Origin of the sequence: Streptomyces ochraceiscleroticus, from assembly GCF_000720485.1 — a bacterium.
GTDB lineage: Bacteria > Actinomycetota > Actinomycetes > Streptomycetales > Streptomycetaceae > Streptomyces > Streptomyces ochraceiscleroticus.
On sequence record NZ_JOAX01000019.1, the window covers coordinates 57,054 to 114,326 of the forward strand.

The window sequence follows — 57,273 nt, forward strand, 5'->3', positions numbered from 1 at the left end:
CAGGCCCAGTAACTGGTGAAGGTGGCCAGGCCCCGGCCGCCGCCGCCCGCCGCGTCCATGGTGAACAGCACCCAGGTACCGCCGTCCCGGACGACGGTGTAAGCGCTGCCGACGCCGCGCCGGCCGCCGCTTCGCAGGACCGGCACGGCCCGCCCGGCACCGGCCCGCCAGCCGGTGCCGTCCCAGTAGCGCCAGGCGCGGGCTTCGGCGAGCCGGCCGGTGGGGACCCGGGCGAGGTATGCCTGGGCCGCCGGGCGGCCGGTGGGGGCGTCGCCGCCGTACACATAGGTGTAGCGCCCCTCGGGTACGGCCGCCGTTCCGTAGAGCACGCGGGCTCCGGGGTCCGGCACGGCCGTGCGGTCGGCGACCGTGGTGAGGCGTTCCAGGCGCAGCCGGGGCAGGGAGAGCGTGGCGACCTCGGTGCTGCGGGGCTCGCCGAAGAGCCAGGGGCCCGTTCCCGGGGCGCGGTTCCACAGAAGGACGCGGAGTACTCGTTCGGATGATCCGGGTGTACGGGGTTCCACGCGCGCGGCCACGGGCCAGCGCCACGCCCCCGCCGGCCCGTGTGCACGCGGCGGGTCGGGGAAGTAGCCCGCGGGCCCGTCCGGCGTGCGGCGGACCAGGGTCCGGTACGGGCGTCCCGCCGGGTCCGCGAGGACGAGTGAGTTGCGGAGCAGACCGGGCAGGCCACCATCCGCCTTCCGGCGCCAGGAGTGCGGCTGCCCTTTGGGGTTGGGCGGGCCCTGGATCCGGTCGAGGAAGGTGTCGGAGAACAGCCAGAGGACGCGGCCGCCGGGCAGCCGTACGGAGTGGGTGCCGTCGCCGCCGGTCCAGTCGTCCAGCCGGGAGTTGTCGTTGCCGTACCGGGCGAAGGCGTTCGTGAAGCGGGGCTCGGGGGCCCAGGAGGCGATCTGCCTCGCGGCGCAGGGGGCGGCGTTGTCGCTGGTCGGGACGGTGCCGAGTACCGCGGCCAGGACGGCCGCGATGAGCAGCGTCGCCAGGACGGCGGTGCGCCGGGACACCCGGCCGACGGGACGTCTCATGCCCCGATCATGCCGCGCCGGAGCGCCCGGTCCGGTCAGTGATGCCCGTCGTGTCCGGGAATCGTGCCGTCCGGCTTGGCGATCAGCAGCATGCCGGCCATGCCCATGTCGGAGTGGCTCTGGACGTGGCAGTGGTACATCCAGGAGCCGGCGCCCACGCCCTCGCCGGCCAGGAACTGGAAGCCGAAGGAGTCGGCCGGGCCGGTGATCTTGTTGTCGACGATCCGGCTGGGGTCGTCCGGGCCCTCCAGCAGGCCCGTGCGGTTGTCGGCCCAGCGATGCCCGTGCACGTGGAACGTGTGGTAGTACTCGCCATGCGTGATCATGATGATCTCGACGCGGTCGCCGATGGTGGCCTTGAAGTCGGGCCCCTTCGGCAGGTTGTTGATCGTCATGTCGTTGAAGACGATGGTGAACTGGCGGTCCGGGTCGGGCAGGATGTCGCCCTCCCTGCGGACCACGACCGGGCCGTAGAGGCCCTTGCGGATGCCGCCGGTGCCGTGCTCGGTGCCGACGACGTGGTCGTGGTAGTGCCAGTAACCGGCGCTGCCGGGGCGCCAGGTGCCGTCCTTGCGTCTGCCGGGTCTGTGGGTACGCCAGGTGTAGGTGCGGGTGCCGCCCGGCTCGATGTGGCTGCGGTTCATCTTCGTGCCGTCGCTGGCGGTGTCGTAGTCCACGCCGTGGACGTGCAGACTGGCCGCGACGTCGAGGGTGTTGGTGACCTCGATGTGCAGGGTGTCGCCCTCGATGAGCTCGATGAGCGGGCCGGGGACGGTGGCCTTGCCCTTCTCCAGGCCGTAGCCGAGCTTTCCGTCGGGGAGTTGCTCCATGTAGAGCTTCAGGTGCTTCACCTCGCCGCCGGCGCCTGCCCTGCGCACGGCGTCCTGGGACGCGGCGGCCGGTGCGGCGGCCGAGGCCGCCGGAGCCAGGCCGATCGTGCCGAGTGCCGCGGCGGCGGCCCCGCCCGCGAACAGCCGGCGGCTGAACGTGCCCCGCACGGTGGGGTTTTCGACTGGACCGGTCATCGTGCTCCCCTCGCAGAAAGCGCTCTCGGCAGTGTGCCGCTTGGGACGGTAGCGCCGTGATCTTCGTTTATCCACGGCAAGGACAAAGTTTGTTGACTTGCGGTCATAGCTATTGGCGAGCCGCCGAAAGAGGTCTAGCTTCGTCGGCTGTCGCTGTGTGCTCACAGCTGTGTCTTCAGAGGGGTGGGTGAACCATGCGTCGCGCACCACGTCAGAAACGCACCACCACCGGACGGCTGAGACGGACGGCCGGGCTGTCCGCGCTGGCCGTCACGGCGGCCCTGCTGGGCGGGACCCCCGCGCTGGCCGGGGCCCCGCCGGAACCTTCCGTGCCCAAACTCGCACTGCCCTCGCCGCCCGGTGGCGAGAACGTCCGCGTCCTGGTCTTCCACGCCTCGGCTGGCGAGGAGCCACCGACGGTGAACGCCGGCATCGAGGCGATCGAGAAGATCGGGCGGCAGGGGCCGGCCGCCGAGCACTTCACGATCGACGCCACGGCCGACCCGTCGGTCTTCACCAAGCCCCGGCTCGGCCGGTACAACGCGGTCGTCTTCCTGACCGGCGGCGGCGACGTCCTCGACCCGGAGCAGGAAGCGGGGCTGGAGAGCTACATGGAGGCCGGCGGCGGGTTCGTCGGCATCCACAACGCGGCCCGCGCCGAGCCGTACTCCGAATGGTTCACCGGCCTGATCGGCGCCCGCCCCACGGGCGGCACGGACAACGTGCAGCGCGCCACCGTCGAGGTCGGCGACCGCGACAACCCCGCCACCAAGAGCCTGCCGCTGGAGTGGAAGCGCCCCGACCGGTGGCTCAACTGGGCGGAGAATCCGAGCGGTTCGGTGCACACCGTGGCCCGCGTACGGGAGAACACGTTCCGGCCCGGCACGGGTGCCAACGGCGCCGACCATCCCATCTCCTGGTGCCGTGACTACGACGGCGGGCGGTCCTTCTACACCGGCATGGGCGGCACCGCGGCCGGCTTCCAGGAGACCGACTTCCGCGCCCATCTGCGCGGCGCGCTGCTGTGGACCACCCGGCTCGCCCGCGCCGACTGCCAGGCCACCATCGCCTCCCATTACAAGGCCGAGCGGGTCACTCAGCCCAACCAGCCCGGGCAGCACGACCAGATCGGCGAGCCGCACGGCGTGGTGACCGCCAAGGACGGCCGCGTCTTCTCCATCGGCCGCGGCGGCGAGGGCTCGGACGCGCCCGTGATCACCGACTGGAACAACCCGGACATCGGCAAAGGCAAGGGCACCGTCCACGTCTACGACCCGGAGACGAAGAAGGTCACGCTCGCGGGCGAGCTCACCGTCTTCGGCAACAAGGGTGGCGGCGACGAGCTGGTCAAGAACGAGGAGGGGCTGCTCGGCATCGAGCTGGACCCGGACTTCCTCGACAACGGCTGGGTGTATCTCCACTACACGCCGCACTCGGAGATCGACCGCGACACGCACATGGCCGAGCGCCGCGTCTCCCGCTTCACCATGGACCTCAAGACCGACAAGCTGGACCTCTCCTCGGAGAAGGTGCTGCTGAAGTGGCCGGTGCAGATCCACAGCTGCTGCCACGCGGGCGGCGGCATGGCCTGGGACTCCAAGGACAACCTCTACATCGCCACCGGTGACAACAACTCCAGCCGGTTCAGCGACGGTTACTCGGGCAACAACCCGGAGCCGAACTTCAAGGGCGTCTCGTTCGCCGATGCCCGTCGCACCGCGGGCAACACCAACAACCTCAACGGGAAGATCCTGCGGATCCACCCCGAGGACGACGGCACGTACACCCTGCCCGAGGGCAACCTCTTCACCGGCAAGGAGACCGACGAGGGCGGCGGCAAGACCCGCGGCGAGATCTATGTCATGGGCGTCCGCAACCCCTCCCGCATCTCCGTCGACAAGAAGACCGACACGCTCTACGCGGGCTGGGTCGGCCCGGACGCGACCGACCCGAGCGAGACCTGGGGCCCGGCGAAGTACGACACGTTCGCCGCGATCACCCATGCCTCCAACCGCGGCTGGCCGTTCTGCATGGGCAACAAGCAGCCCTACCGCGACCGCAACCTCCCCGACCCGAGCAAGCCGCTGGGCTGGTACGACTGCGACAACCTGAAGAACGAATCGCCGAACAACGACGGGCTGGTCAACATCCCGCCCGCCGAGGCCAACAACATCTGGTACTCCCCCGCCGGCGGCGGTCCGGACTTCCCGCGGAACGCCGACGGCGTGCCGAGCTACAAGAAGTCCGAGCAGAAGTTCCTGCTGCCCTGGCTCAAGGGCGGCGGGCAGGCCGCGATGGACGGGCCGGTCTACCGCTACGACGCGAAGACGGTGGGCAAGGACGCCTGGCCCGCGTACTGGGACGGCAAGTGGTTCGTCGGCGACTTCTACGACGGTGAGCAGCCGCGGAACGCGGTCGTCATGGATCCGAAGACGGCCGGCTCGGGCGGGCTGCCCGTGCACGCCGAGACCCTGGACAAGATCGTCCCGGTGGGCGCCGACGGCATCCGCAACCTGATGGGCTGGACGTTCGCACCCGACGGCTCGCTCTATGTCCTGGACTACGGGCGCGGCTTCTTCACCCACGACGCCAAGTCCGCGCTGTGGCACGTCACCTACCACGGCGGCCCGGCGACTCCGCTCCCCGCCGATCTGGCCCGGAAGGCGGTCAAATGAACCGGCGGCTGACCGCTCTGCTGTCCGTCCTGTTCCTGTTGCTCGGGGTGGGCGCCACGGCGGCCTACGGGCAGCCGGCGCCCGTCGAGGCGCAGCAGGTGCTGACCTGGACGGCGGGCGACGACATCACCAAGTACGCCTCGGCGCCCACCACCGCGGTGGCCGGGAAGACGACCATCGTCTTCGAGAACAGCGAGGCCACCGGCAACACCATGGGGATGCCGCACACCCTGACCTTCGTCACCTCCGACTCGGAGTACAACCAGGACGTCAGCCTCAACATCATGGCGAACCCCGGTGACTCCTCCGGCGGCAAGCACACCGCCGAGGTGACGCTCACCCCGGGCAAGTACCGCTACCACTGCACGATCCCTGGCCACGAGACGATGCAGGGCGTCCTCGTCGTCACCGACGGCGGCAGCGAGGACACCACCGCGCCGGAGACCTCAGCGAAGGTCGAGGGGCAGAAGAACGCCGACGGTGCGTACGTGGGCAGCGCGTCCGTGACCGTCTCGGCCACGGACGAGGGCTCGGGCGTGGACCGCATCGAGTACGCGGTGGGCGACGGCGGCTTCCAGCCCTACACCGCGCCCCTCGTGGTCGACCAGGTCGGCACGCACAAGATCCGTTACCGGGCCGCCGACAAGGCGGGCAACGTCGCGGCGGAGAAGACGGTGGACTTCACCGTCGTCGCGCCGCCGACGGACGACACGACCCCGCCGGAAACGAGCGCGACGGTAACCGGGGAGAAGAACGCGGACGGCGCCTACGTCGGCATGGCGACGGTCACCGTCACCGCGTCCGACACCGGGTCGGGCGTCAACACCATCGAGTACGCGCTCGGGGACGGCGCCTGGCAGCCGTACACCGCGCCCGTGATGGTCCACGAGGCGGGCAGCCACAAGGTCCGCTACCGGGCCGCCGACAAGGCCGGCAACGCGGCCGCGGAGAAGTCGGTGGACTTCACCGTCGTCGCGCCGCCGCCCGAGGACACCACCCCGCCGGACACCGCGGCCAAGGTCAAGGGGGACAAGAACTCGGACGGCGCCTACATCGGGAAGGCGACGGTGACCCTCACGGCCACCGACGAGGGCTCCGGCGTGGCGAAGACCGAGTACTCGCTGGACGGCGGGCCGTACCTCGCGTACGAGGCGCCGGTGATCGTGGACCGGGTGGGGTACCACTCGCTCGCGCACCGGGCGACGGACAAGGCGGGCAACACCTCGCCCGCGCGGACGGCCTCCTTCACCGTCGCCACGGGCGGCGGGGTGCCGGCGCCGCCCTGTCCGGAGCACGACGAGCGGCTGACCGTCATCGTCGGCACGGTCGACACCGGCGTGCCGAACCGGGTCACCGGCAACCGCTGCACGATCAACGAGCTGATCGAGGACGAGAAGGACTGGTCCTCGCAGGCGCTCTTCCTCAAGCACGTCACGGAGGTGACCGACAAGCTCCTGAAGGACGGAGTGATCGACAAGCGGGAGTACCGCGCGATCAACAAGGCGGCCCGCCAGTCCGGCATCGGCAAGCCCGGGCAGCACACCGGCTACCGCGACCTCTTCGACGGGACGCAGGCGTCCTTCGAGAAGTGGGAGCACGTGGGCGGCGGTGCCTTCTCGCTCACCGGTGACGGCGCCATGACCAGCAGCACGACGGTCGACGGCATGGGCATGCTGTGGTTCCCCGAGCGCCGCTTCGACGACTTCTCGCTGAAGCTGCAGTTCCGGGACGACGCGCCGGGCACCGGCAACGCCAACGGCGGGGTCTTCGTCCGCTTCCCGAACGTCCATGACCACCCCGAGGAGTCCCGGCCCGAGTGGGTCGCCATCAAGTACGGACATGAAGTCCAGATCCTGGACCGCCCGGACGGCGACATGTACAAGACGGGCTCGGTCTACGGCTTCGACCGGGTCGGTCTCGGCGGCGCCGGGGTCACGCCCAAGGGCACCTGGAACGACTACGAGATCCGGGTGACCGACCAGCACTACGAGATCTACCGCAACGGCAAGCTGATCAACGAGTTCGACAACACCGGCGGGCAGACCTTCTACCCGCCGCGCTCCGACGACCCGGGCACCGACGGTCGGCGCTACGCCTCCGGCTACCTCGGCCTCCAGGTCCACAGTACGAGCGATGTCATCTCGTACCGCAATATCCGCATCCAGGAGCGGTGAACGCGCGCACTGACGGCGGCGGCCGCCGGGGATCTTCCCCGGCGGCCGCCGCTTTCGTCGGTGTCAGGCGCTCAGCAGACGCCGTCCCCCGGCTTCGGGTTGCCGAGCCCGAAGGACGGGCGCAGCCGGAGGCCCACCCAGGTGCCGACGAGCGCTGCCGCGCCCCAGATCCAGCCGTGCAGGCTGCCGGAGGCGATGCCGGCGAGGTACGCGCCGATGTTGCAGCCGCCTGCCATCCGGGCGCCGACGCCCATCAGGATGCCGCCGAGCACGGCGGCGAGCGCGGTGCGGGCGGGCAGGCCGCGGTGCAGCTTCCACACGCCGCCCGCGGCGGCCGCGACCGCGGCGCCGATCATGATGCCGAGGTCCGTCAGGCTGGTCTTGTCGGCCAGGACCGGGCCCGCGTACGACGCGGCGTTCTTCGGGTCCTGCCAGAACGCCCAGTGCTCCGGGGAGCCGCCGAGCGCGCCCACCAGCTTCGAGCCCCACAGCGCGAAGGCACTGGTGATGCCCCAGGCGCCGCCCGAGACCAGCAGCACGCCGGCGCCGAGGACGGCGAGCGCCAGCGCGCCGGCCCACAGGGTCCAGGAGCCGCGGAAGACGCGGGCCAGGGTGGTGCGCGCGGACGGCGGGGTGCCGACGGGCGGCGGGTTGCGGCGGGCCTGGACGCGGCGCGAGACCAGGACGACCACGGCGAGCAGGACCATGGTCACGGCCCAGGACCCGGCCCAGCCCAGGTGGTCCGAGAAGAGCACCGGGTCAAAGGCGGGCAGGTCGCGCCAGAGGTTGTACTGCCAGGCCGCCAGCGTCGAGCCGGCGATGAAGCCGCCCAGGGTGAGCACGATGGTGCTCTGCCCCGAGCCGACGGCGAAGAGGGTGCCGGAGGCGCAGGCGCCGCCGAGCTGCATGCCGATGGCGAAGAGGAAGGCGCCGACCAGCAAGGCGACGCCCAGCGGTCCGGCGCTGGGCGCCGGTACCGAGCCGAACAGTCCGGTGCCGGTGCCGATGAGCAGCGCGAAGAGCGTCGCCGTGGTGCCGAGCAGCAGGGCGTGGGCACGCAGTCCGGTGCCGTTGCCGACGGCGATGAGCTGCCGCCAGGCGGAGGTGAAGCCGAAGCGGGAGTGGAAGAGGGCGAAGCCCAGGGCGATGCCGAGGAGCAGCAGGATGCCGGGCTTGGCGCCGTTGGCGCTCCACACGTAGGCGGTGAGCCCGGCACCGATCAGTCCGGCGACCACCAGGGGCGTCCGGCGGACGGGCGGCGCGGGCTCGGCCTCGGGCGCGGGCGTGCGGGTGGGTGCCGGGGTGAGCAGGGCGCCGGTACGGGGCGGTGCCCCGGCCGCCCCGGCAGGGGGAGCGGTCGTCACGTGGGTCTCCGTGGGAGGGGATGCGGTACGTACGGACGTACCGGGAAGGGCCGGACCGGGGGCGTCAGCGGCTACAGAGCGCGTCGTCGACGTCCCACGGCGTCGCCGCGAAGAGCGCGAGCGTGAGCACACGGGCGGGTCCGAACATGCGCTCCACGGTAATACCGGGTGTAAGCCACACGTAACGCCGTCTCGGATGGCGAGACGATGCGTCCGCTCGGCGATATCGCGGCCGCATTTCCGCGACCGGGCACAATGGGCGCATGCCCCGTCGCACCCCGCGCCCGAAGCAGGCCGCAGCGCCCGCCGTCACTGCCTCCTCGCCCTGTCCCTGCGGCCTGTCCGCCCCGTACGGGGAGTGTTGTGGGCGGTTCCACACCGGGACGGCGGCGGCGCCCACCGCCGAGCGGCTGATGCGCTCGCGGTACAGCGCCTTCGCGGTCCGGGACGAGCCCTATCTGCTGCGGACCTGGCATCCGGACACCCGGCCACCCCGCATCGAGTTCGACGCGGGGCAGCGCTGGCTGGGCCTGGAGATCCTGCAGACGTCCGAGGGCAGCGCGTTCCACACCACCGGCACCGTCGAATTCCGGGCGCGGTTCCGGTACGGCGGCGCGGAGGACGCGCTGCACGAGCACAGCCGCTTCGTCCGGCACGACGGTGCCTGGGTCTACCTGGACGCGCTCTTCGCCGAGTGAGGATCCCGGTCACTCCCCCGGGGCGACACCCGGTACGAGTGTGATCCGCCGCGTCGTGTGCTCCTCGATCCGCTCGCGCGAGTACAGCAGCGGGAACGCCTCGTCCGCCGCCCACGGCTCGAACAAGTCCCGGTAGTGCGGACTGCCCGGGTCGCCGGACTGGCCCGGCGCGTTCATCGCCACCGAGTCGTCCCACGAGCCGACGTCCACCACCAGCCGGAACGTGGCGCCGCCGGACTGCCGGAAGCCCGGGCCGTACGCCGTCGCCGAGACCGTGTCGCCGCTGCCGCCGCGCGGCGCGGGGCCCACCGAGGACCAGCCGGCGGCCTCGGCGCCGAGGAGCCCGGCGAGGGGGTGGTGCGGGAGCGCCTGATGGAGCGCGCCCCATCGCCACGCGCCGGGGTCGGGCCCCAGCAGCTTCGCGGTCTCCTCCATCGCCGGGCCGAGGCTGGTGAGGATCGCCGCGCGGATCGCGGCGTCCGGGTCGGGCCCGAGCCGCTCCCCCGGCGCGAGGAGCAGCGAGAGGTCGACCCGGGGGTCGGCGCTGGCGTCCTCGGCGGGCAGCACACGGGCGAGCGCCCCGGCCACCCGCTCCTCCGGGAGCAGCCGGGCGAGGGCCCGGCGCAGCAGCTCGGGACGGAGATGGCGGCGGTACCAGATCTCGAAGAGCGCGGCGGCGGGCGAGTCCGCGTCGAGCGAGGCGTCCCAGTCCCGCAGCAGCTTCAGCGCCCCGGCCACCTGCGAGTCGTCGCTGGTCAACCCCGCCAGCAAGGGCTGGATCTCGCGTGCGGGCAGGCTCACATAGTCGTTCTGCAGGGCCACGCAGTCCGCCGCGGTCCAGTCCGACCGCGCGGCCAGAGTCTCGGCGAGGCGGTGGTGGCGGTGCGGCGCGTACCAGTCGTAGGTGACCGTCCGCTCGGCATTCGGATACTCCGCGGGGAGGTTGAGCTGGTTGGCCGTGGCGAACCAGCCGTCCTCCGGGTCCCGCACGGAGGGCAGCGCGCCGACCGGATGGTGCCCGTCCCATTCGTACCGGCCGTCGCCCGGCACCGGGAGCGTGCCGTCCCAGCCGCGGCGGACGGGGACCCGCCCGGCCGGGCGCCAGCCGGTCGTGCCGTCCGGGGCCGCGTAGACCTGGTTCTCGCCGGGCGCGCCCCACCGCTCCATGGCGGCGACGAAGGCGTCGGGCCCGGCCGCGCCCATGTAGTCCATGCTGCCGAGGTACGGGGCCATGCCCGGCTCCAGCCAGGCGGCGCGGACCGCGAACGCGGCGGCGCGGTCGGGGCGTTCGTCGATGACCGGGCCGTGCCGGGTGAACCACAGGTCGGTGGTGACGGGCTCGCCGCCGCGCACCGGGATGGTCTCGGTGACCTTCGTCATCGCCTCCCAGCCGTCCCCGTAGGCAAACCGCTTGGGGTCGGCCGGGTCGGTGCGGTAGACGTACAGGTCCTCCTGGTCGATGGGGAAGATCGTGAGGCCGAAGGCGAGGCGGCCGTTGTGGCCGATGGAGACGCCGGGCAGGGCCGGCTCGCCCGCGCCGATGACGTCGAGGCCGGGGGCCGAGAGATGCGCGAGGTAGCGCAGCGCGGGCAGGGTGACGGCGCGGTGCGGGTCGTTGGCCAGCAGCGGGCGCCCTGTGGCGGTGCGGGACGGGGCGAGCACCCAGTTGTTGCTGCCGTCGATGCCCTGGCGCGGGGCGTTCGCGGCCCACGGCGGGGTGGTCGCCATCCGGTACACGCGCAGCACGTCGTCCGGGATGACGGAGAGGTCCAGGCCCTCCGGTACGCGCAGCTCGTGCGCGGGCTCGCGGACCTTGCGCAGCTCCTCCACCTCGGGCCCGAAGTCCCGCAGGGTGAGGGCTCTTTGGACCTCGTCGTGGACGTTGTAGTAGAGGCCGTGGCTGCGGATGCGGGCGACGTCGGCGGGCTCCCAGTACGCCGGTTCGTAGTCCAGCAGCCGGAACTCCGGGGGCAGGTACTCCCGTTGGGTTCTGCAGAGGGTCACGAAGGCGTTGATGCCATGCACGAAGGCGGTGGTGGTCCGCTCGGTGTCCGGGCCGTACGCCTCCCGCTCGGCCGCCATGTCGCCGCGGTAGAGGAACAGCCGTGCGGCGCGGTCGTGTTCGGCGTACTCGGGGCCGAGGACCTCCGCCAACAGACCGAGGCCGCGCCGCCGCCACAGATCGATCTGGAAGAGCCGGTCGCGGGCCGCGTTGAACCCCTGCGCGAGGAAGAGGTCCTCGCGCGAGGCTGCGTAGAGGTGCGGCACGCCCCAGCGGTCGATGAGGATCTCCACCGGCTCGGACAGGCCGGGAACCTCGAAGGTGACCGCGGCACCGGACTCCGTCATCGGGTGGCCTCCTCGTGTACGCACTCGCCGCCCACGTACGTCGCGCGTACCGGGATCGCGGCGATGCCGTGCGGGTCGGCGGTCAGTGGGTTCTCCCCCAGGACGACGAAGTCGGCGAGGTGTCCGGGGGCGATCCGGCCCTTGTGGTGCGCCGTGCCCTCGGCCTCGGCCGAGCCGAGGGTGAAGATCCGCAGTGCCTCGGCAGCAGTGACCCGTTGCGTGGGTCCGACCTTCGCGCCGTCCTCGATGCCTTCCCGGGTGACCATCGACTGCAGGCCGAGGAGCGGTTCGTACGGGCCGCAGGGGTAGTCCGAAGACCCGGCGACGGTGACGCCCGCGTCCAGGAACGAGCGGTGCGCGAACATCCGCTCCGTGCGCTCGGTGCCGTACCAGGTGTTCAGCGCCCCACCGTGGTAGCCGGCGTACCCGGCGAACGGCACGGCGATCGCGTCCAGCGCCTTCATCCGGGCAAGGATCCCGTCGTCGATGAGCGTGCAGTGTTCGATGCGGTGGCGCAGCCCGGGGCGCGGGGTCTCGCGCTGTGCTGCCTCGAAGGCGTCCAGGACGAGGCGGATCGCGGAGTCGCCGTTGGCGTGCACGCCGATGCGGTTGCCGTCCGCGTGCACCTCACGTACCTGCGCGAACAGCTCCTCGGTCGAGGTGGTCTGCAGGCCGTGCCCGTCCGGGCCGCCGCACTCGGGGTCCGCGTACGGCTCGGCCAGCAGACACGTCCGCCCGCCGATCGCGCCGTCCAGGAACGCCTTGACGCCGACGAAGCGCAGCAGGTCGTCGCCGAAGCCACTGCCGACGCCGAGCGCCTGTGCCTTGGCGTAGTGGTCGATGGAGAGCAGCATGCCCGTGCGCATCGTCAGCCGGCCCTGGTCGCGCGCGGTGCGCAGCAGGGCGATGTCGTCCGGGGCGATCAGCGCGTCGCAGATCGAGGTGAGCCCGGCGGCGTGCCACAGCTCCTGGGCGCGCAGCAGGCCGCGCAGCCGGTCCTGCGGGGAGCTGGGGGTGAGCGGGGAATCGCCGCGCGCGGTGGCCGGGTAGACGACGTTCATCAGGGCACGTTCGATCAGCCGTCCGTCGAGGCGGCCGTCGGCGTCGCGGCCGAAGTCGCCGCCGTCCGGGGCCGGGGTGTCCTCGTCGATGCCCAGGGCGCGCAGCCCGGTGGAGTTGACGACGCCCCAGTGGCCCGCGACATGGACGACGAGGGCGGGGTGATCGGGTGCTGCCCGGTCCAGGTCGTGGCGGGTGATCCGGCCGGTCTTGGCGTCGTCGTAGCGGCTGCCGCGGATCCACTCCCCCGGTGCCGTGCGGGCCGCCTCGGCGGTGACGGTGGCGAGCAGCGCGTCGGTCGTCGCGACAGCGGCGGCCGACAGGTCCAGGTGGAGCAGGTCGGTGGCGGCCATCGCGAGGTGGATGTGGGCGTCGTTGAGGCCAGGGATGACGGTCGCGTCGCCGTGGTCGACCTCCGGTGCGCCCGGGAAGCGGTCCCGCAGCTCGGCGACCGGTCCGGTGGCCCGGATGCTGCCTTCGGCGACGGCGAACGCCTCGGGCTCGGGGCCGCTCCCGCGCTGGCTGACGATGTGGGCGGCGCGGTGGAGCACCGGGGTGGTTTCGTCGATCACGGAGCCTCCTTCGAAGTGGCCGAGGCCGGGGTCGTGCCGGTCGTCGGCTGCGGCACGCGTTGATGTCCCGCGGGGCCGGCGAGGGTGACCGCCACCGTGACGACGAGGTTGACGGCCAGCGCGACGATGCCGCCGTTGACGCCGTACAGCGGGTCGTTGCCGCTGGCCCACAGCGCCACCACGACCGCGAGCCCGACGAGCATCCCGGCCACCGCGCCGGCCTTCGTCATCCGCCGCCAGAACAGCGCGAGCAGCACCACCGGGACGAGCTGCGCCAGCCCCTCGTACGACAGGACCGAGAGCTGGACCAGGGTGTTGGGGTAGAAGAGCGCGCCCGCCAGCGCGATCAGCCCGGCGATCAGACAGACCAGTTGGGAGAGCCGCTTGGTGCGTACGTCGTCGGCGGGCGTGCGGCCCGTACGGCGGCTGCGCGGGTCGGCGCCGTTACCACCGCCGAGCAGCGTGCGGCCCCACAGCGTGCCGATCGCGAGCATGAAGACGCTCATCGGGACGATGGCGGAGAGCGCGCCCGCGACACCGATGATGGCCACGGCCGGGGCCGGGAGCGAGTCGGTGACCAGGCTGAACAGCGCCAGGTCCGGATTGCCGAGGGCCGGCATGACGAACAGTGCGGTGGCACCGATCATCATCGGGACGAAGAGCAGGAGTTGGTACCAGGGCAGCAGTACGGCGTTGCGGCGCAGCGCGTTGGGGTCCCGCGCGCTGAGGTAACCGGCGACGGTGGTCGGAAAGATCGTGATCGTCACGGCGTTGAGCAGCAGGGTGGAGATGAACCACGTCCCGCCCTTGCCGGCCGAATCATGGCCGGGGAAGGTCAGCCACTCGGGCTTCTCCGCGACCATGCGGTGCATGAAGTCGCCGAAGCCGTCGAGGTAGTGCATCGGCACGTACACCGCGAGGAAGACCACCGCGGCGATGACCAGGACGTCCTTGAGCGCGCTGACCCACGCCGAGCCGCGCAGCCCGGACACCAGGATGAAGACCTCCGCGACGACGAACGAGATGACCGCGGCGACCTTCAGGTCCACGCTCCCGTACGTCATCGCGTTGACCACCACGCCCATGCCCTGGATCTGCACCTGGATGTACGGCACGAGGAAGACCGTGGCGATCACCGCGACCAGGATGCCCACGGGCCGGGAGCGGAAGCGGTGTTCGGCCATGTCCGCGATGGAGATCAGGCCGTGCCGGCTCGCGTACGTCCAGATGGCCGGGCCGACGACGTACGCCACCGCGAAGCCGACGGTGAGGTACGCGACGAGGTAGAGGATCGGCACGCCGAAGGAGTACGACCAGCCGGCCGTGCCGAGGAAGGAGAAGCTGGTGTAGGTCTCGCCGGCCATCAGCAGCCAGATGAAGAGCACGCCCAGGCCCCGGCTGGAGACCGACCACTCGGACAGGCCCTTGTCCCGGCCGCGTGCGCTGAGCACGCCGATGAGGATGGTCGCGACCATGGCGAGGCCGAAGATGGTCGTGGCGATCGCCGCTGAGCTGCTCACGCGCGGCCTCCTTCGGTTCCTTCGGGCGCGGCCCCGGGATCGGCCGGCAGTGGTTCTGCCGCGCCCGTGCGGTACGCGGGGTCCAGGCGGGTGACGGCCCAGATGACGAGAGGGCTGATGACCGTGGCGGCGAGGATCCAGAACAGCAGGAACGGCACGCCGAGGACGCGCGGCTCGATGCGGTTCGCCACGAGCGGCGCCAGGCAGTACAGGACGGCCGGGACGAGCAGCAGCCACAGCGCGGGGCGCCGGGCGCTCACTTCGGGCAGGCCGTCGAGCGGGTGCGCGCCGGCCTCCGCCGGGCCCTCCCGCCCGCGGTCCTCGGGGGCGTGCGACATGGGACTCCTTCGAGGGGATCGAGGGGTTCGAGGGGGGAGTGCGGGGAAATCGGACGTTACCGCAGGTCAAACCGTCGGCTCGTACCGGCCGTCGACCGCGGTCCAGCCGCCGTCCACGGTCAGCACGCTGCCGGTGACGAAGGTGGAGGCGTCCGAGACCAGGTACTGCACGGCGCCCGCCAGCTCCTCGGCGCCGGCCCACCGCCGCAGCGCGGACGCCTGCGCGTACGCGTCGTACCACTCGGGGTCGGCGGCGATCTGGTCGGTCAGCGGCGTCCGCACGACACCGGGCGCGATGGCGTTGAACCGCACCCCGCGCGGCCCCCATTCCGCGGCCGCGGTCCGCAGGAACTGCACCAGGCCCGCCTTGGACGCCGCGTACACGCTCTGGCCCGGCTCGACCTGTATCGCGCGCATCGAGGCGAGCCCGACGACACTGCCGCTGCCGCGCTCGGCCATGGCCGGGGCGACGGCCTGTACGAGTGCGAAGTGCGCCCGGAGGTTCAGCGCGACCACCCGGTCGAACTCCTCCAGGGTGTAATCGACGATCCGCTTGCGGACGTTGGCGCCGACGGTGACCACCAGGCCGTCCGGGGCGCCCCACGCGGCCGCCGCCGCGCGCACCGCTTCGGCGTCCAGCACGTCCAGCTCGTACGGGGTCGCCGTGCCCGTACGGCTGCCGGGTGCGGGCGGCTCCTCCTGGGCGAGCCGGGCGGTCTCGGCGGCGCCCTTGACGTCGCGGTCGGCGACCGTCACGTCCGCGCCGTGCGCGGCCAGCGCCCGCACGGCCTCGCGGCCGATACCGCTGCCTCCGCCGACGACCACGATGTGCCGGCCGTCGAGACGGAAGAGGTTCGCGTACGTCATGGGGCTCCTTCTCCTGGTGTCGGCGACCCGTGCTTCTCGCGGCCCGCGGTCATGTCCTGATCACCGCCATCCGCGTCACCGTCAGCTCCTCGATGGCGAAGCGCGGGCCCTCGCGGCCGATGCCCGAGTCCTTCACACCGCCGTACGGGGCGACGTCGCTGCGGTAGCCGGGTACTTCGTTGATGACGACGCCGCCCACGTCGAGCGCGTCGATCGCCGTGAAGGCGGCGCCCAGGTCGCGGGTGAAGACCGCGGCGTGCAGTCCGTACCGCGAGTCGTTGACCAGCGCGTATGCGGCATCCAGGTCCGGCACCGTACGCAGCGCGACGACCGGCCCGAAGATCTCCTCGTCCCAGGCGGGCAGCCCGCCGGGCACATCGGCGAGCAGCGCGGGCGTGAGGCAGCGCCCGTCCCGCACGCCGCCGGCGACCACCCGCGCGCCGGCCGCGCGGGCCTCCTCGACCCAGGCCAGCACCCGGTCGGTGGCCGCCTCGTCGATGAGCGCGGACACCCGCGTCGCCTCCTCGCGCGGGTCGCCGACCACGACCTCGGAGAGCCGGTCGGCGATCCGCTTCTCCAGCTCCTCGGCGATCTCCTCGACCGCGATCACCCGCTGGACGGCGATGCACGCCTGGCCCGAGGCGTAGTAGCCGCCGCGGAGCACGGCGTCGGCCGCCGCGTCCAGGTCGGCGTCGGCGGCCACCACGAGGGCGGCGTTGGAGCCCAGTTCGAGGACGACCTTGCGGGGCGCGGCGTCCCGGGCGATGCGGTGGCCGATCGCGGCGGAGCCGGTGAAGGAGACGGCGGCGACCGCGTCGTGCGTGGTGAGCGTGCGGCCCACCGCCACGTCACCCGTGACCAGCTGCACCGCGCCCACCGGCGCCCCGGCCGCGGCCAGTTGCTCGCGGACCAGGTGGACCAGCCAGAGCGTGGCGAGCGGGGTGGCGGGCGCGGGCTTGACGACCACGGGGCAGCCGGCCGCGAGCGCGGGCGCGATCTTGTGGGAGGCGAGCAGCATCGGGTAGTTGAAGCCCGCGATGCCCACCACGACGCCGATCGGGCAGCGGGTCCAGAAGCCGGTCATGCCGTCCCCGGAGGGCAGCAGGTCCAGCGGCACGGTCTCGCCGTGGATATGGGCCACCTCGTCGGCCGCCGCCTCCCACGTGGAAACCGCCCGCTGCACCTCTGTACGGCAGTCCACGCGCGGCTTGCCCGTCTCCAGGACGAGCAGGTCCTCCATGGGGCGCGCGACTTCCGCGAGCGCCGCCGCCACGCCCCCGAGCACTCGGCGCCGGACCCGGGTGGGGAGCCGCGCCACGTCCTTGCGGAGCGCCGCCGCGTGCTCCACCGCCCGCCGCGCCAGCGCCTCGTCACCGACGGGCGCCTGCGCGACCTCACTGCCGTCGTACGGGAAGGTGACGGATTCGGTGGCGGGCGCGGGCACCCAGCCGTCGCCGACGGGCAGTCCGGCGGGGAAGCACCCGGTGATCTCCTCAGGCGTCATCGCGGTGCACCCCCTGGGTGAGGAAGTGGCGCGCCGCCTCGGCGTACACCCGGGTGTACTCGCCGATCTCGCGCACCTCCACGTACTCGTCCTTCTGGTGCGCGATCCACTTGCCACCGGGTCCGTAGACGACGGTGGGCAGGCCCGCGTCACGGGTCAGGACCGTGCCGTCGGTGGTGCCGGGCACGGCTCCGAAGGGCGGCGGGCTGCCGTGCACCCTTTCGTGCGCCGCCACCAGCCCGGCCACCACCGGGTGGTCCTCAGGGATCTCGATCGCCGGGCGGTCGTCGACGATGGTCAGCCCGACCGTGACGCCGGCCGTCGCCGCGGCCTCCTCGGCCTCGTTGCGGATGCGCGCGATCAGCTCGGCGTGGTCCGTGCCGGGGATGGTCCGTACGTCGACGCCGACCAGGCCGTGCGCCGGAATGACATTGAGCTGGTCGGGGTCGCCACCGTGCAGCACGGTCGGGGTGACGGTGACGCTGCCGGCGTGCGGATGCGTGCCGAAGCGCACCTCGGCCCAGGTCTGGGCGCGGCCGAGCGCCTCGACGATGCGGGCCCCCGCGACGATCGGGTTCTTGCCCTCCTGCGGCATCGCGCCGTGCGCCATCACGCCGGTCAGCTCCAGCCGGAGCCGGATGCCGCCGCGGGCCGAGGTGCACACCTCGTACCCCTCCGGCTCGCAGACGATCACGCCGTCGATCTCCGCGGCGAGCGGCGACGCGGCGAACGCCTTGGCGCCGAGCATCATGCCTTCCTCGTCGCACAGCACGCCGAGGACGATCCGCCCGGGGAACGGGCCGGCCTGCTGGAGCGCCCGTACGCCGTAGATCATGGCGGCCACCCCGGACTTCATGTCAGCGGCGCCCCGGCCCCACAGCTTGCCGTCGCGGATCTCCGCGCCGTACGGGTCGACGCTCCACGCCGCCGGGTCGCCCTCGGTGACCACGTCCGTGTGGCCCTCGAACATCAGGGTCGGGCCCTCGCCGCCCTTGCCGTCGACGACGGCGATGACGTTCGGCCGGCCCGGCGTGACCTCCACCACCTCGTACTGCCAGCCGAACTCGGTGAACAGCGCGGCGACCAGGTCGGCGGCCGGCCGTTCGACGTCGGTGGCGCCGGTGGCGTTGACCGTACGCAACCGGATCAGGTCCTGGGTGAAGGCGACGGCCGCGGCTTCGTCGATCGCGATGCCGGTCGGCGGGTGGGTCTGGGCGGCGTGCATAGAACCTCCAAAACGCCTGGCCGGGAGGCCAGTCCACTGGTCAGACCAGTTGATTTCCCGTACTCTGCTCGCACGTTCATGCGTGGGTCAAGAGGCCACCAGCAGCAATCGGCACGGAAACCAGCAACAATCGGCACGGAACACGGAACGGGGTCCCCGATGGCCACCTTCGACGCTCCCTTCACTCCCGTCGAGCCGGTACGGGCCTACCAGCGGGTGGCCGAGCAGATAGAGGAGCGCATCCTCAGCGGCGAACTGCCGCCCGGCTCCCGGCTTCCCGGCGAGCGGGATCTCGTCAGCCAGTTCGGTGTCGGCCGCTCGACCGTCCGCGAGGCCCTGCGGGTACTGCAGTCGGCGGGTCTGATCCGGTCCCGGCCCGGCGACCCGCTGGGTGCGGAGGTGCTCGGCGTCTCGGCCGACAACCTCAGCCAGGCGCTCGGCCGGCTCACCCGCTCCCACCTCTGCAGCCTCGGCGAACTGATCCAGTTCCGGATGGTCCTGGAGGCCGAGAGCAACCGGCTCGCCGCCCGGCTGCGCACCGAGGACGACCTGACCCGGATGGCCGGACTGATCGAGCGGATGCGGTCCCTGACGGGGGCCGGAGCCGGGCTGCGGGAGTTCAGCGAGACCGACGCGCTGTTCCACCAGGCCGTCGCGGAAGCCAGCCGCAACGCTCTGCTCGGGCTCTGCGCCCGCGCCGTCCACGACGCCGTCGTGGAGATCATCGAGCACAAGATCGCGAACGTCGCGGACGCCACCGCCTGGATGGCCCGCTCCATCGACCACCACGAGCAGGTACTCGCCGCCATCCGCGCCGGCGACGCCCCGCACGCCGCCCAACTGGCCCGCCGGGCGCTGCACGCCTACTACGCCGACCACGTCGAGCCCGCGTCCCGCCCCTTGCTGACGGCCGCTCTGGAGGAGGAGTAGGGCTCATCCGATGGGGTCGGCGCGGCGCCCCTTAAGGGGCGCCGGGAACTGCGCGAGCAACCCCCCACGGCGGGACAGCCGGCCGGGGCGCCCCCGCACCAGCCGCGATCAGCCGCGACCGGCACCGACGCTACAGCCCGGCCGCCACCGTCAGCCCCTCCAGCACCGCCTCCTCCACCGTCCGGGGTGACACGCAGTCGCCGATGGATATGAGGGACCCGCGCGGCAGCTCCGGCAGGTCGGCCTCCGCCGCGGGCGCGGCCACCGGCTCGTGCCCCTGGGCGAGGACGACCGACCCGACCCCTTCGAGCAGCATCGGCTCCTCGGTGAGGGTGTGCTGGAGGTAGACCGTGTCACTGTCCGCGCCGTACAGCCGGACGTTCGGCACCACGGCCACCTTCGCCCGCACCGCCTCGCCGAGCATCGCCGCACGGACGTACTGCTGCAGATGCTCGCCCGCTCCGAACCCCGTGACGCACAGCGTGACCTTCCGGCCCAGCCCGGCGAGGTGAACGGCCACACCGAGCCCGATCCAGTCGCCGCGCCAGTCCGCCACGACCACCCGGCCCCGCGGCACCTCGGCGCCCCGTATGACATCCCAGGCGTCCAGCACGACCGGCTCGTCCACGAGCTCCAGTTCCGGCCTGCGGGGCCGGGCGCCGGTCGCGACGATCACGGCATCCGGCCGCTCGGCGCGCAACAGCTCACCGTCGACCCGCGAGCCGGTGACGATACGGGCACCGGCCTGCCGCGCCTCCCGCTCCAGGTTCGTCACCGCACCGCCGAACTCCGCGCGCCCCGGCAGCCGTTCGGCCAGCAGCACCTGTCCGCCGGTCCGGCGCGCCGCCTCGTGCAGCGTGACGTCGTGCCCGCGGGCCGCCGCGACCGCCGCCGCCTTCAGCCCGGCGGGCCCGCCGCCCGCGATCAGTACCCGCTTCCGGCGCGTGATCGTCGGCAGCACCCCGAAGCGCCGCTCCCGGCCCGTCTCCGGGTGCTGGATGCAGGAGATCGGGTAACCCCGCTGGAAGTGGCCGATGCACGCCTGGTTGCAGCCGATGCAGGCCCGGATGTCGTCCGCTCGCCCGGCGCCGGCCTTCGCCGGCATCTCGGGATCGCAGATCAGCGCCCGGGTCATGGCACAGGCGTCGGCCTGTCCGCGCTCGATGATCCGGTCGGCCTCCTGCGGCTCGTTGATCCGCCCCGCGACCATGACCGGCACGCGCACCGCGGCACGCACCTTGGCGGCCAGCGGCGCGGTGTATCCGGCGGGCTCGGACATCGGGGGCGCGATGTGCAGCGCGCCGGACAGCGTGGCCGAGCTGCCGGCGCACACGCTGAGGTAGTCCAGCAGCCCGTCCTCGTCCAGCCGCGTCGCCACGTCCACGACCAGCGCGGACGACAGCCCGTCGTGGCTCAGCTCGTCCCCGGAGATGCGCAGCCCGACCGTGAACTCCCGCCCCGCGGCCTCCCGTACGGACGCGATGATCTCGCGCAGGAAGCGCAGTCGCTTCTCGTCGCTGCCGCCGTAGTCGTCGCTGCGGCGATTGACCTGGGGATTCAGGAACTGGGCCGGGAGATAGCCGTGGCTGGCCACGATCTCCACGCCGTCCATGCCCGCGGCCCGCAGCCGCCGGGCCGCCGCGCCGTACCCCCGCACCACTTCCTGGATCTCCGCCACCGTCATGGCCCGCGGCATGACATGGAACCGCTCGCTCGGGGTCGCCGACGGTGCCCAGGCGACCGGCGCCGAGCCGTCCCGCGACTCCAGGATCTCGCGGCCGGGGTGGAAGATCTGCCCGACGGCCCGCGCACCGTGCCGGTGCACGGCGTCCGCGAGGCGGCGATACCCCTCGACGCAGGTGTCGTCGGTCGCCATGAGGACGTGGGTGGTGTACCGCGCGGACTCGTGCACCCCGGCGACCTGCACGACGATCAGGCCGACGCCGCCCGCCGCCCGCGCCTCGTGGTACGCCACGAGCTCGTCGGTCACCTGTCCGTCCCGCACGAGCACGGTGTCGTGTCCCGAGGACACGATGCGGTTCTTCAACGTCGTGGACCCGATCCGCAACGGCCGGAACAGATGCGGAAACCGCTCACCACTCACGAAAACCCCTCCCCTGATCCCTGACCGGCGCCGCCCGCTCGCGCCTCTTACGCCCCGCTCCGCACGTTCCGCACCCCGAACACCGCCCGCCCCGTGCCGAGGAGCACTTCCGCGTACCGCTCCGGTGTCATGCCGCCGGCCGCCGCGATGGTCATGTCGCAGCCGTCGACCACCGCCATCACCGCCCCGACCGCCGCCTCCTGGGACATGACGGGCGCGAACTCGCCGGTCGCCACGCCCTCGGCGAGGATGCCGGAGACCAGGGCCCGCCACTCGTCATGAACCCGCCGTATCCCGTCCCGCAGCTCCTCATGGCGGGCCGCGCTCGCGCAGAATTCGGTCCAGGTCGTGCAGCGACGTATCAGGTCCGGGTCGCCGGTCAGCTCCCGCACGAGCAGCTCGAACCGGCGCCACGGGTCCGGCTCGCCGACGGCCGTGCACCGCCACCGGCCGATCAGCTCGCCTATCGACCACTCGAAGGCGTGCCGGAAGAGCGCGTCACGGGTCTCGAAGTGATGCTGTATCGAACCTATGGAGACCTGCGCGGAGTTGGCCACGTCCCGCAGCCGGGCGGCGTCGAAGCCGTGCTCCGCGAGGGCGAGAGCCGCGGCGCGCAGTATCCGCTCGCGCTGGACGTCTGCACCGGCCGGCACCACTCCCGTCCGCTCCGATGCCCCACGCTCGGCCATACCGCCCACCCCTTCACCGTTTTCCGTCCAGCCTCTTGCCTTCCAATAATACCCAATTATTGTGACCGCGAACACATTTTTGGCACGTCTGAACAACGGACGTGCGTCCGGCCGAAGTTCTCAAGAGACGGGCGGCAGAGCGCTCTGGGTCGGCGGCGCGCTGATCGGCCTGCTGCAGAACATGCTGTTCGCCGAGACCGCCGCGATGTTCCCCGGCAAGTCCGGCGGCGTCAGCCGGTACGCCTCCGAGGGCTGGAAGCGGTACTTCGCGCCGCTCGGCGCCGTCGCCGCGTACGGCTACTGGATCGGCTGGTCGTTCAGCATCGCGGTGAACGCGGCCGCGATCGGCGCGCTCGTCACCGCGCACTGGTTCCCCGGCACGCCCGAAGTGCCGCTCCTCCCCGGCCATTCGGTCGGCCTGGCCGAACTGATCGGCGTCGCCGCCGTCTTCGCCGCCTGGGCCTGCAACTACTTCGGCGCGCGGCTCACCGCCCGCGCCTCGAAGATCACCAGCGGCATCGTGCTGTGCGGCCTCGTCGTGGTCGTCGCGGCGCCCTTCCTGAGCGGCCACACCTGGCACGCGGCCAACCTCACCTGGTACCACGGCGGAAGCTGGACGACGCTGATCGTGTGGTTCTACGTCACCGCGTGGACCACCTACGGCACCGAGATCTGCGCCTCGTTCGCGCCCGAGTACAAGGACACGGTCCGCGACACCGCCAAGGCGCTGCGCGCCACCTCGCTCCTCTCCCTCGTCCTCTTCTTCGTCGTGCCGCTCGCCATGGTCGGGTCGGTCGGCGAGGACGCCATCCGGAAGGACCCGGTCGGCGCGTTCGCCATCGCCTTCGAGCAGGCGCTCGGCGGCTTCTCCTCGCTCGGCGTCCTCATTCTCGTCTCCTCGATGTTCCTCGGGATGGTGTCCACGACGGCGGACGGCGGCCGGGCGCTGTACGGGCTGGCCCGCGAGAGGATGACCGTCCGGCAGCTCGACCACCTGAACCGGTGGGGCGTACCGGGCCGCGCACTCACCCTCGACGTCGTACTGAACAGCGCGATCCTGCTGCTCCTCGGAGAGCCGCTGAGCATCCTGATCGCCAGCAACTTCGGGTACCTGGTGGCGGTCGTGCTGGCCGTCTCCGCCTTCCTGCTGCTGCGCAAGGACCGCCCGGACTGGCCCCGCCCGATCCGCCGCGGCCGCTTCTGGATACCGGTCGCCTGGGCGGTGCTGGTCATCGACGTCGTGGTGGTCGCGGTGGGCGTCACGCACCCCTCACTGGCCGCGAACGGCGGTCCGAAGGACACCCTCATCGCGGTCGGCATCCTGCTGCTGTCCGTCGTGCTGTACGCGTACCGCCGCGTCGTCCAGGACAAGGAGCGCATCGCCTGGCGCATCGAGACGCCGGCCGTCCCGGAGCCCGAGCCGCCCCAGGAGTACGTCACCCAGCGGCCACCCCGGTAAGCGCTCCTGTGAGTGCCCCAGTAGGCGCTCCAGCGGGCGAGTTGGGCAGTTCGCCCGCAAGATCATTATGATCCGGCGATGATCATAAGATGGCGACTGGCGGCCGCGGTGTGCGGCCTGCTGGTCACTTTGACGGGCGGGCTCGCACCGGCGACCGCCTCGGCCGACGGACCGGCCCCCGCGGAGACCTCCGCGGAAACGTCCAAGGACGCCCCCAAGGTCGACCTCGTACTCGACGTCAGCGGCTCGATGCGCGCCCGCGACATCGACGGGCAGTCCCGGATGTCCGCGGCCAAGCAGGCGTTCAACGAGGTACTGGACGCGGCGCCCCAGGAGGTGCAGCTCGGCATCCGTACGCTCGGCGCCGAGTACCGCGGTGACGACCGCAAGGTGGGCTGCAAGGACACTCGCGCGCTGTACCCGGTCGGTCCGGTGGACCGCACCGAGGCCAAGACCGCCGTTGCGACCCTGGCCCCGACCGGCTGGACCCCGATCGGCCCGGCCCTGCTGAAGGCCGCGGACGACCTGGAGGGCGGCGACGGGGCCCGCCGCATCGTGCTGATCAGCGACGGCGAGGACACCTGCCAGCCGCTCGACCCGTGCGAGGTGGCGCGCGAGATCGCCGCCAAGGGCATCCACCTCACCGTCGACACGCTGGGCCTGGTGCCGGACGCCAAGACGCGTACCCAGTTGAGCTGCATCGCCGAGGCGACCGGCGGCACGTACACCTCGGTGCAGCACAAGGACGAGCTCTCCGGCCGGGTCAAGCAACTGGTGCACCGGACGGTCGAGCCGGCCGTCACGCCGGTACCGGCGAAGGGCGCCGACAGCTGCGAGGGGGCGCCGCAGCTCAAGGCCGGGCTCTACACCGACCGGGAGACCTTCGGCGAGGACCGCTTCTACCGGGTGGACGTACGGCCCGGCCAGGAGCTGCGCGCCTCGGTGAGCATCGCCGCCGACCGTGCCGTCCACGACGACTACGGCGTGCAGTTGCGCGCCTCTACGGTGCGCGGTCGCGAGATCGTGCGCGGCGAGGCCACGGGCGACGGCCGTACGGACGTGATCTCGACCGGCCTGCGCTACCCGAAGGCCGACGACGGCGAGGCGGCGGAGGACGCGGACGGCGAGCCGCTCCCCGAGACGGTCTGTCTGCGCGTCAGCAACGCCTTCTCCGCGCCCGCTTCGGTGAAGACCGAGCCGGGACTGCCCGTGGAGCTGTCCGTCGATGTGGTGGACGGACCGGACTCGGGGTCCGACGCCGCGTTTCTGGGGCTCGGTCACGGCTGGTGGTTCCTCATCTCGCTCACCCTGATCGGCCTGGCCGCCGGGGTGCTGTGGGGCTGGATCTCGCGCTGGCGCGTCACCGTCTGGAGGACCAACTGATGTCTGCCGTACGTCGTTTGTCGGCCGCACTGCTCGCCGGTGCGGCGCTCCTCGGGACGGCCGCGGCCGGTCAGCTCGCCCTCGCCGGGCCCGCGGTGGCCGCCTCCGCCTCTCCCTCCGACGCCCCGTCCGCGTCCGCCTCCTCGACCGCCGACCCCGAGGACGCCCCCGCGCCCACCGAGGCCGGTACCTCCTTCCGTACCGCCACGGTGATCCGGCCGGGTCAGCAGGCCACCGCCCAGGCGTCCACCGGTGACTACCTCTACTGGCAGTTCCCGGCCGACGCGGGGCAGGGCGCCACAGTGGATGCGACCGTCGAACTGCCCGATGCCGACGCGCGGCACGGCGAGTCGACCTGGCAGCTCGACGTGTACGACGGTCTGCGGCGCCGGCAGGCGTGCCGGTACGGCATGCAGACGAGGACCGTCGCGGCCGACGCCAGTACGGTCAAGCTGTCCTGCACCCTGCGGACGGTCCGCGCCGGCGCCGAGCCCTGGTCGAACGACCCGCTGCCCGGCGCGTACTACGTCCGCCTCACCACCCTGCACACCGCCTCCGCCGACGCCGGCCTGCCGGTCGAGGCGGCGGTGACCGCCACCACCACGGACGCGGGCAGCGCCCAGGACGTGGACGGCTCGCTCGCCGCTCCCCTGGTGCAGGGGTCGGCCGCGCGGCCCGAACCGGACGGCGGCTGGTCCTCGGGCTGGTGGTCGGCCCGCTGGCTCTGGACCGCGGCCGGCGCGGTGCTCGCTGCGCTCGCCGGGATCGCGGGATACCGCGCCACCGCCGGGCGCGGACGGCCGTCCCACCTGCCACCGTCCGCCTGAGCGACGTCCGGCCCCGGAGCACCCGCTCCGGGGCCGGCGTGCGTCTCGGCCGATCCGCCCCGTCCGGCCCCTTGTCGATACACAAACGCATCCCATACATTCGCGTATCGAACGAAGCTCGATCGAACAGCGCGCAAGGGAAGCGAGGCCGGTCATGACAGCTTCGGAGACCGCGGCGCCGAAGCGCGTCACCCGGCGCCGGGCGCAGACCCGGCAGCGACTGCTCGACGCCGCGCTGGAGGTCTTCGCCGAGGAGGGGTTCGGGCGGTCCACGGTGGACCAGGTGTGCGAGCGGGCCGGGTACACCCGCGGCGCCTTCTACTCGAACTTCACCTCGCTCGACGAGCTGTTCCTCGCCATGTGGGAGCAGCGCTCCGGGGCGATGCTGGACGATCTGCGCGACGCGCTGGACCGGCTCGGCGACCTGGAGACGGTCTCCCCGGACGGGGCGCTGCGGGCCGTGCTGGACGCCGTACCGATCGATGACGCGTGGTATCGCGTGACGGCGGAGTTCACCGCGCACGCGCTGCGCAATCCCTCACTGCGCCGGGTCATGGCCGCCCGCGAGGAGGCCATTCACGACACGCTGTTGCCGCTCGTCGAGGCCGCGCTCGCCCGCGCGGGCCGGCGGGTCGCCGACCGTACCGGACTGGGCCACGCGCTGGTCGCCGTGCACGACGGCACCAGCGTGCAGTGCCTCATGGAGCCGGACGACGAGGCCGTGCGGCAGCGGCGCGAAGAACTGTTCCGGCACGTGGTCAACGCCTACAGCACCGCCTACAGCACCCAGAGCGAAGGGGCTCTCGATGAGTGAGCGCGAACAGGCCGATGTGATCGTCGTGGGGGCCGGGCTGGCGGGGCTCGTCGCGACGTACGAGCTGGTCAGGGCCGGGCGCAAGGTGCTGCTCGTGGACCAGGAGAGCGCGGCGAACCTGGGCGGCCAGGCGTTCTGGTCGCTCGGCGGGCTGTTCATGGTGAACAGTCCCGAGCAGCGCCGGATGGGCATCAAGGACTCCTACGAGCTGGCCCTGAAGGACTGGCTGGGCTCGGCCGGCTTCGACCGCGAGCGGGAGGACCACTGGCCGCGCCAGTGGGCACAGGCGTACGTGCAGTTCGCCGCCGGGGAGAAGCGCGCCTACCTGCACGAGCTGGGGCTGCGGCTGATGCCGAACGTCGGATGGGCCGAGCGGGGCTCCGGGCTCGCCTCCGGGCACGGGAATTCGGTGCCACGCTTCCATCTGACGTGGGGCACGGGGCCGGAGGTCGTACGGGTCTTCCGCGACCCGGTGCTGGCCGCCGAGCACCGCGGGCTGGTCACGTTCAAGCACCGGCACCAGGTCGACGAGCTGATCGTGGAGAACGGCGCGGCGGTCGGTGTCCGGGGCACGGTGCTGGAGCCGTCCGGCGCGGCGCGGGGCGTGAAGTCCTCCCGTACCGCGGCCGGTTCGTTCGAGCTGCGGGCGCAGGCCGTGGTCGTCACCTCGGGCGGCATCGGCGGCAACCCGGACCTGGTGCGCAAGAACTGGCCGGTGGACCGGCTCGGTCCGGCGCCGGAGCGGATGATCTGCGGGGTGCCCGCGCACGTCGACGGGCGGATGCTGGAGATCACCGAGAGCGCGGGCGGCAGCATCGTGAACCGCGACCGCATGTGGCATTACGTGGAGGGCATCAAGAACTGGGACCCGATCTGGCCGGACCACGCCATCCGCATCATTCCCGGCCCGTCCTCGCTGTGGCTGGACGCCACGGGCAAGCGGCTGCCGCCCCCGTACTTCCCCGGCTTCGACACGCTCGGCACGCTCCGGCACATCCGGGCCGGCGGCCATGAGCACAGTTGGTTCATCCTCACGCAGTCGATCATCGAGAAGGAGTTCGCGCTCTCGGGCTCCGAGCAGAACCCGGACTTCACCGGCAAGGACCTCAAGATGACGCTCGGCCGGACGAAGAAGGGCCCGACCGGTCCGGTGGCCGCGTTCATGGAGCACGGCGCGGACTTCGTGGTCCGCGACAACCTGCGCGACCTGGTGAGTGGGATGAACGCGCTGGGCAGCGGGCCCGAGCTGGACTACGACCAGGTACGGCGCGAGGTCGTGGCCCGCGACCGGGAGGTGGGCTCGGCGTACTCCAAGGACATGCAGCTCATGGCGGTGCGCAACGCGCGTGCGTATCTCGCGGACAAGATCGTGCGGGTGGCCAGGCCGCACCGGCTGCTGGACCCGGCGCACGGCCCGCTGATCGCCGTACGGCTGAACCTGCTCACCCGCAAGACGCTCGGCGGCCTGGAGACCACCCTGGACTCGCAGGTCGTACGGCCGGACGGCACGCCCTTCGAGGGGCTGTACGCGGCGGGCGAGGTGGCCGGCTTCGGCGGCGGCGGGGTGCACGGATACAACGCGCTGGAGGGCACGTTCCTCGGCGGCTGCATCTTCTCCGGGCGCGCGGCGGGGCGGGCGCTGGCGAAGGGGCTGGCGTGACGGGCGACGCGGTACGCGACACAGCACGCGGCAGCGCTCGGCGGACGGCGCTGGTCACCGGTGCCTCCTCGGGCATCGGCCGGGCCGTCTGCCGGGCCCTGCTGGACCGCGGTTACCACGTGATCGCCACCAGCCGGGCGCCCGAGAAGATCCCCGAGGCCGAGCGTCTGCCCGGCGCCGTCTACCTCGCGCTCGACCTCACCGACCCGGCGAGCATCGAGGCGTGCGCAGCGGCGGCGGGCCCGGTCGACGTGCTGGTCAACAACGCGGGCGAGAGCCAGCTCGCCGCCCTCGAAGAGCTGCCGATGGACGCGCTGGAGCGGCTGTTCCAGCTCAATGTCTTCGGTGCGGTGCGGCTGACCCAACTGCTGCTGCCGGGGATGCGGGAGCGCCGCGGCGGCCGGGTCGTCATGGTCGGCTCCATGCTGGCCAGCTTCCCGCTGGCCTTCCGCTCCTCGTACGTGGCCTCGAAGGCCGCGATCAAGGCGTTCGCGACCGCGGCCCGCCGCGAACTCGCCCCGTACGGCGTCTGGTTGACCACCGTGGAGCCGGGCTCCATCAACACGGGCATCAGCGAGCGCCGCACCCGCTACCTCGCCGACGGCTCCCCGTACACCGACGCCTTCCGTACGGTCTCCGCCCGCCTGGACCGCAACGAAGCGGCCGGCATCAGCGCCGCGACCGTGGCGGCGACGGTCCTGAAGGCCATCGAGGCGACCGGCCCGAAGCCCCTGTACGCCGTGGGCAGCCGCGCCCCACTGGTCTTCACCCTCCGGCGCCTGCTCCCCCGCCGCCTCACCGAGACCCTGGTGTCCCGGGCACATGGCCTGAAGTGAGGCCGTGCCGCTGTGCCCCCTGCGGATGGGCCGCATCCGCAGGTTGCGGCAGGGTGGGTTCGGGCAGGGTGCGGAACAGCAGCCAGCTCAGTACGGGCATCAGAACCAGTGGCACCAATGCGGTTCGCAGGGACGTCGCGTCAGCGACGCTGCCGATGACGGGGCTCACCAGACCACCGATGCTGACGGTCAGGCCGAGCGTGATCCCGCTGGCGGTGCCCACGCGGGAGGGCAGGTAATCCTGCCCGAGCGTGACCTGCAGCGAGAAGGGGACGTACAGGCCGGCCGAGGTCAACACGACGAACAGATACAACGCCGGGCCGGGTACGAACACCACGCCCGCGACCGATCCGGCCGTGAGCAGGTACGACCAGCGCGCGACGGTGACTCGGTTCCAGCGGTTGGCCAGCGTGCCGCCCAGCACGGAGCCCACCGCGCCACCGAGGTAGAGCACGAACAGTGCCGCGGTGCCCGCCGCCGTGCTGCCGCCCATGCGCTCCTTGGCGAACAGTGAGATGAAGGTGCTCAGGCCGATGAAGACGATCGACCGGCACACCACGGCCAGCGACAGCTTTACGAACGACGCTCTGTCGTCGTCTCCGGCCGGCACCGCCGTACGGGCCCCGGCGGTCCGTTGCCGCTCCAGCGCACGCAGCATGGGAAGGCACAGCACGGCACCGACGAGCGCCGGCAGTACCAGCAGTGGCGTCAGGCGCAGACCGCCGCCGGCAACAACAGCGGTGACCATGAGCGGGGCCACCGCGAAGCCGAGGTTGCCGCCGAGCGAGAACCAGCCCATCCCACTGTGGCTGCCCCGACTGGCAAGCCGGGCGACCCGTGCGGACTCGGGGTGATAGGCAGCCACGCCCACCCCGGACACCGCCACGAACACGAGGGTCAGCGCATAGGAGCCGCTCACCCCGCTCAGCGCGATACCCAGACCGCCCAGCAGTGTGCTGAACGGGAGTAACCAGGGCAGCGACCAGCGGTCGGTGAGGACACCGAACGCCGGTTGTGCCACCGACGACAGCAGGGAGGCGGCAAGCACGATGCCCGAGACCGCGGCATAGCTGTAGGCACGCTCGGCGACGAAGAACGGCACCAGGGACGCCACAGCGCCCTGGTAGATGTCGACGCAGGCATGGCCGGCGGACAACAGGATGGAGGTATTCCTTCGCACCCCTTGATGGTCGGCGTCGGAAGCTGTGTCGCACTTCCGTTAATCTGCCAGACGATGCCGAGTATCCGCCACGAGCCGGTCGCCCCGACCCGCACCCGGTCGCTGACACGCGATGCCGCGATAGGCGCCCACCGCCACGACGACCACCAGATCGTCTACGCCGGCCGCGGAGTGCTGACCGTCACCACCAGCGCCGGTTCCTGGGTTGCCCCCGGCACCCGTGCCATCTGGATACCCGCCGGCACCGTGCACGCCCATCAGGCCCACGGTGAACTCGAACTGCACCTGGTGGGGCTGCCGGTGACCGAGAACCCGCTCGCCCTGGAGACGCCGACCGTGCTCTCGGTGGGCCCGCTGCTGCGCGAACTGATCGTCGCTTACACACGTCCCCCGGGCGAGGACAGCCCCGAACGGGCGCGCATGCTCGCGGTGTTGCTCGACCAGCTGCGGGCCTCGCCCCAAGAGCCACTGCACCTGCCCACACCGACCGTGCCCCTGCTGCGGACGCTGTGCGACATTCTGTGCGCCGATCCGGCGGACAGCCGCACCCTCGCCGAACTGGGGCGTGAGGTGGGGGCGAGTGACCGCACTCTGTCCCGGCTGTTCCGCAGCAACCTCGGCATGACGTTCCCGCAGTGGCGCACTCAGTTGCGGCTCCACCACGCGCTGGTCCTGCTGGCCGAGAACACGCCCGTCACCGCGGCCGCGCACCTGTGCGGCTGGTCGTCCGCCAGCGCGTTCATCGACGCCTTCCGCCGCACTTTCGGCCACACGCCGGGTGCGCACCCGAAGGGCTGATATCGCAGAGATGTCACTCCGAGGTGCCGCGTGCCGGCCGGTGGAGGACCAGGCAGACCGCGCTGAGTGCCGCCATCGCCGCGAAGGCGAGGGCCACCGGGGTCCAGGAGTTGCCCGTCGTGGTGAAGAGCCAGGTCGCGGCGGACGGGGCCGCGCTGCCGATCAGGCCCGCGAGCTGGAAGCTCATCGAGAGGCCGGTGTAGCGGACGCGGGGTGCGAACCAGCCGGACAGCAGGGTGCCGATCGACGCGTACGCGATCGTGCTGGCGAGCATCGGGAGGCACATCGCCGCCCAAAGACCGCCCAGCGTACGGGTGTCGGCGAGCCAGAACATCGGGAAGGCGACGACGAGGTGCAGGAGGATGCCGGCCAGGGTCAGTCTGCGCATCCCGAAGCGGTCGGCGGCGAGCGCGGCCAGCGGGGTGCAGACGATGACGACGACGGAGGCCGCGGTGCCGGCGCCCGCGGCCTCGGACTCGGAGAAGCCGAGCTGTCCGACCGCGTACGTCGACATGAAGGTGACGATCACGTAGTAGCCGCCGACCGTGATCAGGAAGGCGCCGGTCGCCAGCAGCCAGGTGCGCCAGGCGTCCCGTACCACGCCGACGACCGGCGCCGCCTGCTTCGCCTCGCTCTCCTCCGCCGCGCGCGCCGCTTCGAACTCGGGTGACTCCTCGATCGAGGAGCGGATGACGAGGCCGAGCAGGACGAGGACGGCGGAGAGCAGGAAGGGAACGCGCCAGGCCCAGTCCACCAGCGCGTCGTGACCGAAGAGGGCGACCAGCGAGAAGACACCGGTGGAGAGGAAGTAGCCGACGCCGTCGCCGACTTGGGGGAAGGAGCCGAAGAAGGCGCGGCGGCGGGGCGGGGCGTGTTCGACGGCGAAGAGCACCGCGCCGCCCCATTCGCCGCCGACGGCGAGCGACTGCGTCATCCGTATCAGGACGAGGAGGACCGGCGCCGCGACGCCGAGCGTGGCGTAACCGGGCAGCAGGCCGACGGCGACGGTGGCCACCCCCATGAGCAGCATCGACCAGATCAGCGCCTTCTTGCGGCCGTACCGGTCGCCGATGTGCCCGAAGATGATCGCGCCGAGCGGGCGGCCGAGCGAGCCGACGAAGAGGGTGGTGAACGAGAGCAGAGTGCCGAACGCCGGGCCCGCGTCGGGGAAGAAGAGATCGGGAAAGACCAGCGCGGAAGCGGTCGCGTAGATGCCGAAGTCGTACCATTCCACGCTGGTACCGATCAGCGAGGCACCGGCGACCTTCCAGGGGTTGGCGCGGCGGGGCGAGGCGTCGCCCGGTGGCGGTGCGGAGCCCTCGGCGTTCTCCGGGGATGCAGCTGCGGTCATACTCCCGTGCTCCTTCCAAATGGATCCATACGGACCCGAATGAGATGCACGGGACGGTATGGTCGCCCCGGAAGACTGTCAATAGGGTCTGAGCAAAGCCCTTTACCGACCGGGAGTCACAGGTGAACGGCACGGACGCGGAACAGGACGGGGCGCGGCGGTCCGCCTCGCGCGACGTCGTCGCCGAAGCGCTGCGCAAGCGCATCGCGCTCGGCGGCTTCGAGCCCGGCGACCGGCTGCCCAGCGAGCGCGAGCTGGCGGCCGCGTTCGGCGCCGGGCGCAACACCGTTCGGCAGGCGCTGCGCCTACTGGCCGACGAGGGCCTGGTGGTGACCACACTCGGGCGCAGCGGCGGCACGCGGGTGGCCTCGGCCGCCCCTGTGGGCACCGCCGGTACCGGAGCGCAGGCCGCGGTGGCCGCCGAGATCCGGGCCGCGCTGCGCGACTACATGGAGTACCGGCAGGCCATCGAGCCGCTCGCGGCCCGGCTGGCCGCCGAGCGCGGCTCCACCGGCGCCCGCCGGGACCTGGTGAAGCTGCTGGACACGGAGGTCGGCGAGCTGCCCGACATCGGCGCGTACCACCGCGTGGACAGCCGCTTCCACCTCGCCATCGCCGCGGCCGGCGGCAACGAGGTGCTGCACGAGGCGGTGGCCAGGGCCCGCTCGGAGATGTTCGCGGGCGGCAACGCGCTGTGGCTGCGCGCGGACTGGCATGTGGTGTACGGCGCGGAGGCGGAGCTGGGCTGCGTCTTCCGTGACGAGCACGAGGCGATCGCGCTGGCCGTGCTCGCCGGGGACGGCGCGACGGCGGAGCGCCGCATGCGGGAGCACCTGCAGGACTCGTACCGGCAGTTCCTGACCCTGCTGGACCACTTCGAAGGGCGGTCCGGCTGAGGGGTCGGGTACGGCTTCGGGCGCGGCTTGACCCTGCTCGGGGAGCACCTTACCCTCCGAATTGGATCCGATCGGATCCAATTAGAAACTCAGGAGGTACCGGCCCATGCACACCCACGACGAGGACCTCACCCGTCAGGTCATGGATCACCTCCGCCACCGCATGGCCCTGCCCGAGCCCCCGCTCGGCCGCCCCGGCGACCACGCCGAGCTCGGCGTCGCCCTCAAGGGGGCGATCGGCGCGGGCCCGCGGCCGGCCTCCGAGGTCCTCCGTACGTACGCCGAGGACATCGAGCCGGCCGTCATCTCCTGCGACCACCCCGCCTTCCTCGCCTTCATCCCCGGCGCGCCCACCAAGGCCGCCGCCCTCTTCGACATGATCGTCTCGGGATCCTCGCTGCACGGCGTCTCCTGGCTGGAGGCGTCAGGGGCGATCGCCGCCGAGAACCAGGTGCTGCGCCTCTTCGCGGATCTCGCGGGCCTCCCCGAGGGCGCCGGCGGCTGCTTCGTCAGCGGCGGCTCGGCCGGGAATCTCTCCGCGCTCGTCGTCGCCCGCGACACCGGCCGGCGCCGGCTCGGGCTCACTGGGCACGCGCCCGTCCGCATCGCCGTCAGCGACCAGGTGCACTCCTCCGTCGGCAACACCCTGCGCATCCTCGGCATCGACGCACTCGTCATACCGACCGAGGACCACCGGCTCACCGGCGAGGCCGTCCGCATCGCCCTGGCGGCCGCCGAGCACGACGGCGGGGCGCCCGTCGTCGCCGTGGTCGCCACTGCCGGCACCACCAACGCCGGGATACTCGACGACCTCGCGGGCGTCGCCGCGCAGGCGCGCGCCCGCGACCTGTGGTTCCACGTCGACGCGGCCTACGGGGGCGGCGGCCTCTTCGTCCCCGAACTGCGGGCCCGGATGGCCGGCATCGAGCACGCCGACTCGCTCGTCATCGACCCGCACAAGTGGATGTTCGCGCCCTTCGACTGCGGCGCGCTGCTCTACCGCGACCCGCGCCTCGCCCAGGCCGTCCACACCCAGGACGCCTCCTACCTCGACGCGATACACGGGGACGGCGCGGGCGCCGACGACCTGGAGTGGAACCCGAGCGACTACGCGTACCACCTCACCCGGCGCCCGCGCGGCCTGCCCCTGTGGTTCTCGCTCGCCGTGCACGGCACGGACGCGTACCGGGACGCGGTCGCCCGCGGCGTCCGGCTCGCCCAGTACACCGCCCGCCTCGCCGAGCGCACCGATGGCCTCGAACTCCTCCGTGAACCCGAGCTGTCCGTGGTGCTGATCCGCCGCACCGGCTGGCAGCCGCGTGACTATTACGCCTGGTCCAAGCGGCTGCTCGCCGCGGGCACGGCCTTCGTCACGCCGACCGTATGGGAGGGCGAGACCGTCGTACGCCTCGCCTTCCTGCACCCCGGCCTCACCGAGGAGACCGTCGAAGGCATCCTCGACTCACTGCACACTGAGGACGCCGCTCACTGACAGCTCTGCCGGGAGCGGCTCAGCGCGTGCGCGGCCGGTAGCCGAGGCCGACCGACAGGTCGTTCGCGCCCTTGGTGGCCAGTTCGGCCAGTTCGGTCTCGCTGGAGTCCGTCCAGCGGATCATCGGGACGGAGACGGAGAGGGCGGCGACGACGCGGCCCGAGCTGTCGCGGACCGGGGCCGCGACGCAGGAGACGTCCGGGTTGGACTCGCGGTGCTCGGTGGCGGTGCCGCGCTCCCGGATGGCGGCGAGCTCGGTACGCAGTGCGTCCGGATCGGTGATGCTGCCGGGGGTCAGGGCGTCCAGTTCGCGGCCCTCGATGCGAGCGGCCAGCTCCGCTTCCGGGAGCGCGGCGAGCAGCATCTTGCCCACCGCCGTGCAGTGGGCGGGCAGCCGGCGGCCGGCCGCCGAGACCATGCGGACGGCGTGCGTGGAGTCGACCTTGGCGATGTAGATGACGTCGGTGTCCTCCAGGATCGCGACGTGCACCGTCTCGTCGCAGGTGGCGGCCACCTCGCGGGCCACCCGCTGGCCCTCGGCGGCCAGGTCGAGCTGTTCGGCGTACCGGCTGCCGAGCTGGTACGCGCGGACGCCGAGGCGGTAGCGGCCCGGCTGGTCGGGTACGGGGACCAGATAGGAGCGGGCCGCCAGCGTGGTGAGCAGCTCGTGCACGGTGGTGCGCGGGAGCTGGAGCTTGCGCACCACGTCGGGGGCCGACTGCGGGCCGTCCGCCTCCAGGAACAGTTCGAGTATGTCCAGTGCCCGGGTCACCGCTGGGACCAGTCGCCCCATGCCGTTCACCCACCCTCCGCCGCCGTCGCCAGATGTTCGTGATTCCGGTCGATGGCCGGAATGACGAACACAGGGTAGGGGGATGAGGGTTCGGCTGTCGACGGCCGGGACGTACCGGCCGTCGACCGTCGACCGCAGGCTGTAGACCGCCGACCGGCGGCCCTCACCGCGCTTCCAGTGCCTCCAGGCCCGCCGGGAGCGCCTCGGTGTGCAGCACGCCCATGCGCTGGGTGGCCCGGGTGAGGGCGACGTAGAGGTCGCTCACGCCGAATTCGGCCGGTTCCGCCACGAGTACCGTGTCGAACTCCAGTCCCTTGGCCTGCCGCGGGTCCAGGAGGACGACCGGGCTGGTCAGGTCGGGGGCCGGGCCGGCGGACGCGCCGGGGAGTGCGGTCAGCAGGGCTTCGTGGTGGTGCTTCTGGGCGATGACCGCGAGGCGCCCCTCGGCGTCGGCCTCCTCGGCGACCGCCTCGGCGACCGCGCGCGGCAGATCGTCGGTGCGGTGGGACCAGGGCGGTACGCCGGTGGAGCGGACCGAGCGCGGCGGCTCGAAGGCCGCGGCCGTCGGAGTACCGGCGTACGCCGCCCGGATCACCCCCGCCGCGGCCTCCATGATCTCGGCCGGGGTGCGGTAGTTGACGCCGAGGCGTACGTGCTCCCAGCGGTCGCCGACGTACGGCTCGAGGATCGACTCCCACGTGCCGCAGCTCCCCGGCTCCGCGGTCTGCGCCGGGTCGCCGACCAGCGTCATCGAGCGGGTCGGGCAGCGGCGCATCAGCAGCCGCCACATCATCGCGGACAGCTCCTGCGCCTCGTCCACGATGATGTGGCCGAAGGCCCAGGTGCGGTCGGCGGCGGCGCGTTCGGCGGCGGTGCGGTGGTCGGCCTCCTCGTGCCGGTCGGCGAGGCGTTCGGCGTCGACCAGGTCGTGCGCGGCCAGTACCTCCGAGTCCTCGTCGTCCTTGTCCTCGAACTCCTGGGTGCGGGAGCCGTACGAGAGGTCCAGCACGCCCTGCGCGTACGCGATGCGCTCCTGGCGCTCGGCCTCGGCGGCGGCCTGAGCGGCCGAGTCGTCCTCGCCGAGCAGCTCGGCGGCCTCGTCCAGGAGGGGGATGTCGGCAGCGGTCCACTCGCCGCCCTCGCGCCGGATCGCGGCCGCGTCGGCCTCCGGGAGGTGCACGGGGTCGGCGAGGAAGTCGGCGACCAGCTCCTGTGGCGTGAGGACGGGCCACAGTTCGCCAATGGCGCGGTGCACCTCGCCGCTGGCCGCGATGGCCTTGCCGAGCTGGGCGATATCGTCGGGGCCGAGGAAGTTCGGGCCGCCGTACGGGTCGGCGCCGAGCCGGTCGGCGAGCTGGGCGGTGAGCGAGTCGATGATGCGGAAGGCGAAGTGCGGGCGTGCGAGGTTGTGCGGCAGCTTGGTCTCGCGCGCCTGGTGGCGGGCCTCCAGGACGATGTCCGCGTCCAGCAGCAGGTCGCCGTCCTCGTGCGGGATGACGGTGCCGGGCTCGGGCAGGGTCTGCCGGTCCTGTACGTACGCGGCCAGCGCGTCGGCCATCGCGGCGCCGCCCTTGACCGCGGCGGCCTCGGGCGTGTCCGTGCCGGTCGCGGTGACGCCAGGGAAGAGCTCGCCGGGCGAGGCGAGCAGCACACCGGTCTCGCCGAGCGCGGGCAGTACCTCGCCGATGTAGCCGAGGAACGCCGGGTTGGGGCCGACGATCAGTACGGCGCGGCGGGCGAGCAGCTCGCGGTGCGCGTACAGCAGGTACGCGGCGCGGTGCAGGGCGACGACGGTCTTGCCGGTGCCGGGGCCGCCCTCGACGACCATGACGCCGCGGTGCGGGGCGCGGATGATGCGGTCCTGCTCGGCCTGGATGGTCTGCACGATGTCGTGCATCCGGCCGGTGCGCGCCGCGTCCAGCGCGGCGAGCAGCACGGTGTCCGCGTCGGTGCCCTCGTGGCCCGTGCGCACCGTGTCGGCGAGGTCCATGATCTCGTCGTGCAGTGCGGTGACGCGGCGGCCCGCGGTGGAGATGTGGCGCCGGCGGCGCAGGCCCATCGGGGTGTGGCCGGTGGCGAGGTAGAAGGGGCGGGCGACGTCGGCGCGCCAGTCGATGACCAGGGGCGTACGGTCGGCGTCGTCGCGCCGGATGCCGATGCGCCCGATGTGGTGGTCGGCGCCGTCGCGGAAGGAGAGCCGGCCGAAGCACAGGCCGTGCTCGCCCGCGTCGAAGGCGGCGAGCAGCCCGGCCTGCTCGGCCACGGTCACGTCCCGCTCCAGCCGCGCCTGCAGCGTGCCGGTGTCGGCCGCCGCCAGGGCGCCCTCCACGGCGGCACCCGCCCCGGCGCGCAGCTCGCCGAGGCGCTCGTAGAGCATGTCGATGAATTCCTGCTCCCGGCGCATTTCCGCGCGGGAAATCTCCTCGTCGGCGGACCGGCCCGGCCGTACGCCCGTTTCTTCGCCCGGCACCTGGATTGACAATTCGGCTCCCGCCTGGTTAAGATGACTCCAGAAAGCTTCGCCATGCCCGAATTCTTTCCAAGGCATGGAAACTCCCAATATACGCGGAGACCCGCCCCGGCCGCCAATGCGACCGGGGCTTTGTTGTGTCCGCAGGTCCTTCAGTTTCCGCGAGCGCGGCGCAGCCGCAGCGGTGCGTAGACCACGACCGAGACGAGGAAGGCCACGAAGTACGCCAGGTCCGCGCCGTGCAGCGCCTCGGCGACCGGGCCGACGTACAGGGTCGTGTCCATGAACGGGACCGCGACGGCGAACGCGGCGACGAAGGCCAGCGCCGCCGGCCACCACGGCTGCGGACGGGCGAACTCCTCGTGCACATCGACCGGGGCGCCGCCGCGTGCCCGGGCGCGGGCGAGCCAGTCGATCGCGACGACGCCGATGAAGCCGGGAATCCAGTAGCCGACGAAGAGCAGCACGTTCTGGAAGCGGGCCGCGGTGTCGGCGGCGTGCATCCAGAGCACGAGCAGGAAGCCGAGCACGGCGGCCACGGCGGCGGCCAGCGGGCGGGGGATGCGGACCCCGGCCGTCTGGAGGGCCAGCGAACCGCTGTAGTCGTTCATGGCGTTGCTGCACACCGCGGACGCGGCAATGGCCAGCAGGCCGAAGGCGCCGAGCCCTCCGCCACCGAGCAGCTTCTGCACGCCGGCCGCCGTCTGGTCGGTGAAGAGGCCCGCCGCCCACAGGCCGAGCGTCTGCACCCAGAGGTACGCGGCGGCCATGCCGAGCAGGGTGTACCAGAACATCCGCTGCCGTGAGGACGAGCGCGGCAGGTACCGGCTGAAGTCCGAGGCGTACGGGGCCCAGGAGATCGCCAGGCTCAGCGCGACCGTGGTGGTCAGCAGGAAGGCGCCGGCCCGGTCGGCGCCGTGCGCGGTGGCGGCGGACGGCAGCGGGACTCCGTCGAGCAGCTTGACGCTGAGGGCGAGGAAGGCCGCGCCCAGCACGAAGGTCATCACGGTCTGGAGGCGGTGGATGGCCTCGTACCCGAGGACGCCGACGACGCCCTGGAGGAGCAGCACGGTCAGCGCGCCCAGCCAGAAGGGCCAGCCCAGCAGCCGGGCGAGCGCGTCGCCGCCGAACAGGCCGATCAGCGCGTCCCAGGCGATGGAGGAGAGCCACTGCAGGACGCCGGGAAGGACGACGCCGCGGCCGAAGGCGAGCCGGGAAAGCGGGAGCTGTCCGGTGCCGGTGAGGCTGCCCCACGTACCGAGGTAGGCGGACGGCGCCGCGCCGAGCAGCGTGCCGAGCGCCATCGCGGCGAACGCGGTCCAGAAGTCGAGCCCGAGGGCGATGCCGACGGTGCCGGTGAACACCCCGGTCATGGTCAGGTTGGGCGCGAACCACACGGTGAACAGGCGGCCGGGGCGGCCGTAGCGGTTGTTCTCGGGCACGGGGCCGATGCCGTGCCGTTCGACGGACAGGTCGCCGGAGCCGGCGGGCATCCGCCCGTCGAACACAGGACGCTCGATGGTCATGGGTCTTCCAGGGGTTGGGGTTCCGGATCGGGAACGGGGTGCGGGTAGCATGTGGGGCACACGAGACACGGGGTGCCCCATCTCAAGGGCTGAGATCACACCCGTCGAACCTGATCTGGTTCGCACCAGCGAAGGGATGTCACAGAGGAATGCCCCTATGACGCGTCCGGCCGACGACCTGCTTGCCACTGCCCGGCAAGCGCTCATCCGCGTACGCCATGAAACACCACTGGTGCAGTGCCTCACCAACCAGGTCGTTTCGAACTTCACGGCCAACGTCCTGCTCGCCCTGGGCGCCGCCCCCGCCATGGTGGACATCCATGAGGAGGCCGGCCCGTTCGCCAGGGCCGCCTCCGGAGTGCTGGTCAACCTGGGCACACCGCACGCCGAACAGCGCGCGGCCATGACCGAGGCGGTGGCGTCGGCGTCCCGGGCCGGGACGCCGTGGGTGCTGGACCCGGTGGCGATCGGCTCGCTGCCGGTACGGACGGCGCTGGCGCACCGACTGGCCGCGCAGGGCCCGGCCGTCGTGCGCGGCAACGCCTCGGAGATCATCGCGCTGGCCGGGACCGGTGGCGGCGGGCGCGGGGTGGACGCGACGGACGAGGTCGAGTCGGCGGCCGCGGCGGCGGGCACGCTGGCCCGCGCGACGGGTGCCGTGGTCGCGGTCTCCGGGCCGGTCGACCTGCTCACGGACGGCGAGCGGACGGTACGGGTCACCAACGGGGACCCGCTGCTGACCCGGGTGACCGGCGGCGGCTGCGCGCTCGGCGCGGTGCTGGCGGCCTTCGCCCCGCCCGCCGAGCCCTCCCCGGCCTCGGACGGTGACCGGCTCGCCGCCGCGGTCGCCGCCGTGACGGTCTACACCGTGGCAGCCGAGGTCGCGGCCGAGCACAGCACTGGCCCCGGCAGCTTCGCGGTGGCCTTCCTGGACGCGCTGTACGGCCTCGACGAGGAGACGCTCGAGAAGCGGGCGGCCATCTCGTGGGCGTGAAGGGGAACTTCGGCCCGCCCGCACCGCCGGACCTCTCCGTGTACCTGGTCTCCGACGCGGCGCAGGCCGCCGCGTGCGGCCGGGACGTGCCCGGCACGGTCGCCGAGGCGGTGGCCGGCGGGGTCACGGCGGTACAGGTGCGGGAGAAGGACGGCACGGCCCGGGACTTCCTCGACTCCGTACTGCGGATCTCCGCCGTACTGCCCGAACACGTCGCGCTGTTCGTGAACGACCGGGTGGATGTGTACCTGGCGGCACGGGCGGCCGGCGCGCGGGTGACCGGGGTGCACATCGGTCAGTCCGACCTTCCGGTGGCGGCCGTCCGCACGCTGACCGGGCCGGAAGCGGTGATCGGGCTGAGCGCCGCGACCGAGGACGAACTGCGGGCCGCCGCCAAGGAACCGGCCCGGGTCGACTACGTCGGCATCGGCGCCCTGCACGCCACGCGTACAAAGGCGGACGCGCCGCCGGAGCTGGGCATCGAGGGCTTCGCCCGGCTGGCGCCGCCCACGCCGCTGCCGGCGGTGGCGATCGGCGGGGTGACGGTGGCGGACATGGCGCCGCTGCGGGCCGCGGGCGCGGCGGGCGGCGCGGTCGTCTCGGGCATCTGCGCGGCCGCCGACCCCCGTACGGCGGCGCGCGCTTATGCGGAGGCGTGGGGCCGAAGCGCCTGAGAGCCATTGTCGGCTCTGCCGGTCCGGCTACTGGGCGGCCAGCGCGCTCAGATCGAACTCGCCGTCCGAGTAAGAGCGTTCGGTGCGCCCCGGTGGCAACAGCCGGTAGGTGCCGACCACTTCGCCGATCACCGTCTCGGTCACGATCAGGTGGTCGGCGAGGCCGTCGAAGATGTCCGTGTCATGGCCCGCCGGCGCCGGGGCGAGGGTGACGCAGGCGCGGGTTTCCGGCGCGGTCGATGGCGTCGTCCTCATGGGTCTCGCTCTCCGTTCGCTGGGTGTCCGCGGCGCGGGAACGGGTACTCGACGGGACCGCACCGTTCCCGACCGACGGTAGGAGCCGGGTGAACCGCACCGCAGCGCCCGAAGGTCTGAGGCGGCCCCTGACATTCGTCAGGGGTCCCCTTCCGCCGGGCGGAGGAGCGCGGCCCCGGTGCGCACCAGGGGTATGCCTACTCGCCCAGGAAGAAACGCCGGTAGCGGTCGTCGATCCGCTCCATGTCCAGCAGCACAAAGAAGTCCGCGACGCCGGACTCCGGGTCATGGGCCGGTGCCCCGCACATCCAGGCGCCGATCCGGAGGTAGCCGCGGAGCAGCGGCGGCAGCAGCGCGTAACTCGGCTCGTTCTCGATCACGCCCGGCGGCGTCCACGGGCGGTGCGGGTGCACCCGCAGCTCGGCCGGGGAGCAGTGCTTCGTCGTCCCCAGCAGCCAGGCGTGCGAGGCCGCTTGGCCGCCGTCGGCCAGCGGTACGGCGGCTCGGCCCGCGAGGTAGCGGTGGCCGGAGAGAAGGGCGTACCGGGCGAGCGCGGCCCACATCAGGTTGATCACCGCGCCGGTCCGGTGGTCCGGGTGTACGCACGCGCGCTCGGCCTCCACCATCCGCCCGCGCACCTCGTGCAGCGCCCGCAGGTCGAATTCGCCCTCGGAGGAGGAGCGTTCGCTGCGCCCCGGGGGCAGCAGGCGGTACGTACCGACCACCTCGCCACTGGCGGTGTCCGTGACGAGCAGGTGGTCCGCCGACGCGTCGAAGCCGTCGACGTCGTGGCCGGCCGACCGGGTGCGCAACCGGGCCCCCGGCTCCCCGCCGAAGACCCGGTGGCGCAGCCGCTGCGCGGCCCGTATCTCCTCCGTCGTGTCCGCGATGGAGGTGACGTACGAACCGGTGCCCGCGTCAGCGGTGGATACCGAGAGCATGAGAAACGTTCTCCCTTCCTGGGGAACTTTCTGGGGAACTTCTTGGGGACGGCCGGCGCCGGCACGCACGCCCGGCGGACACTCGCGCCGGAACGGCGGGTGCCCCGCCCGACCATGAAAGCTACGAGTGCCCCTCGGGGCCCGGCATCGGCCGAAAGACACCGGCCGTTCCCGCCGTTCGGCAGGCACCCCTACCGCGCCCAGGCGCCGGGCCCAACAGAGCCTGCCGGTCCCAGTACGAGGCCGAGCGGCCCTGCCCGCCGGGCGCCGAGGGGTGGCAGAATCCCACTCGCTCCCGCGTCGCGGCACGGCGGGCCGCGACGGCTTGTCCCACCAGGTCTTGATGCCGAGGGAGACCGCGATGACGTGGACCGCCCCTTCCCTGCACCCGTTGTGGACCTCTGTCCTCAGCCGACTCAGGCCGGCCCTCCTGCCGGTGCCTTCGCTGAGGACCCGACCAGCCGGAACAGCCCGAACGGCCCGAACGGCCGGTGCCGCAGCGGCGGCCGGCAGCGCTGACGGCGGGATCGGACCGTCCCCGGTCGCGGTACGCCGGTACGCCGACCGCACCGTCATCGAGGTGCACCGCCCGATCCGGCCTGCCGCCGAACCCCACCTGGGACGGCTCCTGAACGCCGTCATCCGCCCCGGCAGCGGCGATGTCGTCGTCGACCTGCACCGGGTGGGCCGGGCGGACGACGCCGCGGCCCTGGTCCGCTTGGCCCAGGTGCTCTGCGCCCACCACGAGGTGGACTGCTCGGTCGAGTACGACGCGTCGGAGGCCGTGGCCCGCTCGTCCCCGAGCAGACGGCTGCCCGCCGCGCGGGCAGCCCCGCAGGGAAGCGACCTCTGTATGCCGAAATCGCTATCTGATAACGGACTTCCGTTCGAACGTCCCTTTCACCACGTCCGCCCCGTACCGTGCTTCTCAATGCCCCATTGATCTTGTTCAGGGGGCTCCTGGGGAGGGGGACGCGCCATGCGCAGCGGGGTGAAGACCGCCATTGTCGGCGGGGTGTTCGTCGTGGTGGGCGGGGCCGTGCTGTACGGCGGCTACAACCTGGTGAACGGGATCACCGGGTACGGCGGCGGGGGCGACACCACACAGGCGGTACCGACCGGCCCGCCCAGCGCCGAGGAGACGACGCGGACGGCGAAGGACTTCCTCGCCGCCTGGGCGAAGGGCGACAGCGCGGCCGCCGCCGCGCTCACCGACAACCAGGAGGTCGCCCGGACCGAACTGGCCGGATTCCACCGCCAGGCGCACCTCACGCACCTGGTGATCACGCCAGGCGAGCGGACCGGCACGACCGTTCCGTACAAGGTCACGGCGAAGGTGTCGTACAAGGGCCGGACCGCTCCCCTGTCGTACACCTCCGAGCTGCGGGTCGTCCGCGGCCGGACCACGCACAAGCCGCTGGTGGACTGGCGGCCCTCGGTGCTGCATCCGCGGCTCGAGGAGGGCGAGTACCTGGTGACGGACGCGGGTGCGGCGCCGGAGATCAAGGCCGTCGACCACCGCGGCCGGCCGCTGACCGAGGAGCGCTACCCCTCGCTCGGGCCCGTCCTGGACGGCCTGCGGGAGAAGTACGGCAGCAAGGCCGGCGGCACCCGCGCCATCGGCCTGCGGATCGCGAACGAGGAGGGCGGGACCTCCCGCACCCTGGTCACCCTGCGGAAGGGCCGGGCAGGAACGCTGCACACGACGCTGGACGCGGACGTGCAGGCGGCAGCGGAACGGGCGGTGAAGGAGTACGACGAGTCGTCGGTCGTGGCCGTCCGGCCGAGCACGGGCGAGATCCGGGCGGTGGCCAACAACCGTACGGACGGCTACAACGCGGCGATGCTGGGCAGAGTGGCACCCGGCTCCACCATGAAGATCGTCACGGCCACGATGATCCTGCAGAACGGCGTGGGGGACGCGGCCGACAAGGCCGCCTGCCCGTCGACCGTGTCCTGGGAGGGCTACACCTTCCACAACCTCGACGACTTCTCGATCGCGGACGGCACGCTGACCGACGCGTTCGCCCGGTCCTGCAACACCGCGTTCATCAAGGCCGTCAAGCCGCTGAACAACAAGGGCATCGCGGGCACCGCGCTGGGCGCAACGGCCCGGGACTCCTTCGGACTCGGCGGGGACGACTGGCAGACCGGTATACCGTCCTTCGACGGCAGTGTCCCGGAGTCGTCCGGGGTGGAGACCGCCGCCTCGTACATCGGCCAGGGCAAGGTCCAGATGAGCCCACTGGCCATGGCGTCCGTCACCGCGACCGTGGTCAACGGCGGCTTCCGGCAGCCCGTACTCGTATCCCAGTCGCTCGACGGCCGGACCCTGGCCACCGCGCGGCCGCTGGACCCGTCCGTCGCCCGCCAGTTGCGGCAGATGATGCACGCGGCGACCGTCGGCCAGGGGACGGCGGTCGCCGCGATGGCGGGCGTCGGCGGGGACAAGGGCGCGAAGACCGGCTCCGCCGAGAAGGACGGACAGGACCGGTCCAACAGTTGGTTCACCGGCTACAGCGACGACCTCGCGGCCGCGGCACTGGTCCAGTCCGGCGGCCATGGCGGGGACGCGGCGGGGCCGGTCGTGGCGGGGGTGCTGCGCGCGGGGTAGAGCCTGTTCAGGCTTACGCCGGCTTCAGCCTGCGGGAGAAGAGGTCCAGCAGCGCGTCCCAGTGCCGGGCCAGGCCCGCCTCGCTGTAGGCGGCGGTGTCGGACATGGTGAAGCCGTGGATGGTGTCCGGGTACACCTCGGAGCGGAATGTCGCGCCCGCGGCCTCCAGCGCCGCCTCCAGTTCGGCGACGTGCTGGGCGTTCATGCTGTCGTCCTGGGACGCGTGCCCGAAGTACAGCTCCGCCTCGACGTCACCGGCCAGCCGGTGCGGGCTGTCCGGCGCGTCCGTGACAAGGTGGCCGCCGTGGAAGCTCGCCGCGGCGGCGACCCGGTCCGGGTACCGCGCCGCGGTGCGCATCGAGAGCACGCCACCCATGCAGTAGCCCGTCAGGCCCACCGCACCGGCGCGCACCTCCTCCTGACCGGCCAGGAAGTCGAGGAAACAGCCGGCGTCGCGCATCCCGAGCTCCGGGGTCAGCTCGTGGACCATCGGCATGACCTGCGCGAAGAACGCCTCCCGGCTCTCCTGCCTGCTGAGATCGGGGAGTTCGACGACAGGCGCCTTGCCGTGCCGGTAGAAGAGGTTCGGCAGCAGGACGTAGTACCCGTGCGCGGCGAGCTCGCGGGCCATGTTCTCCAGCCGCGGACGCAGGCCGATGGCGTCCATGTAGAACAGCACGGCGGGGTGGCTGCCGCCCCCTGCCGGGTGCGCGACGAACGCGTCGCACGCCCCGTCCGGCGTACTGATCGTCACGGACTTGGATTCCGTCTTCGCTGTCTCCGCTGCCATGCCTTCTCCTCATCGTTTCCGGGCATCGCTCCCCGGGCGTCCATCGTGCCTCACCCGGGGGCGTCGAAGGCGTCCGGGGCGATGTGCGGCAGGGCTTGGCTGGTAATGCGGAAGCGCCCGTTGGCGAGCCGGTGCCTGGTCTCGGCGACATGGACGGTGAGCGGCCCCGCCCACTCGTAGCCATGCTCCGCGGCATGCCGGGCCAGCGCGTCCGTCAGCGCCCGTCCCACGTGCCCGTGCCGCTCGCCGAGCTCCTGGTGGACGTAGCGGGCGAGCTCGATGTCGTAGACGTTGGGCACCAGTATCCGGCTCTCGCTGCACACGACGGCGTGGTCGTCGCACTCGCGCCGCAGGGCGTCGACGAGCCGCACCGGATCGCTCCGGAACACCCGATTGACCAGGGTGTGTTCCCAGTGCTCCACCGCGTCTTCCATTTGCGTGAGCAGTCCCATGCCGCACCGGGTGCCCGCCGGCCGCCCTGTCATGCCCGGGGAGCCATTCCGGCCATTGGCACGCTTGGCAGGAAATCACACGCTTTCCAAGAACAGGACCCGCTACTGTCAGCAACGTGAGAGTCGCTCACCTCTCCCCGACATCTCCCCGCACGATGAGGTTGCCAGATGCCGCTGCCCGACGGCTTAGAGATGACCGCGCTCGCCTCCTGTGAGGCCGGCGCGGTGCTGCGGATCAGCGGCGAGCTCGACCACTTTACCGAGCAGCTCTTCCGCGCCTCCGTGGGCACTTTCCTGGACCGCGGCCACCACCATGTCGTTCTGGACTGCGCCACTCTCACCTTCTGCGACTCCCGCGGCCTGAACTGCCTGCTCAGCCTGCAATGGCTGCTGGAGCGGCGACAGGGCCGGCTGCTGCTGGCCCGCGTCCGCCACAACGTCGCCCGCGTACTGCACCTCACCGGCTCCGGCGAGCTGCTGCGCACGTACCCCACGGTGGCCCAGGCACTGGCCACACTGCCCCGGGAGGAGCGGCCGGGGTGGCCGGGGGCGGGCTCTCTGGAGGGGGCGGGGACGTACTCGTCGGGATCGTCAGGGTCGGCGTACTCGTCGGGGTCGGGGTACGAGTATCGGTCCGGGGCGGCGCCGGCCTGAGAGGCTGCGGTCGGGGCTCGGGGGTCGACTGTCTGCAGTCTGCCGGCTGCGGTCTGCCGGCACGACGACCGACCTTCCGTACGGCGACGGCTGACCGCACGGCCTCGCGCCCACCGCTGCCGGCGACTGCTACGGTAAGGAGCAAAGCTAGTTTTGCTCCTGAGCAGGAAGGGTGCCAGTCCCGTGACCGACCCCCGCGCATGGCAGTTGAGCAGGACTTTCCCGAGTGCGGCGGGCACGGTCCGCTGGGAACGCTTCGGGCCCGAGGACGCGGCCCCGGTCGTCCTCCTGCACGGCACGCCCTTCTCCTCGTACGTCTGGCAGGAGATCGCCCAGGCACTCGCCCAGCGGTACCAGGTGTACGTCTGGGACATGCCCGGATACGGCGCGTCCGAGAAGCGCGAGGGCCAGGACGTCTCCCTCGCAGCCCAGGGCGGGGTCTTCGCCGAGCTGCTCGCCCACTGGGAGCTGACGCGCCCCTCCGTCGTCGCCCATGACTTCGGCGGGGCCGTGGCCCTGCGGGCACACCTGCTGCACGGCGCCGCATACAGCCGTCTGGCGCTGGTCGACCCGGTGGCGCTCGCGCCATGGGGCTCGCCGTTCTTCCGGCTGGTCGGCGAACACGCCCCGGTCTTCGAGCAGTTGCCGCCCGCGCTGCACCTCGCGCTGGTACGCGAGTACATCCGCTCCGCGAGCCACCGGGGGCTGCGGGACGACGTGGCCGAGGAACTGGTGCGGCCGTGGTCGGGCGAGACGGGCCAGGCGGCGTTCTACCGGCAGATCGCGCAGGCGGATCAGCGCTACACCGACGAGATCCAGGAGAAGTACGCCGGTATCGACCTCCCCGTCACCGTCTGCTGGGGCGCGGAGGACACCTGGATCCCGGTCGCCAAGGCACACGAACTGGCAGCGGCCATCCCCGGCGCCCGGCTCCAACTGATCCCCGACGCGGGCCACTTGGTACCCCTGGACGCCCCCGCTCCGCTCCTCGCCGCGCTCCTGGACTTCCTCACCGCTCCGGCGTGAAGTCCGTAAGGTCCCGGCTGCCCGTGAGGCCCCGGCTGCCCGTGAGCCCCCTCGCGGACAGCCCGGCGGCCCGCTCAGCCGCCGCGGCGACGGCGAGGAGCAGCGTCTCACCGCCGTGCGGGGCCACGAGCTGCAGGCCCACCGGGCAGCCGTCCGCGCCGAAACCGGCCGGAATGCTCGCCGCCGGATGCCCGCTGAGGTTGAACGCCCAGGTGAGCGCCGTACTGTACCGGTCGCCCGGACCCTCGTGACCGTGCGGCGGATTCGGCGTGGCCGGCGTCAGCAGGAGCGGGACGCGGGCGAAGAGCGCGGCGAGCCGGCGGTCGTTGTCCGCGCGTACCCGCTCGGCGGCGGTCCGGTCCGCTCCCGGTGTCCGCAGGGCGAGCCAGGCGGGGCCCGGGTCGGTCAGCCGGACCGTGCCCTCGGCCACGAGCCGGACGACACCCGCCTCGGCGAGCCGGCCGGCCGCCCGACGGGCGATCTCCACCTGCGCGGCATCCGGCCCGGCGAAACCGAGATCGGCGGACCAGAGGGCGGGCAGCGGAGCGCCGTCCGCGGACCAGAGGGCGGGTGGCGGCGCGCCACCGGCAAGGGCGCCGCTGCCCTTCTCATCGGCGGCCGCCGCAGGTGGCGTACGCACCGCGTTCCAGTACGCGACCGCGTCCGCCGCGCACCGGGTGAGTACGCCGGGCGCGGCGAGGCCCGTGCGGTCGGGCGAGGGCAGCACCCCGTTGGTGACCTTCAGGCCGAACACTCCGCACCAGGCGGCGGGAATCCGTATCGACCCCGCGCCGTCGCTCCCCGTGGCCAGCGGTACGAGACCGACCGCGACCGCCGCGGCGGACCCGGCCGAGGAGCCGCCGGGCGTCCGGTCGGCGCGCCAGGGGTTACGGGTACGCCCGCCCCGTCCCAGCCCCCAGGTCTGCCACGGCGTGCCCGGCCCCGGTACCGCCGTCGCGCCGACCGGCACGCACCCGGCGGCCACCAGGGCCCGCGCCGCGGCGTACCGCGCGCCGCGAGGCCCCTTGACCGCCAGCGGTACACCGGCGAGAGGCAGGTCAGCCCCGGCGGCGACCAGCCGCTCGACCTCGGCCGCCCGGTCCAGCGCCGCGTCCCGCCACACCTCGGTGAAGGCGTGCAGCTCCGGATCGGTCTCGTCGATCCGTGCCAGCGCGGCCGAGACGACCTCGACGGCGCCGGTCTCCCCCGCCCGCACGGCTGCCGCGATCCCGGTGGCGGTGGGCGCCGGGTGGGTCACTCCCCGCTCTCCCCCGCCCCCACCCGGCAGGCCGGGTGGCCCCAGCCCTGCGGATTCTTGGCGATGGTCTCCCCGGCGGTGTAGGAGCGGCCGCAGCGGCAGCGGCCGGGGAACTTGGCCTTGAGGGTGCGGGCGGAGGCCCCCGAGCCGCGCCGCTTCGACGCGGCGGACGACTTGGCGACTGACGACTTGGCGGCGCCCGGGGCGCGGCGGGAAGCACCGGCTCGGGCCGGGGCCGCCGAGGCCGGGGGCTCCGGGGAGCCGTACTCGCTGCCCGCGGCCTCCTGGGCCGTGGCGGCCTGGCTGGCGGCGCGGTCGGCGAAGTCGTTGAGCGGGTCGCCGTCCACCTGGTGCGCGGGCACGTACTGGAAGTCCACGTCGCGGCCCGCGAGCAGCGCGTCGATGCGGACGACGAGCTCCTGGTTGGCGACCGGCTTGCCGGCCGACGTCTTCCAGCCCTTGCGCTTCCAGCCGGGCAGCCAGGTCGTGACCGCCTTCATCGCGTACTGGGAGTCCATCCGGACCTCCAGCGGCACGTCGGCGTCGACCGCCGTCAACAGCCGTTCCAGCGCGGTGAGTTCCGCGACGTTGTTCGTCGCCGTACCCAGCGGCCCCGCCTCCCAGCGGGCGGGCCGGCCCGCCTCGTCGGCGATGACCCAGCCCCAGCCCGCCGGACCGGGATTTCCCTTCGACGCCCCGTCACACGCGGCGATCACACGTTCAGCCATACCCCGATCATCCCAGCCCGCCCGGCCCCCGAATGCCACCGCTTCCGCCGGAGCCCGATATCGGCCGGGGGTGGGAGCGAGAGGGTGAGAGAACTCATAATGGACAACCGCGCACGGACCATGGGGGACGAATGGCACGGCTGCCCGATCCACGACGCTCACAGGCCGTTCTCATCGGCTGCAGTCGCTATGCGGAGCTGGACGACATACCCGCGATCCGCAACAACCTGGTGGATCTGGGCGCAATCCTCGAAGAAGCAGGTGGGTTCCGGCAGCCTCTGGTCATCGCCGAACCCAGTCATATCGGTGAGGTCGGCACTTCACTCCGGCGGCTGGCAGACCGGACCGAAGATGTCCTGCTCGTCTACTACGCGGGCCACGGTCTCATCGGCGACGACGGGGAATTGCATCTCGGCCTGTCGGACACCACGCAGGCGGAACTCTCCACGTCGGCGCTGCCCTTCACGACCGTACGGCGGATCGTGCAGCAGAGCCCCGCAAGGGTCAAGATCGTGATCCTGGATTGCTGCTTCAGTGGCCGCGCCCTGGATTTCACGAGCATGGCCGGCGCCCCCGCCACGAACCTCGCCGGGCTGAGCGGAATCTTCGGAACCTTCACCCTGACATCGTCCTCGGCCACCCGACTGTCGATGGCTCGCGAGGGCGAACCGTTCACGGCCTTCACCGGCGAGCTGATCAGGCTGCTCAAGCAGGGCATTGCCGGGCCGGCCGAACTGCTGACCCTCCGGGCCATCGCGGGCGAGCTGCAGCACACCATGCGCGCCCTGGGATATCCGCCACCGCAGGTGCAGAGCGTCAACAGCGCCGGCGAGCTGGGCCTGGTCCGTAACCCGGCATACGACCTGGCGTACGCGGCGGCGACCGGGCCGGCCACCGCGGCACCCCCGACGGCCGACATCTACGCACCCTCCGAAGAGGCCGTCTCCGACGACGACGTCCAGGGCTACCAAGAGGTCGAAGGGGTCGGGGAATTTGAATTCGAGGATTTCGGGAGCGTCGGGGAAGCCGGAGACGTCGAGGCGGTCGACGATGTGGAGGATGTCGAGGACGTCGAATGGTTCCACGACGCACCCGCCACCGTCGACCTGCTGAATCGCGCACCGGTGGCAAAGGTGCTCGCGCTGCGTCTGGTGGAAACCCATATGACGCAGCCCGACACTTCCTTTCTCGTCCATCTCGACGGCCCGTGGGGCAGTGGCAAGAGCAGTCTTCTGAATTTGCTGGAGGAGCACGTCGACGGCTCTTTCCGGGTCGCACGGTTCGACGCCTGGCAGCAGTCTCGGCTCGCGCCCGCCTGGTGGTCCCTGCTCACCTGTCTGCGCCAGGAGATCACGCGCGGCCGGCCGTGGTGGCGGCGCCCGTTCATCCGGGTCAGGGAATCGGCCGCACGCGCCCGCAGAACCGGCGCGCCGTACGCCATGGCCTTTGTCGTCGTGGCCGTTCTCGCCGCCCTCATCGGCTATCTCATCTGGCCGAAGAATCCGAGCCTGCTCAACTGGCAGGAGCAGGCCAAGGCAGTCACGGCACTGCTGGCCGCTTTGGGGACGCTCGGCGCCGGGGTCCTGGTGGCCGCCCGCCTGTTCCTGTGGGATTCGGTACGCGGCGCCAGACTGTTCGAGCAGACCCAGGCCAATCCGATGGCGGACATCTCCGCCCACTTCCAGTGGCTGCTCCAGCGCTCCGACAAACCGGTCGCCTTCTTCATCGACGATCTCGACCGCTGCGACCAGGCGTACGTGGTGGAATTCCTGGACATGATCCAGACCCTGGTGCGCACCATGGGGGCTTCACGGAGCGCCAACAACGGCACGAATGCGGGCGCCTATTTCGTCGTCGCGGCGGACGGCGCCTGGCTCAGACGCAGCTATGAATCCGCTCATGAATCGTTCGTCGAGTGCATCGCCGAGCCCGGCCGACCACTCGGATACCTCTTCCTGGACAAGCTCTTTCAGCTCTCGCTCCCGATGCCGGTACTCTCCACCGCGGCGCGCTCCTCATATCTGGACGAGATGCTCAGGGTCACGCAAGCACGCCCGGAGGCGGAGAGCTCGCCACTCCCGGAGTCGCCGCGGCCGCGGTCCGACGGGGATTTCCTGGAGCGCCTGCGGCAGTTCGAGGTGGGCCGTGCGGAATGGGTATCGGAGAGGCTGAACAGCATCACCGAGCGCCGCCGCGCCGAGCACACCCTGCGGAAATTCGCGCCCGTGCTCGGCGACAATCCGCGGGCGGTCAAGAAGTTCCTCAACACGTACAGCATCCTGCGTTCCATCCGGTTCCTGGAGGACATCCATGTGGATCCGGACGCGCTGGCCCTGTGGTGCCTGATCTGCGTCCGCTGGCCGAACGTCGCGGACCACCTGGCCGCCTGCCCCGAAGCGGTGGCGGGCATCGCCGAACCCCTGTGGTGCTCCGAGCACTTCCCCGGTCCGCTGCGCGCCGCGGCGGAGTCGCCCGAGCTCCGGGCCGTCGTGACCTCGCCGGACGGCGGCCCGCTGACGCCTGACCTCATCCGCCACTGCTGCGGCGCCCGCCGGAGCGCGACCGGCGGACGGTGAGTGTCCACGTCCGCCGGTCTACTGTCCGGTGTCGACGGCCTACTGCGAGGTGTCGACCGTCTACCGCCAGGTGTCGACGGTCTACTGCCAGGTGCCGCCGGGCTGAGGCATCGGCGCGGCGTCGGCGCGCACGACGACCACGCTGGTGATCTTGTCAGCGAACGTCTGGCTCTTGGCGTCCCAGATGGCCCACCACCAGCCCAGCCCGAACACCACGTTGTTCAGGAACTGGAGCAGCCGGCGGCCCAGGGCCAGTCCGACGCCGAGCATCTGACCATCACGCTCGCGGATGGCCCGGATGCCGAGGACCTTCTTGCCCACGGTCTGCCCGGTCCGGCCCTCGCGCCGCAGTTGGAAGACCACGGCCACGATCATCGCCAGGACCCCGATCCAGGCCACGATGTTCGCGAAGGCCTCGCCGCTTTCGCCCGAGCTCTCTGCGATGCCGGTCCCGATGCCCATCAGCAGCCACATCGGCCCGAAGTTGATCAGAACGTCGAGCACGAACGCGCCCGCACGCTGCAACCAGCCGGCATACGGCGGATGCTGCGGCGCGTACGAGAACCCGGCCTGCTGCGGGGGCGGGTAGGGGGACCCGTGTGCCTGCTGCTTCATCGGCGGTTGCTGGGGCGGGTAGCCGTACGGCGTCTGCGGCGGCGGCCCGGGGTGACTCACTGCGAATACTCCTCATCGACAGGGAAGGTGGGCAGTGAAGGGTAGCCCGGCCCACCTGGAGTGATCAGCCACCGGCCTCTCCCTCCCGGCTCTCGCCCTCGCGACTCTTGCCCTCCCGGGCCTTCGGCTTGGCACGTACGTGCATGCGCTCGCCCTGGCGCCCGAAGAGGCTCAGCAGCTCGACCGGTCCGTCACCGGTACTGCCGAACCAGTGCGGCAGCCGGGTGTCGAACTCCGCCGCCTCGCCCGGAGGCAGTACCAGGTCGTGGTCGGCCAGGATCAACCGCAGCCGCCCGGAGAGCACGTAGAGCCACTCGTACCCCTCGTGGGTGCACAGCTCCGGTTCGCTCCGAGTGGCCGGGAGGATCATCTTGAAGGTCTGCAGCGGGCCGGGCTGCCGGGTGAGCGGCAGCACGATGTTGCCGTTCACGCGCTGCGGCGTGAGGCGGATGCGGGGATCGCCGACCTCGGGGGCGACGACCAGCTCGTCCAGCGGCACCTGGTGCGCCTGCGAGATCGGCAGCAGCAGCTCCAGGCTGGGGCGGCGCTGCCCGGCCTCCAGACGGGAGAGCGTGCTCTTCGAGATACCGGTCGCCTCGGAGAGCGCCGCCAGGGTCACGCCGCGCTGAGTGCGCAGGCGCTTGAGGCGGGGACCGACTTCGGTGAGGGCTCGGGCGATGGCGGGTGAATGCTCCACGCCGCCCATTGCACCGCCCCGTCCCGGAAACGGCAACAGACATTGCCTCTACTGGGCGGCGCCCGCACCCTGATGCCACAAGTCACCGCCGCGAGCGACAGGAAGACGGCAAACAGAAGACAGGAAGGCCGTGAGGAGCATGACGAACGCAACAGCCGACGACTCCGCGTACGACGTGATCGTGATCGGTGCGGGTGCCGGCGGGCTCAACGCCGCGCTGGTACTGGCCCGTTCCCGCCGCCGAGTGGCAGTAGTGGACGCCGGGCAGCCGCGCAACGCCCCCGCCGCGCACATGCACGGCTTCCTCTCCCGGGACGGCATGGCGCCGAGGGAGCTGCTGGCAGCCGGACGCACCGAACTGGCCGGGTATGGCGCGCACTTGATAACAGGTCAGGTCGACCGAGTGGACGTCCTCCCCGAATCCCGGCCCGGTTTCCGGATACGGCCGGCCGGCGGCCCCGCACTCGACGCCCGCCACGTCGTGGTGGCGACCGGACTGCGCGACACCCTGCCCGACATCCCGGGCGTCCGCGAACGATGGGGTACCGACCTGCTGTTCTGCCCGTACTGCCACGCCTACGAAGTCCGTGACCAGCCGATCGGGGTACTGGGTACGCACCCGGGCGCGGTCGGCCACACGCTGCTGCTGCGCCAGTGGTCGGACGACATCGTGTACTTCGCGCACACCCAGCAGCCGAGCGAGGAGGAGCGCGAGCGGCTGGCCGCCCGCGGAGTGCGCATCGTCGAGGGCACGGTCAAGCGGCTCGTGGTGGAGGACGACCGGCTGCGCGGGGTCGAACTGACCGAGGGACGCGTAGTACCCCGCAGCGCGGTCTTCGTCTTCCCGACGATGGTGCCCCGCGACGCCCTGCTCACCGGTATGGGCTGCGCGAAGGACGACAACGGCTGGGTCATCACCGACCGCGCGGGCCGCACCAGCGTGCCCGGTGTGTGGGCGGTGGGCAATGTCATCGACCCCCGCGCGCTGGTGGTCACCGCCGCCGGCATGGGCGCGGCCGCGGCCTTCGCCCTCAACCAAGAGCTGGTGAACGACGACATCACCCGCGCCGTCGAACGCCACCGCATGGCCACGGCCCTGCCACCGCTCGTACGCTGACACTCCGGTCGTACCACCCGGTCGTATCACCCTCGGATCTCTACACTGCTGTAGATACCGAAGATTCAACCCCTGGCTTCAGCTCCACCCACTGCCGGGAACCGACCGACACAAGCGAGGCTTCTCCGTATGTCCGTGAATCTGAACAAGGGTCAGCAGATCAGCCTGAGCAAGTCCGACGGCGGCACGCTCAGCGTCGTACGCATGGGCCTGGGCTGGCAGGCAGCGCAGCGCAAGGGCTTCCTCGCCAAGCTGGCCGGCACCCGGGAGATCGACCTGGACGCCTCGGCGGTGCTCCTCGCCGACAAACAGCCCGTGGACGTCGTCTTTTTCCAGCACCTGACCAGCGACGACGGTTCCGTGCAGCACAGCGGGGACAACCTCGTCGGCGGCACGGGGCAGGGCGATGACGAATCCATCGCGGTCGACCTCCGGCGCGTCCCGCCCCACGTCGACCAGATCGTCTTCACGGTGAACTCCTTCACCGGCCAGACCTTCAAAGAAGTGCAGAACGCATACTGCCGACTGATCGACGAGAGCACCGGTGAAGAATTGGCCCGCTACACCCTCACCGGCGGCGGCCAGCACACCGCCCAGATCATGGCCAAGGTCTACCGCTCCGGCACCACCTGGCAGATGGCCGCCCTCGGCGAACCGGCCTCGGGCCGCACCTTCCAGGACCTGATGCCCGCCATCAGCCGCCTGCTCTGACACCCCCGGCGGGGGCCGCACATGGCCCCCGCCTCCCGCACACTCCCACTCCCGCCCCGCACTCCACCCATCTATACACCCCACGTATACATGCCATGTATAGTCCGACGAGCAGGCGAACCTCACCTCACATTGAGGTGCTCGGAGTACTTGGAGTACCACGCATGGCCACGAAGAAGAACCTGGTCGCCAACCGCGCCGCCCTCACCCACAAGGTCCGGTACGCCATAGGCCACCCGCACCGCATCGCCCCGTACGTCAAGCGCGCGGCCCGGGACCGCTGGCTGGCCTTCAAACACCCCGACCACGTCGGTTACTACCGCGCCGTCATGGCCTCCGACACCCGCCGCAACCCCGAGGCCGCCGTCGGCAGCCAGACGCACGACCGCTGGCTGGCGCTGGGGAAGATGCAGTTCGACTACCTCCGCGAGCACGGCCTCACGCCGCAGTCACGGATGCTCGACATCGGCTGCGGCAACCTCCGCGCCGGCTGGCACTTCATCGACCACCTGGAACCGGGCCACTACTACGGCATCGACATCTCCCCCGACATCCTCATCGCCGCGAAGCAGACCCTGACCACCCAGGGCCTCCAGGAGAAGGTGCCGCACCTGACGATCACTCAGGACCTCACCCTGGACTTCCTCCCCGACGCCTACTTCGACGTCGTACACGCCCACAGCGTCTTCTCGCACTCCCCCATCGAAATCATCGACGAGTGCCTGGCCCACGTCGGCCGCGTCCTGGCCCCCGGCGGCTTCTTCGACTTCACCTTCGACCGCACCACCGGCACCGAACACCAGGTCCTCCGCGAGGACTTCTACTACCGCACCGAAACCCTCATCGCCCTCGCCGCGACATACGGCCTCAAGGCCCGCTTCATGGACGACTGGGAGACCCGTCGGCACGGCCAGTCGAAGATCCGCGTCACCGCGAGCTGACCGGCCGGCGGTCCTGCGACCGCTGGAGGGCGCGGAAGTCGTCGAAGAACCCGTAATTGGGGGCCGGCAGACCGCCGTCGGGCCGCTCGACGGTGCGGTTGGCGTAGAGGCTGTTCAACAGCCAGGGCTGCTTGTCCGGCCCGAAGTCCTGGGCCATCGCGGCTGCTTGGGTGACACCGTACGTGGCCACGGCGAGGCGTCCGGTGTCCCGGAACCGGCCCACCTGAGTCCGCAGGAAGTGCTTGTGGTTCTCGAACCAGGGGCTCATCGAGAGGAAGTCCCGCCACTGCTCCGCCGGCACGGGGTGCTCGATGGCCTGCTTGATCACCTGCCATACCCGGGTGTCAGGCGAAACGCCGTAGCGGCGCGCGTACGGGGCGGGCACCGCATCCTTCAGGTGCTGCTCCCACAGCTTCACCAGGGAGAACTCGGTGACCAGGAACTTCTGCTCCTTCCGCAGCCGGGGCAGCACGTAGTCGAGGTACGCCTGCACGTTGCCCGGCCCGGCCACGTGCGGGTGGATGTCCACCCCCTCGATCTCCGGGGTGG

Annotated in this window: 48 protein-coding genes and 1 riboswitch (2 of these 49 running past the window's edge); of the genes, 22 read left to right on the top strand and 26 right to left on the bottom strand. The window is 72.0% G+C overall.

What is annotated here, in order from left to right; all coding sequences use genetic code 11:
* Both IG84_RS0122810 and IG84_RS0122815 read right to left on the bottom strand, forming a co-directional pair.
* Positions 1-1,043, bottom strand: partial view of a DUF4185 domain-containing protein gene (locus tag IG84_RS0122810; protein WP_031060322.1) — the 5' portion only. It extends 259 nt beyond the left edge of the window; the window shows 1,043 of its 1,302 coding nt (coding positions 1-1,043); it begins with the start codon at positions 1,041-1,043; its stop codon lies beyond the left edge, outside the window.
* A gap of 35 nt (positions 1,044-1,078) precedes the next feature.
* The gene (locus tag IG84_RS0122815) at positions 1,079-2,068 is read right to left on the bottom strand and encodes a multicopper oxidase domain-containing protein (protein ID WP_031060324.1); all 990 of its coding nucleotides are present in this window, start codon (positions 2,066-2,068) and stop codon (positions 1,079-1,081) included.
* A 194-nt stretch (positions 2,069-2,262) separates the two neighbouring features.
* Between IG84_RS0122815 and IG84_RS0122820 the strand changes: the two genes are divergently transcribed.
* Complete coding sequence (locus IG84_RS0122820) at positions 2,263-4,743, top strand: ThuA domain-containing protein (RefSeq protein ID WP_211266505.1); 2,481 nt, start codon at positions 2,263-2,265, stop codon at positions 4,741-4,743.
* A complete protein-coding gene (locus IG84_RS0122825; protein ID WP_031060329.1) occupies positions 4,740-6,917 on the top strand; it encodes an OmpL47-type beta-barrel domain-containing protein in 2,178 nt (725 codons plus the stop codon). The genes IG84_RS0122820 and IG84_RS0122825 overlap by 4 nt, the downstream gene beginning before the upstream one ends.
* A gap of 71 nt (positions 6,918-6,988) precedes the next feature.
* Here the strand turns inward: IG84_RS0122825 and IG84_RS0122830 are convergent, their stop codons facing one another.
* The gene (locus tag IG84_RS0122830; RefSeq protein ID WP_031060332.1) at positions 6,989-8,281 is read right to left on the bottom strand and encodes a YeeE/YedE family protein; all 1,293 of its coding nucleotides are present in this window, start codon (positions 8,279-8,281) and stop codon (positions 6,989-6,991) included.
* A gap of 263 nt (positions 8,282-8,544) precedes the next feature.
* Between IG84_RS0122830 and IG84_RS0122840 the strand changes: the two genes are divergently transcribed.
* Complete coding sequence (locus IG84_RS0122840) at positions 8,545-8,979, top strand: YchJ family protein (RefSeq protein WP_031060335.1); 435 nt, start codon at positions 8,545-8,547, stop codon at positions 8,977-8,979.
* Positions 8,980-8,988: 9 nt separating this feature from the next.
* On the opposite strand, the gene IG84_RS0122845 is transcribed toward IG84_RS0122840, so the two are convergent.
* The 7 genes from IG84_RS0122845 to IG84_RS0122875 form a co-directional block, all read right to left on the bottom strand.
* Positions 8,989-11,328 carry a penicillin acylase family protein gene (locus tag IG84_RS0122845; RefSeq protein ID WP_031060337.1) on the bottom strand — a complete coding sequence of 780 codons (2,340 nt, stop codon included), beginning with the start codon at positions 11,326-11,328 and terminating at the stop codon, positions 8,989-8,991.
* Positions 11,325-12,959, bottom strand: a complete 1,635-nt coding sequence (locus IG84_RS0122850) for an amidohydrolase (protein ID WP_037800760.1) — start codon at positions 12,957-12,959, stop codon at positions 11,325-11,327. Before IG84_RS0122850 ends, IG84_RS0122845 begins: the two co-directional genes overlap by 4 nt.
* Positions 12,956-14,479: a sodium:solute symporter family protein gene (locus tag IG84_RS0122855; RefSeq protein WP_051862252.1), complete on the bottom strand. Its 1,524-nt coding sequence runs from the start codon at positions 14,477-14,479 to the stop codon at positions 12,956-12,958. The genes IG84_RS0122850 and IG84_RS0122855 overlap by 4 nt, the downstream gene beginning before the upstream one ends.
* Complete coding sequence (locus IG84_RS0122860) at positions 14,476-14,817, bottom strand: DUF3311 domain-containing protein (protein WP_051862254.1); 342 nt, start codon at positions 14,815-14,817, stop codon at positions 14,476-14,478. The genes IG84_RS0122855 and IG84_RS0122860 overlap by 4 nt, the downstream gene beginning before the upstream one ends.
* A gap of 66 nt (positions 14,818-14,883) precedes the next feature.
* Entirely contained in the window at positions 14,884-15,684 is an 801-nt protein-coding gene (locus tag IG84_RS0122865) for an SDR family NAD(P)-dependent oxidoreductase (RefSeq protein WP_031060346.1), read from the bottom strand.
* A 49-nt stretch (positions 15,685-15,733) separates the two neighbouring features.
* Entirely contained in the window at positions 15,734-17,188 is a 1,455-nt protein-coding gene (locus IG84_RS0122870) for an aldehyde dehydrogenase family protein (protein ID WP_031060348.1), read from the bottom strand.
* A complete protein-coding gene (locus IG84_RS0122875) occupies positions 17,178-18,413 on the bottom strand; it encodes a M20 family metallopeptidase (RefSeq protein WP_031060351.1) in 1,236 nt (411 codons plus the stop codon). Before IG84_RS0122875 ends, IG84_RS0122870 begins: the two co-directional genes overlap by 11 nt.
* Positions 18,414-18,572: 159 nt before the next feature.
* Here IG84_RS0122875 and IG84_RS0122880 point away from each other — a divergent pair, with 159 nt between their 5' ends.
* Entirely contained in the window at positions 18,573-19,343 is a 771-nt protein-coding gene (locus IG84_RS0122880; RefSeq protein WP_031060353.1) for a FadR/GntR family transcriptional regulator, read from the top strand.
* A gap of 130 nt (positions 19,344-19,473) precedes the next feature.
* On the opposite strand, the gene IG84_RS0122885 is transcribed toward IG84_RS0122880, so the two are convergent.
* Positions 19,474-21,447 (bottom strand): oxidoreductase, encoded by a 1,974-nt coding sequence (locus IG84_RS0122885; protein ID WP_031060358.1) that lies wholly within the window; start codon positions 21,445-21,447, stop codon positions 19,474-19,476.
* Positions 21,448-21,494: 47 nt separating this feature from the next.
* Positions 21,495-22,136, bottom strand: coding sequence for a TetR/AcrR family transcriptional regulator (locus IG84_RS0122890; RefSeq protein ID WP_078649238.1), 642 nt, complete (start codon positions 22,134-22,136; stop codon positions 21,495-21,497).
* Between the two features lie 61 nt (positions 22,137-22,197).
* On the opposite strand from IG84_RS0122890, the gene IG84_RS0122895 reads away from it, so the two are divergent.
* From IG84_RS0122895 to IG84_RS0122920, 6 genes are all read left to right on the top strand, one after another.
* Positions 22,198-23,595 (top strand): APC family permease, encoded by a 1,398-nt coding sequence (locus IG84_RS0122895; protein ID WP_211266506.1) that lies wholly within the window; start codon positions 22,198-22,200, stop codon positions 23,593-23,595.
* A gap of 78 nt (positions 23,596-23,673) precedes the next feature.
* Positions 23,674-24,978 carry a VWA domain-containing protein gene (locus tag IG84_RS0122900; protein WP_031060367.1) on the top strand — a complete coding sequence of 435 codons (1,305 nt, stop codon included), beginning with the start codon at positions 23,674-23,676 and terminating at the stop codon, positions 24,976-24,978.
* Positions 24,978-25,805, top strand: a complete 828-nt coding sequence (locus IG84_RS0122905) for a hypothetical protein (protein WP_031060369.1) — start codon at positions 24,978-24,980, stop codon at positions 25,803-25,805. Before IG84_RS0122900 ends, IG84_RS0122905 begins: the two co-directional genes overlap by 1 nt.
* A 154-nt stretch (positions 25,806-25,959) precedes the next feature.
* Positions 25,960-26,619 carry a TetR/AcrR family transcriptional regulator gene (locus IG84_RS0122910; protein WP_037800762.1) on the top strand — a complete coding sequence of 220 codons (660 nt, stop codon included), beginning with the start codon at positions 25,960-25,962 and terminating at the stop codon, positions 26,617-26,619.
* Positions 26,612-28,279, top strand: coding sequence for an FAD-binding dehydrogenase (locus IG84_RS0122915; RefSeq protein WP_031060373.1), 1,668 nt, complete (start codon positions 26,612-26,614; stop codon positions 28,277-28,279). The genes IG84_RS0122910 and IG84_RS0122915 overlap by 8 nt, the downstream gene beginning before the upstream one ends.
* A complete protein-coding gene (locus IG84_RS0122920) occupies positions 28,276-29,115 on the top strand; it encodes an SDR family oxidoreductase (protein WP_051862258.1) in 840 nt (279 codons plus the stop codon). The genes IG84_RS0122915 and IG84_RS0122920 overlap by 4 nt, the downstream gene beginning before the upstream one ends.
* On the opposite strand, the gene IG84_RS0122925 is transcribed toward IG84_RS0122920, so the two are convergent.
* Positions 29,075-30,295, bottom strand: coding sequence for an MFS transporter (locus IG84_RS0122925; RefSeq protein ID WP_051862260.1), 1,221 nt, complete (start codon positions 30,293-30,295; stop codon positions 29,075-29,077). The genes IG84_RS0122920 and IG84_RS0122925 overlap by 41 nt on opposite strands.
* Before the next feature lie 54 nt (positions 30,296-30,349).
* On the opposite strand from IG84_RS0122925, the gene IG84_RS0122930 reads away from it, so the two are divergent.
* The gene (locus IG84_RS0122930; RefSeq protein ID WP_031060383.1) at positions 30,350-31,093 is read left to right on the top strand and encodes a helix-turn-helix transcriptional regulator; all 744 of its coding nucleotides are present in this window, start codon (positions 30,350-30,352) and stop codon (positions 31,091-31,093) included.
* 13 nt (positions 31,094-31,106) lie between these two features.
* Here IG84_RS0122930 and IG84_RS0122935 read toward each other — a convergent pair whose 3' ends face one another.
* Positions 31,107-32,444 (bottom strand): MFS transporter, encoded by a 1,338-nt coding sequence (locus tag IG84_RS0122935; protein ID WP_051862262.1) that lies wholly within the window; start codon positions 32,442-32,444, stop codon positions 31,107-31,109.
* Between the two features lie 122 nt (positions 32,445-32,566).
* On the opposite strand from IG84_RS0122935, the gene IG84_RS42655 reads away from it, so the two are divergent.
* Complete coding sequence (locus tag IG84_RS42655; protein ID WP_051862264.1) at positions 32,567-33,340, top strand: FadR/GntR family transcriptional regulator; 774 nt, start codon at positions 32,567-32,569, stop codon at positions 33,338-33,340.
* Positions 33,341-33,446: 106 nt separating this feature from the next.
* Positions 33,447-34,832: a pyridoxal phosphate-dependent decarboxylase family protein gene (locus IG84_RS0122945; protein WP_031060392.1), complete on the top strand. Its 1,386-nt coding sequence runs from the start codon at positions 33,447-33,449 to the stop codon at positions 34,830-34,832.
* A gap of 19 nt (positions 34,833-34,851) precedes the next feature.
* On the opposite strand, the gene IG84_RS0122950 is transcribed toward IG84_RS0122945, so the two are convergent.
* From IG84_RS0122950 to IG84_RS0122965, 3 genes are all read right to left on the bottom strand, one after another.
* Positions 34,852-35,625: an IclR family transcriptional regulator gene (locus IG84_RS0122950; protein ID WP_031060394.1), complete on the bottom strand. Its 774-nt coding sequence runs from the start codon at positions 35,623-35,625 to the stop codon at positions 34,852-34,854.
* A gap of 163 nt (positions 35,626-35,788) precedes the next feature.
* Positions 35,789-38,029: a HelD family protein gene (locus IG84_RS0122960; RefSeq protein WP_031060397.1), complete on the bottom strand. Its 2,241-nt coding sequence runs from the start codon at positions 38,027-38,029 to the stop codon at positions 35,789-35,791.
* 218 nt (positions 38,030-38,247) lie between these two features.
* A complete protein-coding gene (locus tag IG84_RS0122965) occupies positions 38,248-39,621 on the bottom strand; it encodes a purine-cytosine permease family protein (RefSeq protein WP_031060400.1) in 1,374 nt (457 codons plus the stop codon).
* Positions 39,622-39,679: 58 nt separating this feature from the next.
* A riboswitch (TPP riboswitch) is annotated at positions 39,680-39,775 on the top strand.
* Between the two features lie 3 nt (positions 39,776-39,778).
* On the opposite strand from IG84_RS0122965, the gene thiM reads away from it, so the two are divergent.
* Together thiM and thiE are read left to right on the top strand one after the other, a co-directional pair.
* On the top strand, positions 39,779-40,615 hold the full coding sequence (gene thiM, locus IG84_RS0122970; protein WP_031060403.1) for a hydroxyethylthiazole kinase: 837 nt from the start codon (positions 39,779-39,781) through the stop codon (positions 40,613-40,615).
* Positions 40,606-41,289 carry a thiamine phosphate synthase gene (gene thiE, locus IG84_RS0122975; protein WP_245659525.1) on the top strand — a complete coding sequence of 228 codons (684 nt, stop codon included), beginning with the start codon at positions 40,606-40,608 and terminating at the stop codon, positions 41,287-41,289. Before thiM ends, thiE begins: the two co-directional genes overlap by 10 nt.
* 27 nt (positions 41,290-41,316) lie before the next feature.
* On the opposite strand, the gene IG84_RS0122980 is transcribed toward thiE, so the two are convergent.
* The gene (locus IG84_RS0122980; protein WP_031060411.1) at positions 41,317-41,544 is read right to left on the bottom strand and encodes a GNAT family N-acetyltransferase; all 228 of its coding nucleotides are present in this window, start codon (positions 41,542-41,544) and stop codon (positions 41,317-41,319) included.
* Positions 41,545-41,741: 197 nt separating this feature from the next.
* A complete protein-coding gene (locus IG84_RS0122985) occupies positions 41,742-42,485 on the bottom strand; it encodes a GNAT family N-acetyltransferase (RefSeq protein ID WP_031060414.1) in 744 nt (247 codons plus the stop codon).
* Between the two features lie 979 nt (positions 42,486-43,464).
* Here IG84_RS0122985 and IG84_RS0122995 point away from each other — a divergent pair.
* A complete protein-coding gene (locus IG84_RS0122995; RefSeq protein ID WP_031060419.1) occupies positions 43,465-45,099 on the top strand; it encodes a penicillin-binding transpeptidase domain-containing protein in 1,635 nt (544 codons plus the stop codon).
* Between the two features lie 13 nt (positions 45,100-45,112).
* On the opposite strand, the gene IG84_RS0123000 is transcribed toward IG84_RS0122995, so the two are convergent.
* Complete coding sequence (locus IG84_RS0123000) at positions 45,113-45,889, bottom strand: dienelactone hydrolase family protein (RefSeq protein ID WP_031060421.1); 777 nt, start codon at positions 45,887-45,889, stop codon at positions 45,113-45,115.
* Between the two features lie 50 nt (positions 45,890-45,939).
* Positions 45,940-46,323 carry a DUF3662 domain-containing protein gene (locus tag IG84_RS0123005; RefSeq protein WP_245659526.1) on the bottom strand — a complete coding sequence of 128 codons (384 nt, stop codon included), beginning with the start codon at positions 46,321-46,323 and terminating at the stop codon, positions 45,940-45,942.
* A gap of 186 nt (positions 46,324-46,509) precedes the next feature.
* On the opposite strand from IG84_RS0123005, the gene IG84_RS0123010 reads away from it, so the two are divergent.
* Entirely contained in the window at positions 46,510-46,995 is a 486-nt protein-coding gene (locus tag IG84_RS0123010; RefSeq protein WP_051862266.1) for an STAS domain-containing protein, read from the top strand.
* A 183-nt stretch (positions 46,996-47,178) separates the two neighbouring features.
* Complete coding sequence (locus IG84_RS0123015; protein WP_031060427.1) at positions 47,179-48,021, top strand: alpha/beta fold hydrolase; 843 nt, start codon at positions 47,179-47,181, stop codon at positions 48,019-48,021.
* Here the strand turns inward: IG84_RS0123015 and IG84_RS0123020 are convergent.
* Both IG84_RS0123020 and IG84_RS42365 read right to left on the bottom strand, forming a co-directional pair.
* The gene (locus tag IG84_RS0123020; RefSeq protein WP_063761834.1) at positions 48,005-49,279 is read right to left on the bottom strand and encodes an amidase; all 1,275 of its coding nucleotides are present in this window, start codon (positions 49,277-49,279) and stop codon (positions 48,005-48,007) included. The genes IG84_RS0123015 and IG84_RS0123020 overlap by 17 nt on opposite strands.
* On the bottom strand, positions 49,276-50,007 hold the full coding sequence (locus IG84_RS42365) for a ribonuclease H family protein (RefSeq protein WP_031060433.1): 732 nt from the start codon (positions 50,005-50,007) through the stop codon (positions 49,276-49,278). The genes IG84_RS0123020 and IG84_RS42365 overlap by 4 nt, the downstream gene beginning before the upstream one ends.
* A 131-nt stretch (positions 50,008-50,138) precedes the next feature.
* Between IG84_RS42365 and IG84_RS39005 the strand changes: the two genes are divergently transcribed.
* A complete protein-coding gene (locus tag IG84_RS39005) occupies positions 50,139-52,583 on the top strand; it encodes a caspase, EACC1-associated type (protein WP_051862268.1) in 2,445 nt (814 codons plus the stop codon).
* Positions 52,584-52,664: 81 nt separating this feature from the next.
* On the opposite strand, the gene IG84_RS0123045 is transcribed toward IG84_RS39005, so the two are convergent.
* Together IG84_RS0123045 and IG84_RS0123050 are read right to left on the bottom strand one after the other, a co-directional pair.
* Complete coding sequence (locus IG84_RS0123045; RefSeq protein WP_051862270.1) at positions 52,665-53,258, bottom strand: RDD family protein; 594 nt, start codon at positions 53,256-53,258, stop codon at positions 52,665-52,667.
* Positions 53,259-53,322: 64 nt separating this feature from the next.
* A complete protein-coding gene (locus IG84_RS0123050; protein WP_211266507.1) occupies positions 53,323-53,964 on the bottom strand; it encodes a helix-turn-helix domain-containing protein in 642 nt (213 codons plus the stop codon).
* A 130-nt stretch (positions 53,965-54,094) separates the two neighbouring features.
* On the opposite strand from IG84_RS0123050, the gene IG84_RS0123055 reads away from it, so the two are divergent.
* From IG84_RS0123055 to IG84_RS0123065, 3 genes are all read left to right on the top strand, one after another.
* Positions 54,095-55,072: an NAD(P)/FAD-dependent oxidoreductase gene (locus IG84_RS0123055; protein ID WP_031060446.1), complete on the top strand. Its 978-nt coding sequence runs from the start codon at positions 54,095-54,097 to the stop codon at positions 55,070-55,072.
* 129 nt (positions 55,073-55,201) lie between these two features.
* On the top strand, positions 55,202-55,783 hold the full coding sequence (locus IG84_RS0123060) for a TerD family protein (RefSeq protein WP_031060447.1): 582 nt from the start codon (positions 55,202-55,204) through the stop codon (positions 55,781-55,783).
* 164 nt (positions 55,784-55,947) lie between these two features.
* Positions 55,948-56,724, top strand: coding sequence for a class I SAM-dependent methyltransferase (locus IG84_RS0123065; protein ID WP_031060448.1), 777 nt, complete (start codon positions 55,948-55,950; stop codon positions 56,722-56,724).
* Here IG84_RS0123065 and IG84_RS0123070 read toward each other — a convergent pair.
* Positions 56,711-57,273 carry the final stretch of a hypothetical protein gene (locus tag IG84_RS0123070; RefSeq protein WP_245659527.1) on the bottom strand. The gene runs 643 nt beyond the window's last position, so 563 of the gene's 1,206 nt are visible here — the last part of the coding sequence; its start codon lies off the right edge, out of view; its stop codon occupies positions 56,711-56,713. The two genes, IG84_RS0123065 and IG84_RS0123070, sit on opposite strands and share 14 nt — an antisense overlap.

What these genes read in the sequence shown, in the direction of transcription:
- IG84_RS0122815 (WP_031060324.1), bottom strand. Translation starts at nt 2,068, where the DNA reads ATGACCGGTCCAGTCGAAAACCCCACCGTGCGGGGCACGTTCAGCCGC.
- IG84_RS0122820 (WP_211266505.1), top strand. Translation starts at nt 2,263, where the DNA reads ATGCGTCGCGCACCACGTCAGAAACGCACCACCACCGGACGGCTGAGA.
- IG84_RS0122825 (WP_031060329.1), top strand. Translation starts at nt 4,740, where the DNA reads ATGAACCGGCGGCTGACCGCTCTGCTGTCCGTCCTGTTCCTGTTGCTC.
- IG84_RS0122840 (WP_031060335.1), top strand. Translation starts at nt 8,545, where the DNA reads ATGCCCCGTCGCACCCCGCGCCCGAAGCAGGCCGCAGCGCCCGCCGTC.
- IG84_RS0122845 (WP_031060337.1), bottom strand. Translation starts at nt 11,328, where the DNA reads ATGACGGAGTCCGGTGCCGCGGTCACCTTCGAGGTTCCCGGCCTGTCC.
- IG84_RS0122860 (WP_051862254.1), bottom strand. Translation starts at nt 14,817, where the DNA reads ATGTCGCACGCCCCCGAGGACCGCGGGCGGGAGGGCCCGGCGGAGGCC.
- IG84_RS0122865 (WP_031060346.1), bottom strand. Translation starts at nt 15,684, where the DNA reads ATGACGTACGCGAACCTCTTCCGTCTCGACGGCCGGCACATCGTGGTC.
- IG84_RS0122870 (WP_031060348.1), bottom strand. Translation starts at nt 17,188, where the DNA reads ATGACGCCTGAGGAGATCACCGGGTGCTTCCCCGCCGGACTGCCCGTC.
- IG84_RS0122875 (WP_031060351.1), bottom strand. Translation starts at nt 18,413, where the DNA reads ATGCACGCCGCCCAGACCCACCCGCCGACCGGCATCGCGATCGACGAA.
- IG84_RS0122880 (WP_031060353.1), top strand. Translation starts at nt 18,573, where the DNA reads ATGGCCACCTTCGACGCTCCCTTCACTCCCGTCGAGCCGGTACGGGCC.
- IG84_RS0122890 (WP_078649238.1), bottom strand. Translation starts at nt 22,136, where the DNA reads ATGGCCGAGCGTGGGGCATCGGAGCGGACGGGAGTGGTGCCGGCCGGT.
- IG84_RS0122900 (WP_031060367.1), top strand. Translation starts at nt 23,674, where the DNA reads ATGATCATAAGATGGCGACTGGCGGCCGCGGTGTGCGGCCTGCTGGTC.
- IG84_RS0122905 (WP_031060369.1), top strand. Translation starts at nt 24,978, where the DNA reads ATGTCTGCCGTACGTCGTTTGTCGGCCGCACTGCTCGCCGGTGCGGCG.
- IG84_RS0122910 (WP_037800762.1), top strand. Translation starts at nt 25,960, where the DNA reads ATGACAGCTTCGGAGACCGCGGCGCCGAAGCGCGTCACCCGGCGCCGG.
- IG84_RS0122915 (WP_031060373.1), top strand. Translation starts at nt 26,612, where the DNA reads ATGAGTGAGCGCGAACAGGCCGATGTGATCGTCGTGGGGGCCGGGCTG.
- IG84_RS0122930 (WP_031060383.1), top strand. Translation starts at nt 30,350, where the DNA reads ATGCCGAGTATCCGCCACGAGCCGGTCGCCCCGACCCGCACCCGGTCG.
- IG84_RS0122935 (WP_051862262.1), bottom strand. Translation starts at nt 32,444, where the DNA reads ATGACCGCAGCTGCATCCCCGGAGAACGCCGAGGGCTCCGCACCGCCA.
- IG84_RS0122945 (WP_031060392.1), top strand. Translation starts at nt 33,447, where the DNA reads ATGCACACCCACGACGAGGACCTCACCCGTCAGGTCATGGATCACCTC.
- IG84_RS0122950 (WP_031060394.1), bottom strand. Translation starts at nt 35,625, where the DNA reads ATGGGGCGACTGGTCCCAGCGGTGACCCGGGCACTGGACATACTCGAA.
- IG84_RS0122960 (WP_031060397.1), bottom strand. Translation starts at nt 38,029, where the DNA reads ATGCGCCGGGAGCAGGAATTCATCGACATGCTCTACGAGCGCCTCGGC.
- IG84_RS0122965 (WP_031060400.1), bottom strand. Translation starts at nt 39,621, where the DNA reads ATGACCATCGAGCGTCCTGTGTTCGACGGGCGGATGCCCGCCGGCTCC.
- thiM (WP_031060403.1), top strand. Translation starts at nt 39,779, where the DNA reads ATGACGCGTCCGGCCGACGACCTGCTTGCCACTGCCCGGCAAGCGCTC.
- IG84_RS0122980 (WP_031060411.1), bottom strand. Translation starts at nt 41,544, where the DNA reads ATGAGGACGACGCCATCGACCGCGCCGGAAACCCGCGCCTGCGTCACC.
- IG84_RS0122985 (WP_031060414.1), bottom strand. Translation starts at nt 42,485, where the DNA reads ATGCTCTCGGTATCCACCGCTGACGCGGGCACCGGTTCGTACGTCACC.
- IG84_RS0122995 (WP_031060419.1), top strand. Translation starts at nt 43,465, where the DNA reads ATGCGCAGCGGGGTGAAGACCGCCATTGTCGGCGGGGTGTTCGTCGTG.
- IG84_RS0123000 (WP_031060421.1), bottom strand. Translation starts at nt 45,889, where the DNA reads ATGGCAGCGGAGACAGCGAAGACGGAATCCAAGTCCGTGACGATCAGT.
- IG84_RS0123005 (WP_245659526.1), bottom strand. Translation starts at nt 46,323, where the DNA reads ATGGAAGACGCGGTGGAGCACTGGGAACACACCCTGGTCAATCGGGTG.
- IG84_RS0123010 (WP_051862266.1), top strand. Translation starts at nt 46,510, where the DNA reads ATGCCGCTGCCCGACGGCTTAGAGATGACCGCGCTCGCCTCCTGTGAG.
- IG84_RS42365 (WP_031060433.1), bottom strand. Translation starts at nt 50,007, where the DNA reads ATGGCTGAACGTGTGATCGCCGCGTGTGACGGGGCGTCGAAGGGAAAT.
- IG84_RS39005 (WP_051862268.1), top strand. Translation starts at nt 50,139, where the DNA reads ATGGCACGGCTGCCCGATCCACGACGCTCACAGGCCGTTCTCATCGGC.
- IG84_RS0123050 (WP_211266507.1), bottom strand. Translation starts at nt 53,964, where the DNA reads ATGGGCGGCGTGGAGCATTCACCCGCCATCGCCCGAGCCCTCACCGAA.
- IG84_RS0123055 (WP_031060446.1), top strand. Translation starts at nt 54,095, where the DNA reads ATGACGAACGCAACAGCCGACGACTCCGCGTACGACGTGATCGTGATC.
- IG84_RS0123060 (WP_031060447.1), top strand. Translation starts at nt 55,202, where the DNA reads ATGTCCGTGAATCTGAACAAGGGTCAGCAGATCAGCCTGAGCAAGTCC.
- IG84_RS0123065 (WP_031060448.1), top strand. Translation starts at nt 55,948, where the DNA reads ATGGCCACGAAGAAGAACCTGGTCGCCAACCGCGCCGCCCTCACCCAC.